General features: G+C 67.1%; 51 protein-coding genes (2 of these 51 running past the window's edge). 22 read left to right on the top strand and 29 right to left on the bottom strand.

All coding sequences use genetic code 11. The features are described from left to right. From BM115_RS12260 to BM115_RS12280, 5 genes are all read right to left on the bottom strand, one after another. On the bottom strand, nt 1-281 hold the start of the coding sequence (locus BM115_RS12260) for a Bug family tripartite tricarboxylate transporter substrate binding protein (RefSeq protein WP_092294058.1). It extends 688 nt beyond the left edge of the window; the window shows 281 of its 969 coding nt (coding positions 1-281); it begins with the start codon at nt 279-281; its stop codon lies beyond the left edge, outside the window. Nucleotides 282-427: 146 nt separating this feature from the next. Continuing rightward, nucleotides 428-1,039 (bottom strand): TetR/AcrR family transcriptional regulator, encoded by a 612-nt coding sequence (locus tag BM115_RS12265; RefSeq protein WP_092294060.1) that lies wholly within the window; start codon nt 1,037-1,039, stop codon nt 428-430. Between the two features lie 109 nt (nt 1,040-1,148). Further along, nucleotides 1,149-2,147: a tripartite tricarboxylate transporter substrate-binding protein gene (locus tag BM115_RS12270; RefSeq protein ID WP_092294062.1), complete on the bottom strand. Its 999-nt coding sequence runs from the start codon at nt 2,145-2,147 to the stop codon at nt 1,149-1,151. A gap of 49 nt (nt 2,148-2,196) precedes the next feature. After that, nucleotides 2,197-3,372, bottom strand: coding sequence for an acyl-CoA dehydrogenase family protein (locus tag BM115_RS12275; RefSeq protein WP_092294064.1), 1,176 nt, complete (start codon nt 3,370-3,372; stop codon nt 2,197-2,199). Between the two features lie 9 nt (nt 3,373-3,381). Beyond that, the gene (locus tag BM115_RS12280) at nt 3,382-4,935 is read right to left on the bottom strand and encodes an AMP-binding protein (protein ID WP_092294066.1); all 1,554 of its coding nucleotides are present in this window, start codon (nt 4,933-4,935) and stop codon (nt 3,382-3,384) included. Nucleotides 4,936-5,040: 105 nt separating this feature from the next. Between BM115_RS12280 and BM115_RS12285 the strand changes: the two genes are divergently transcribed. Together BM115_RS12285 and tehA are read left to right on the top strand one after the other, a co-directional pair. Continuing rightward, on the top strand, nt 5,041-5,931 hold the full coding sequence (locus BM115_RS12285; protein ID WP_092294068.1) for a LysR family transcriptional regulator: 891 nt from the start codon (nt 5,041-5,043) through the stop codon (nt 5,929-5,931). A gap of 169 nt (nt 5,932-6,100) precedes the next feature. Then, nucleotides 6,101-7,090 (top strand): dicarboxylate transporter/tellurite-resistance protein TehA, encoded by a 990-nt coding sequence (gene tehA / locus BM115_RS12290; protein WP_092294070.1) that lies wholly within the window; start codon nt 6,101-6,103, stop codon nt 7,088-7,090. A gap of 68 nt (nt 7,091-7,158) precedes the next feature. Here tehA and BM115_RS12295 read toward each other — a convergent pair whose 3' ends face one another. The 5 genes from BM115_RS12295 to BM115_RS12315 all read right to left on the bottom strand — a co-directional run bounded on the left by BM115_RS12295 (nt 7,159) and on the right by BM115_RS12315 (nt 11,820). Then, nucleotides 7,159-8,166 carry a zinc-binding alcohol dehydrogenase family protein gene (locus tag BM115_RS12295; RefSeq protein ID WP_092294072.1) on the bottom strand — a complete coding sequence of 336 codons (1,008 nt, stop codon included), beginning with the start codon at nt 8,164-8,166 and terminating at the stop codon, nt 7,159-7,161. A 30-nt stretch (nt 8,167-8,196) separates the two neighbouring features. Continuing rightward, the gene (locus tag BM115_RS12300) at nt 8,197-9,051 is read right to left on the bottom strand and encodes an alpha/beta fold hydrolase (RefSeq protein WP_092294074.1); all 855 of its coding nucleotides are present in this window, start codon (nt 9,049-9,051) and stop codon (nt 8,197-8,199) included. Between the two features lie 31 nt (nt 9,052-9,082). Beyond that, nucleotides 9,083-10,129: an alcohol dehydrogenase catalytic domain-containing protein gene (locus BM115_RS12305; RefSeq protein WP_092294076.1), complete on the bottom strand. Its 1,047-nt coding sequence runs from the start codon at nt 10,127-10,129 to the stop codon at nt 9,083-9,085. A gap of 10 nt (nt 10,130-10,139) precedes the next feature. Continuing rightward, nucleotides 10,140-10,859 carry a hypothetical protein gene (locus BM115_RS12310; protein WP_092294078.1) on the bottom strand — a complete coding sequence of 240 codons (720 nt, stop codon included), beginning with the start codon at nt 10,857-10,859 and terminating at the stop codon, nt 10,140-10,142. A gap of 97 nt (nt 10,860-10,956) precedes the next feature. Next, entirely contained in the window at nt 10,957-11,820 is an 864-nt protein-coding gene (locus BM115_RS12315) for an alpha/beta fold hydrolase (RefSeq protein ID WP_092294080.1), read from the bottom strand. A gap of 412 nt (nt 11,821-12,232) precedes the next feature. Between BM115_RS12315 and BM115_RS12320 the strand changes: the two genes are divergently transcribed. Continuing rightward, nucleotides 12,233-12,874 (top strand): response regulator transcription factor, encoded by a 642-nt coding sequence (locus BM115_RS12320; protein WP_092294082.1) that lies wholly within the window; start codon nt 12,233-12,235, stop codon nt 12,872-12,874. Here the strand turns inward: BM115_RS12320 and BM115_RS12325 are convergent, their stop codons facing one another. Further along, complete coding sequence (locus BM115_RS12325; RefSeq protein ID WP_092294084.1) at nt 12,875-14,155, bottom strand: sensor histidine kinase; 1,281 nt, start codon at nt 14,153-14,155, stop codon at nt 12,875-12,877. It lies immediately after the preceding gene. 270 nt (nt 14,156-14,425) lie between these two features. On the opposite strand from BM115_RS12325, the gene BM115_RS12330 reads away from it, so the two are divergent. From BM115_RS12330 to BM115_RS12340, 3 genes are all read left to right on the top strand, one after another. Continuing rightward, nucleotides 14,426-14,815 (top strand): response regulator transcription factor, encoded by a 390-nt coding sequence (locus BM115_RS12330; protein ID WP_177219902.1) that lies wholly within the window; start codon nt 14,426-14,428, stop codon nt 14,813-14,815. Between the two features lie 150 nt (nt 14,816-14,965). Then, the gene (locus BM115_RS12335) at nt 14,966-15,862 is read left to right on the top strand and encodes a LysR family transcriptional regulator (protein WP_092294088.1); all 897 of its coding nucleotides are present in this window, start codon (nt 14,966-14,968) and stop codon (nt 15,860-15,862) included. A 109-nt stretch (nt 15,863-15,971) separates the two neighbouring features. Further along, the gene (locus BM115_RS12340) at nt 15,972-16,925 is read left to right on the top strand and encodes a GlxA family transcriptional regulator (RefSeq protein WP_092294090.1); all 954 of its coding nucleotides are present in this window, start codon (nt 15,972-15,974) and stop codon (nt 16,923-16,925) included. 25 nt (nt 16,926-16,950) lie between these two features. Here the strand turns inward: BM115_RS12340 and BM115_RS12345 are convergent, their stop codons facing one another. After that, nucleotides 16,951-17,940, bottom strand: a complete 990-nt coding sequence (locus BM115_RS12345) for an AraC family transcriptional regulator (protein ID WP_092294092.1) — start codon at nt 17,938-17,940, stop codon at nt 16,951-16,953. Nucleotides 17,941-18,192: 252 nt separating this feature from the next. On the opposite strand from BM115_RS12345, the gene BM115_RS12350 reads away from it, so the two are divergent. Both BM115_RS12350 and BM115_RS12355 read left to right on the top strand, forming a co-directional pair. Continuing rightward, on the top strand, nt 18,193-19,545 hold the full coding sequence (locus tag BM115_RS12350) for a nucleobase:cation symporter-2 family protein (protein WP_092294094.1): 1,353 nt from the start codon (nt 18,193-18,195) through the stop codon (nt 19,543-19,545). A 3-nt stretch (nt 19,546-19,548) separates the two neighbouring features. Further along, entirely contained in the window at nt 19,549-20,946 is a 1,398-nt protein-coding gene (locus BM115_RS12355; RefSeq protein WP_092294096.1) for an amidohydrolase family protein, read from the top strand. 37 nt (nt 20,947-20,983) lie between these two features. Here BM115_RS12355 and BM115_RS12360 read toward each other — a convergent pair whose 3' ends face one another. Next, a complete protein-coding gene (locus BM115_RS12360; protein ID WP_092294098.1) occupies nt 20,984-21,760 on the bottom strand; it encodes a DUF899 domain-containing protein in 777 nt (258 codons plus the stop codon). Between the two features lie 381 nt (nt 21,761-22,141). Here BM115_RS12360 and BM115_RS12365 point away from each other — a divergent pair, with 381 nt between their 5' ends. The 3 genes from BM115_RS12365 to BM115_RS12375 all read left to right on the top strand — a co-directional run bounded on the left by BM115_RS12365 (nt 22,142) and on the right by BM115_RS12375 (nt 24,981). Next, nucleotides 22,142-22,885 (top strand): acetoacetate decarboxylase, encoded by a 744-nt coding sequence (locus BM115_RS12365; RefSeq protein ID WP_092294100.1) that lies wholly within the window; start codon nt 22,142-22,144, stop codon nt 22,883-22,885. 47 nt (nt 22,886-22,932) lie between these two features. Next, on the top strand, nt 22,933-23,715 hold the full coding sequence (locus tag BM115_RS12370; RefSeq protein WP_092294102.1) for a 3-hydroxybutyrate dehydrogenase: 783 nt from the start codon (nt 22,933-22,935) through the stop codon (nt 23,713-23,715). 63 nt (nt 23,716-23,778) lie between these two features. Further along, nucleotides 23,779-24,981: a DUF3734 domain-containing protein gene (locus BM115_RS12375; RefSeq protein WP_092294104.1), complete on the top strand. Its 1,203-nt coding sequence runs from the start codon at nt 23,779-23,781 to the stop codon at nt 24,979-24,981. Between the two features lies 1 nt (nt 24,982). Here the strand turns inward: BM115_RS12375 and BM115_RS12380 are convergent, their stop codons facing one another. The 6 genes from BM115_RS12380 to BM115_RS12405 form a co-directional block, all read right to left on the bottom strand. After that, complete coding sequence (locus BM115_RS12380) at nt 24,983-25,702, bottom strand: response regulator transcription factor (protein ID WP_255370790.1); 720 nt, start codon at nt 25,700-25,702, stop codon at nt 24,983-24,985. Between the two features lie 213 nt (nt 25,703-25,915). Further along, the gene (locus tag BM115_RS12385; protein ID WP_092294106.1) at nt 25,916-27,121 is read right to left on the bottom strand and encodes an NAD(P)/FAD-dependent oxidoreductase; all 1,206 of its coding nucleotides are present in this window, start codon (nt 27,119-27,121) and stop codon (nt 25,916-25,918) included. A gap of 217 nt (nt 27,122-27,338) precedes the next feature. Next, the gene (locus BM115_RS12390; protein ID WP_092294108.1) at nt 27,339-27,839 is read right to left on the bottom strand and encodes an Ohr family peroxiredoxin; all 501 of its coding nucleotides are present in this window, start codon (nt 27,837-27,839) and stop codon (nt 27,339-27,341) included. A 19-nt stretch (nt 27,840-27,858) separates the two neighbouring features. Then, nucleotides 27,859-28,599: an SDR family oxidoreductase gene (locus BM115_RS12395; RefSeq protein WP_092294110.1), complete on the bottom strand. Its 741-nt coding sequence runs from the start codon at nt 28,597-28,599 to the stop codon at nt 27,859-27,861. Between the two features lie 148 nt (nt 28,600-28,747). Further along, nucleotides 28,748-29,719 (bottom strand): GlxA family transcriptional regulator, encoded by a 972-nt coding sequence (locus BM115_RS12400; protein WP_255370791.1) that lies wholly within the window; start codon nt 29,717-29,719, stop codon nt 28,748-28,750. A 4-nt stretch (nt 29,720-29,723) separates the two neighbouring features. Then, nucleotides 29,724-30,296: a CBS domain-containing protein gene (locus BM115_RS12405; RefSeq protein ID WP_143093881.1), complete on the bottom strand. Its 573-nt coding sequence runs from the start codon at nt 30,294-30,296 to the stop codon at nt 29,724-29,726. A 286-nt stretch (nt 30,297-30,582) separates the two neighbouring features. On the opposite strand from BM115_RS12405, the gene BM115_RS12410 reads away from it, so the two are divergent. Further along, nucleotides 30,583-31,197: a flavodoxin family protein gene (locus BM115_RS12410; protein WP_092294117.1), complete on the top strand. Its 615-nt coding sequence runs from the start codon at nt 30,583-30,585 to the stop codon at nt 31,195-31,197. Between the two features lie 67 nt (nt 31,198-31,264). Here the strand turns inward: BM115_RS12410 and BM115_RS12415 are convergent, their stop codons facing one another. After that, nucleotides 31,265-32,968, bottom strand: coding sequence for an FAD-dependent oxidoreductase (locus tag BM115_RS12415; protein ID WP_092294119.1), 1,704 nt, complete (start codon nt 32,966-32,968; stop codon nt 31,265-31,267). 215 nt (nt 32,969-33,183) lie between these two features. On the opposite strand from BM115_RS12415, the gene BM115_RS12420 reads away from it, so the two are divergent. Then, complete coding sequence (locus BM115_RS12420) at nt 33,184-34,197, top strand: LysR family transcriptional regulator (RefSeq protein WP_092294121.1); 1,014 nt, start codon at nt 33,184-33,186, stop codon at nt 34,195-34,197. Here BM115_RS12420 and BM115_RS12425 read toward each other — a convergent pair. Beyond that, nucleotides 34,157-35,065, bottom strand: coding sequence for a LysR family transcriptional regulator (locus BM115_RS12425; protein ID WP_092294123.1), 909 nt, complete (start codon nt 35,063-35,065; stop codon nt 34,157-34,159). The two genes, BM115_RS12420 and BM115_RS12425, sit on opposite strands and share 41 nt — an antisense overlap. 106 nt (nt 35,066-35,171) lie before the next feature. Between BM115_RS12425 and BM115_RS12430 the strand changes: the two genes are divergently transcribed. Beyond that, the gene (locus BM115_RS12430; RefSeq protein WP_092294125.1) at nt 35,172-35,921 is read left to right on the top strand and encodes an SDR family NAD(P)-dependent oxidoreductase; all 750 of its coding nucleotides are present in this window, start codon (nt 35,172-35,174) and stop codon (nt 35,919-35,921) included. A 76-nt stretch (nt 35,922-35,997) separates the two neighbouring features. On the opposite strand, the gene BM115_RS12435 is transcribed toward BM115_RS12430, so the two are convergent. Together BM115_RS12435 and BM115_RS12440 are read right to left on the bottom strand one after the other, a co-directional pair. Continuing rightward, complete coding sequence (locus BM115_RS12435) at nt 35,998-37,644, bottom strand: hypothetical protein (protein WP_092294127.1); 1,647 nt, start codon at nt 37,642-37,644, stop codon at nt 35,998-36,000. 213 nt (nt 37,645-37,857) lie between these two features. After that, entirely contained in the window at nt 37,858-38,295 is a 438-nt protein-coding gene (locus tag BM115_RS12440; RefSeq protein WP_092294129.1) for an Lrp/AsnC family transcriptional regulator, read from the bottom strand. Nucleotides 38,296-38,413: 118 nt separating this feature from the next. Between BM115_RS12440 and BM115_RS12445 the strand changes: the two genes are divergently transcribed. After that, nucleotides 38,414-39,325: a DMT family transporter gene (locus tag BM115_RS12445; RefSeq protein WP_255370792.1), complete on the top strand. Its 912-nt coding sequence runs from the start codon at nt 38,414-38,416 to the stop codon at nt 39,323-39,325. On the opposite strand, the gene BM115_RS12450 is transcribed toward BM115_RS12445, so the two are convergent. Further along, nucleotides 39,317-40,201, bottom strand: a complete 885-nt coding sequence (locus BM115_RS12450; RefSeq protein ID WP_092294133.1) for an aldo/keto reductase family oxidoreductase — start codon at nt 40,199-40,201, stop codon at nt 39,317-39,319. The two genes, BM115_RS12445 and BM115_RS12450, sit on opposite strands and share 9 nt — an antisense overlap. A 114-nt stretch (nt 40,202-40,315) precedes the next feature. Here BM115_RS12450 and BM115_RS12455 point away from each other — a divergent pair, with 114 nt between their 5' ends. Continuing rightward, the gene (locus BM115_RS12455; RefSeq protein ID WP_092294135.1) at nt 40,316-41,206 is read left to right on the top strand and encodes a LysR family transcriptional regulator; all 891 of its coding nucleotides are present in this window, start codon (nt 40,316-40,318) and stop codon (nt 41,204-41,206) included. Between the two features lies 1 nt (nt 41,207). Here the strand turns inward: BM115_RS12455 and BM115_RS12460 are convergent, their stop codons facing one another. After that, the gene (locus BM115_RS12460) at nt 41,208-44,750 is read right to left on the bottom strand and encodes an autotransporter domain-containing protein (RefSeq protein ID WP_092294137.1); all 3,543 of its coding nucleotides are present in this window, start codon (nt 44,748-44,750) and stop codon (nt 41,208-41,210) included. 685 nt (nt 44,751-45,435) lie between these two features. On the opposite strand from BM115_RS12460, the gene fur reads away from it, so the two are divergent. Together fur and BM115_RS12470 are read left to right on the top strand one after the other, a co-directional pair. Continuing rightward, entirely contained in the window at nt 45,436-45,882 is a 447-nt protein-coding gene (gene fur, locus BM115_RS12465; protein WP_092294139.1) for a ferric iron uptake transcriptional regulator, read from the top strand. 126 nt (nt 45,883-46,008) lie between these two features. After that, nucleotides 46,009-46,416, top strand: coding sequence for a PXPV repeat protein (locus BM115_RS12470; RefSeq protein WP_092294141.1), 408 nt, complete (start codon nt 46,009-46,011; stop codon nt 46,414-46,416). A 34-nt stretch (nt 46,417-46,450) separates the two neighbouring features. On the opposite strand, the gene BM115_RS12475 is transcribed toward BM115_RS12470, so the two are convergent. Next, complete coding sequence (locus tag BM115_RS12475; protein ID WP_092294143.1) at nt 46,451-47,362, bottom strand: DMT family transporter; 912 nt, start codon at nt 47,360-47,362, stop codon at nt 46,451-46,453. A 560-nt stretch (nt 47,363-47,922) separates the two neighbouring features. Between BM115_RS12475 and BM115_RS12480 the strand changes: the two genes are divergently transcribed. Further along, nucleotides 47,923-48,249 carry a PadR family transcriptional regulator gene (locus BM115_RS12480; RefSeq protein WP_092294144.1) on the top strand — a complete coding sequence of 109 codons (327 nt, stop codon included), beginning with the start codon at nt 47,923-47,925 and terminating at the stop codon, nt 48,247-48,249. A gap of 126 nt (nt 48,250-48,375) precedes the next feature. Here BM115_RS12480 and BM115_RS12485 read toward each other — a convergent pair whose 3' ends face one another. Continuing rightward, the gene (locus BM115_RS12485) at nt 48,376-49,869 is read right to left on the bottom strand and encodes a putative bifunctional diguanylate cyclase/phosphodiesterase (protein ID WP_092294146.1); all 1,494 of its coding nucleotides are present in this window, start codon (nt 49,867-49,869) and stop codon (nt 48,376-48,378) included. A 309-nt stretch (nt 49,870-50,178) separates the two neighbouring features. Here BM115_RS12485 and BM115_RS12490 point away from each other — a divergent pair, with 309 nt between their 5' ends. Continuing rightward, nucleotides 50,179-52,164, top strand: coding sequence for a sensor domain-containing diguanylate cyclase (locus tag BM115_RS12490; RefSeq protein WP_092294148.1), 1,986 nt, complete (start codon nt 50,179-50,181; stop codon nt 52,162-52,164). Nucleotides 52,165-52,224: 60 nt separating this feature from the next. On the opposite strand, the gene BM115_RS12495 is transcribed toward BM115_RS12490, so the two are convergent. Further along, nucleotides 52,225-52,596, bottom strand: coding sequence for a hypothetical protein (locus BM115_RS12495; RefSeq protein WP_092294150.1), 372 nt, complete (start codon nt 52,594-52,596; stop codon nt 52,225-52,227). A 218-nt stretch (nt 52,597-52,814) separates the two neighbouring features. Here BM115_RS12495 and BM115_RS12500 point away from each other — a divergent pair, with 218 nt between their 5' ends. Together BM115_RS12500 and fumC are read left to right on the top strand one after the other, a co-directional pair. Further along, nucleotides 52,815-53,165, top strand: a complete 351-nt coding sequence (locus tag BM115_RS12500) for a four-helix bundle copper-binding protein (RefSeq protein WP_092294152.1) — start codon at nt 52,815-52,817, stop codon at nt 53,163-53,165. A 136-nt stretch (nt 53,166-53,301) separates the two neighbouring features. Next, complete coding sequence (fumC, locus tag BM115_RS12505; protein ID WP_092294154.1) at nt 53,302-54,717, top strand: class II fumarate hydratase; 1,416 nt, start codon at nt 53,302-53,304, stop codon at nt 54,715-54,717. A 19-nt stretch (nt 54,718-54,736) separates the two neighbouring features. On the opposite strand, the gene BM115_RS12510 is transcribed toward fumC, so the two are convergent. Then, a protein-coding gene (locus tag BM115_RS12510) for an OPT/YSL family transporter (protein WP_092294156.1) crosses the window boundary here: on the bottom strand, nt 54,737-56,358 show its 3' portion. Its footprint extends 181 nt past the window's final position; the window shows 1,622 of its 1,803 coding nt (coding positions 182-1,803); its start codon lies off the right edge, out of view — the gene reads right to left on this strand; its stop codon occupies nt 54,737-54,739.

Raw genomic sequence — 56,358 nt, forward strand, 5'->3', positions numbered from 1 at the left:
GCAAAGAACAGCGTGTGGCCATCGGCCGGCTGCCCCAGTACGTACGAGATGGCCAGCGTGCCGTTGGCGCCTGGCTTGTTCTCCACGACAACCGGCTGCTTCCACGCCTGCCCGAGCTTCTCGGCCAGTGCGCGTGCCAACACATCGTTGCCCGTTCCACCCGCCTGCGGCACTACCAACCGGATGGGCTTGGTCGGAAAACCTTGCGCGCCGGCGGTGGCCGACAGCGCCAGTGACGCAACCGCCGCAGCAGTCCATCCCCATAACTTTTGCACGTTCATCTCGCACCCTGAAATCATCTGTTTCGTCGCTACCGCTAGCGACGATGACCGAAATGTACCATGTGGTACACGATGGGACGAAATTGGGGTTTACGCGAGCGCGCAACGACGGTGTCGGGTGAGAGTGCTTCGGGGGTCGGTCGGGGCTACGCGCCCTTCTTCGACTTTCCAGGCGAGGTCATCTTGCTGGCGAAGTACTTGAGCGCGGCCGTGGTGCCCTTGCGGTCGCCCGTCGTGATCAGGTCCAGCAGCAGGCCGCGAATCGTCGCCACTTCGACGCGTGCGAACAGCCGCGCTTCCTCCGCGCTGATGTGCATGGCTTGCTGCAAGCGCTCGGCAATCACGGCGGTCCAGCTACCAATGACATCGTCAAGAAAGCCGCTGAAGCGTTCACGATCCCGGATAGCTCTTCCGTAGATTTCGAACAGCAACTGCATGATGGGCAGATAGCTCGACGCGGAGTAGCGCTCCCATGCCGCCACCAGGGTCGCTTCCGCATCCAGTCCATCCACGTGCAATTGCTCACGTGCCTGCTGCTCGGCATGCCGCACGCGGAACAGCAGTGCCTGCCAGAAGCCATCAGCGGAGCCAAAGTAGTAGATGAGCATCCGGTGGCTGGTTCCCAGTGCATCCGCCACACTGCGCAACGACAGATCCCCAAGACCGTTCTCGAGAACATGCACGGTTGCCGCATCGAGCAATTGAATGGCCTGCTCGCTAGCGGAGCGGTCGGGCGGCGAGGCTTTGGTTTTTGGCATCCTTGGCTTCGGAGTCAGGAATAGGGCGCGGGGTGCAAAATGTACCATGCAGTACAAGACGGCAACGCTCTCTTCATTCGTCGGCCTGGCCGCAGCGCCACGCTGATCGCTATCCAGCCTCGCCTTTCATCCCGATCTTCGTCACCAGCGCCCCGTAGCGTGAGGTTTCCGCTGCAACCAGCTCCGCGAACTGTGCAGTCGAGGCGCTCTTGCGAATCTCCCCGCCATTGGCCTTCATCGTGGCGTCCAGCTTGCCGCTGGCTTGCAAGGCGGCTACCGCCTCGAACAGCCGCCTGGCGATCGGGGCAGGGAGGCCCGCTGGCGCGAACAGTCCACTCCAGTTGTCGAGCACGAAGCCGGGCGGTAGCGATTCCGCCAGCGTCGACACTTCCGGAAAATGTATGGAACGCGCCGCCGCGGACACCGCCAGCGCGCGCACCTGTCCCTGCCGGATCATCGGCGCGGCCGTGCTGAGCACAGGCATGCCGAACTGCGTCTGCCCGCTGATCATCGCGGTGAGGATTTCGTTGGCGCCCTTGTACGGGATGTGCACCGCTTCCGTGTGCGTGTCATGCAGCAGCGTTTCCACCGCCAGATGCGACACACTGCCTTTGCCGCCCGAACCATAGTTCAGCGCGCCGGGTCTCTTGCGCATCGCGTCGATCAGTTCGCGGGCCGACTTGTAGGGCGACGAAGCCGGCACGGCAAGCACCACGGGCCCGCCCGACAGCGCCGAGATCGCCGTGAAATCGCGCGACGGATCGTAGGGCGGTTCGCGATACAGGTGCACATTGATCACGTGCTGGTTGGCCAGCACGCCCAGCGTGTAGCCATCGGGAGCCGCCCGCTTCAAGGCGCGCGCGCCGATGATGCCGCCGGCCCCGCCGACGTTCTCCACCACCAGCGGTTGCCCCAGCACCGGCCCGAGTTCGGCCGAGATGGTTCGGGCGATGGAATCCGGCGCGGTGCCCGCGACAAACGGCACGACGAGCCGGATGGGCCGGCTGGGATACGGTGCGGCGGCCAGCGCCACGCGGCCAAACGTGCCGCCCAGCGCCGCGGCGCCGGCGGCGGCGCCTGCGCTGGCAAGCCATTGACGACGATTCATGGTTGTCTCCTGATAGGCGCGCGGTCTGGGCCGCGTCACCGGTCTGCGTTCAGGCAGCAGCGGGATCGAGGATCGCCTTGGCAATCGTGTTGCGCTGGATCTCGCTGGTGCCGGTGAAGATGCGGAACATGCGCAGCTTGCGCCAGGTCTGCTCCACGGGATGTCCGCGTGTCACGCCCACGTTACCGTGGATCTGCACGGCCTTGTCGGCCACTTCGAAACAGCGCTCGGACACGAACAGCTTGCAGGCGGCGGCCTTCATGCGCAGGTCGGCGCCGGCATCGGCCAGCATCGCCGTCTGCGCAATCATGCTCTCGCAGGCCCACAGCGCTGCCGCCATATCGGCCAGCATATGCTGGATGGCCTGGAAGCGCGCGATCGGACCGCCAAACTGCCGCCGTTGTCCCGCGTACTCGACCGATGCCTGGTACGCGCGCGTCGCCAGCCCGAGCATCGAGGGGCAATGCAGCAGTCGGTTCACGTTGATGCGCGACATGCCGAGCTTGAAGCCCCGCCCTTCCCCGCCGAAGATGTTGGCGCGCGGCACACGCACGTTCTCGAAACGGATATCCGCATCGATATGCTGGCCGGACATCGGCACGTAGGCCTGTTCGACGGTGACGCCGGGCAGGTCAAGGTCGACCAGCACTGCGGTGATCGCGGGCGGCGTGGTGCCTGCATCGGTCACGCACATCACGATGGCGAAGTCCGCGAACGGTGCCCCGCTGATGTAGTGCTTCTGGCCATTGACGACCAGATCGTCGCCATCTGCCACGGCGGTGGTCCGAATGCTCTGCGCGTCAGATCCGGAATGGGGTTCCGTCAGCGCGAAGCAAGTGGACTTCTCGCCCCGGATCACCGGGCGGAAGTAGCGCGCCACCTGGTCTGGCGTGGCGTACTTGAGCATATTGCCCACGCGGGGCGGGCCACCCAGATCGCCCAGCACGTGCGGTGCCAGTACCGCGCCGCTGGCGGCAAGGTCGGCCTTGAGCGCGCACTGCTCCTGGATGTTGAGTCCCTTTCCGCCAAGTTCTACCGGCAGGCAGGCGGCGTAGAGGCCCAGTTCGCTCGAACGGCGCCATACCTTGCGCAGCACCTCGCGCGGCCATGGGTCTTCAGTGCCCAGACCGAGCTCCTGTTCGAGCGGGCGCAGTTCATCGTCGATGAAGCGCGCCACGGCGGCCCGCGTATCGATCAGCACCGGATTGGTCAGATGGTCGAACATAAGCACTCCTCAGTTCACGCGGCGGCCGGCGCCGGCCCAGTACTGCTCGCGCACGAGCTTGCGGGCCAGCTTGCCGCTGGCGTTCTTGGGTAGTTCCGCCACGAAGTCCACCGAGCGCGGCGACTTGTAGTCCGCAATGCGCGCGCGGCAATGGCCGATCAGTTCGTTCGCGCTGGCCTGCCGGCCCGGCCACAACGCCACGACAGCCTTGACGCTTTCGCCCCAGGTATCGTCCGGCACGCTGATCACGCACGCCTCCATCACGTCGGGGTGCTGGTACAGCGTGGCCTCCACTTCGTTCGGATAGACGTTGAAGCCGCCCGAGATGATCATGTCCTTCTTGCGATCGACGAGATAGATATAACCCTCCGCATCCACGCGGGCGAGATCGCCGGTATGGAGCCAGCCATCGACCAGCACCTCGCTGGTCAACGCCGGCTCGCCCCAATAGCCCTGGAACACGTCTGCGCCGCGAATCACCAGTTCGCCGATCTCTTCGCCGCTGACCTCCTCGCCGCACTCGTTGACCACGCGGACTTCGGTCTCGCCCAGCGCGCGGCCGCAGGACGCCAGCCGCTCGGGGTATTCGTCGATGGCCAGTGCATGGTCGACCGTGGAAAGCCGCGTGACGCCGGACGTCGATTCGCTCGCGCCATAGCCCTGCGACAGCACCGGGCCGATGCGCTGCCACGCCTCGCGGATGCGCGCCGGCGCCATCGGTGCGGCGCCATAGGCCAGCGTCTTGAGGCTGCTCAGGTCGGCAGTGGCAAGCGTCGGCTCGGCCAGCAACATGTTGATCATCGCCGGCACCATGAAGACATGGGTCAACTGCAGGCGCGCGACCTCGGCCAGGAAATGCGCGGGCTCGAACTTCTCGAACAGCACCAGCGTGGCGCCGAGGAACAGGTACGGCTGCATCAGCATGCCGGAGGCATGCGTGACTGGGCCGATCAGCGCGAGGCGGTCGCCGGGGCGCGCGGGCCGGTCCATGGTCAGGATCATCTTGCGCAGCGCCGCCAGCCGGTTGCCATAGCTCTGCATGGCCGCCTTGATCTTGCCCGTGGAGCCCGAGGAGAAATGCAGCACCGCCAGATCGTCGGGGTGCGGCGTGTAGTCGATCGCTGCCATGCCGCCACCGGCCACGAGCGACTCATAGTCACCATGGCCCGGTGCCCCGGTCTCGATGGCGAAGAAGTGCTCCACGCTGCCAAAGCCTTGGGTATCCCGCGAGTAGCCGGTATATCCGGGCCCCACGATCATCACGCGCGGCGTGCAGTTCTCCACCACGTCGGAAGCCTCGGCGGCGGTGAAGCGCGGGTTCAGCGCCGCCTTGACGAGCCCGGCCTTGTACAGCGCGCATTCAATCTCGACGATCTCGGGGCAGTTGCGTGACTGAATCGCCACGCGGTCGCCCTTGCGCAGGCCCAGCGCCAGCAGCGCGTTGGCCAGCCGGGTCGAACGGTCTTCAAGCTGGCGATAGGTCAGCACGCGGTCTCGGTACAGCACAGCGGGGTTATCGCCCCAGTAACGCGCCGCGCGCCTGAGGAAATAGGCGAAGGACATGGGTGTCTCCTTGATGGCTTGGTTTTTGTGCCCCCAGTCTGTAAGCTGCGGCCCATCACCACAATGAGGTAAGTGGCATGAAGCCATAACCATCAGGAATGCCATATGGAGACGCGGGATCTGGACTACGTGCTGGCAGTGGGCACGCACGGCGGAATCGGGCGGGCGGCAGACGCGCTGGGCATGACCCAGCCCGCGCTGACCAAGGCCATCCAGCGCGTGGAAGCGCAACTCGGCGTGTCGCTGTTCGAGCGCACGGCGCTCGGCATGCGGGTGACGCCGGCTGGAGCGGTGTTCCTGGAACGGGCGCGCCGCATCCGGCTGGAATACGAAGACGCGCTCAAGGAGATGCGCGGCATCCAGACGGGGGAACTGGGCTTGCTGCGGCTGGGCTATTCGCCGTCGATGCCAACCGGGCTGGTGCTCGGCGCGTGCCGCCAGTTGATCCGGGAGCGGCCGGTAGCCAGGCTGCGGCTGACAATGCGCGTAGCGCGCGAACTGATGGATCTGGTGGAGACCGGCGAACTGGACCTGGCCTTGGCTCCCCTGCCGCGCCAGCCCAACCCGGCGCTAGAGATGCGGGAACTGTTCACCGACCGCCTCGCCGTGGTCGCCGATGAGGCCCATCCGCTGCAGCAGCGGCGCAACCTCACGCTGGCCGATCTGGTCGGCCAGCAATGGATGCTGCCCAGCGCCCACGTATTGATTCGCCAACAACTCGAGGCCGCGTTTGCCGAGCTTGGCCTGCCACCGCCCATCCTGCGCGTGGAGACGGATTTCGGCAGCGCCACGCTGTTCGACCTCGTGCGCGGCACCGACATCCTGTGCATGGCCGCTGCCAACGGCAACAGCCGGATTGCCGGACTGCACCCGATCGCGCTGCGCGCCGATGCACTCGACCTGGGCCGCCGCGTCGGCGTGCTGTCGCGGGCGGGCGCCTACCTGTCCCCGCTCGCGAACCGGATGGTGGATCTGCTCGCCGCGAAGTCGGCGTGAGCGAATTCGCTGGCCAGTGGCAGCCGCTTCCGCCCCTATGCTTTGGCATAGGTGTCGATGGCTCTTCGAACAATGATGCGGATACAGACTGAGAATTGGCGTCCGACCTCCATCTGTCTAACATTCCGGCTATCAGTCGCACGTTTTGTTCGACATCCGGAGGAACCTCATGACCCCCAGCAATATATCCGCCCCCGTCGCCGCCACGCGTGCCGGGTTCGCCGTTCCGGCCTCTGCCATGGGCATTGTGCTCGGCATGGCCGGCCTATCGAACTGTTGGCGGGTCGCTCATACGCTATGGGGTGTCAGCGCGGAGATTTCTGACGCGCTCTTTGCGGTCACCACGCTCATCTGGGCCGTGCTCGTGCTCTTGTACGCCGCCAAGTGGGTGGGGCATCGTAGCGAAGCATTGGCGGAGGCACGACATCCCGTCGCCTGTTGCTTTATCGGCTTGATCCCGGTGGCCACGCTGCTGATTGCGGTCTGGCTACACGGTTACGTTCCAACGTTGGGGCGCGCCCTGATCGTGGTGGGCGTGGTTGCCCAACTGGCCTTCTCGACGTTCCGCAGCGGCGGCATGATGCGAGGGGGTCGCAAGCTCGGCGATACCACCGCGGTGATGTATCTACCCACCGTGGCGGGCAACTTTGTCTCCGCGATGGCCATGAGTTCGCTTGGCTGGATGGATCTCGCCAAGCTATTCTTCGGCGCCGGCCTGTTCTCGTGGCTCGCGATCGAGTCGATCCTCACCTACCGACTGCATCTTGGCGACGAACTGGCCACTGCGGTGCGACCGACACTGGGTATCCAGTTGGCGCCACCGGTAGTTGGCGCGGTGGCATACCTTGCCGTCACAGGTGGCAGCCTGGACTGGCCCTTCTACGCAATGTTCGGTTATGGCGTCCTGCAGCTACTGTTCCTGGCGCGGCTCGCAACCTGGTTTTCGGTGGCGGGCGCGACACCGGGTTTCTGGGCGTTCAGCTTCGGGGTCACCGCGCTGGGGCTGTCCTGCATGCGCGCCGCGACCATCGCACCTGCTTCTCTATTCGCGAACCTCGCATTGCCCCTGTTCGTCTTCGTCAATCTCTTTGTCGGCGCGCTGTTCCTGATGACACTGCGCCTGTTGCTGCAAGGTCGTCTGTTCCGTCGCACCACTTAACCGGCAGTCACGAAAGCGCGCCCAGGACCGCAAACGCGGTTCTGGGCGTTGCGCCTGCCTTGCCTCGGCTAGCTACGCTCGAGGACTATCTTCCCGACGGTCTTGTTGCTCTCCAGCGCTGCATGCGCACGACGGAGGTTTTCGGCCGTGATATCGCCGTAGTGCTCGCCAACCGTGGTCTTCAGCACACCCTCATCGAGCAATGCCGCCACGCGCCCGAGCAGCTTGTGCTGCGCGATCATGTCGGCGGCCCGGTACATCGACCGCGTGAACATGAATTCCCAATGCAGCGAGATCGACTTGCGCTTGAGCGGCATCGCGTCCAGCGTTGCGGGATCGTCGATCAGCGCCAGTTGTCCCTGGGGCTTGAGCAGGTCGACGATCTGGGCGTAGTAGCTGTCCGTGTGCGTCAGGCTGATGACATGCTCGACCTGAGGCAGCCCCAACGCCGCCAGTTGCGGCTGCAGCGGCTGGCTGTGGTCGATCACATGGTGCGCGCCTCGCTCGCTCACCCACTTCCGGGTCGCGGGCCGGGAAGCCGTGCCAATGACCGTCACGCCGGTGAGCCTGCGCGCCAACTGGATCAGGATCGAGCCGACACCACCGCTCGCGCCGATCACCAGCAGGCTCTGTCCCTGGCCGCCACCCTCGGGGATGCGCAGCCGATCGAACAGCAGCTCCCACGCCGTAATGCTGGTCAGCGGCAGCGCCGCAGCCTCGGCGGGCGCGAGCGAAGTGGGCCGATGCCCCGCAATCCGTTCGTCGACAAGGCCATACTCGGCGTAGCTGCCCTGGCGCGTGATATCGCCGGCGTACCAGACCTTGTCGCCCACCTTGAAGAACTCCACCGCAGCGCCAACGGCCTCCACCGTGCCGACGGCGTCCCATCCCAACACGCGCGGCGCGCCCGGCTGCACACCGAGGCGTAGCTTGCTGTCCACCGGATTCACTGCAATCGCCTCGATCCGGACCCGCAGATCACGGGAATCCGGTTCCGGCCGCGGGAGGTCCACCTCGTACAAGGCACGCGGATCCTCGATGGGTAGCCCGGCCTTGTCGTAAACAATCGCTTTCATTCTGCTTGACTCCTCGATAGATAGAACAGGCTACGCGCCGCGCAGGAACTCGCGCACGTGCGCGACGTAGGTGGGGGCATACTGGAAGAGGGCCCCGTGACCGGCGTTCGGATAGACGATCAATGTCGCATCTGGCAGACCCTCCGCCAGCACAAAGCTGTTACGCGTAGGGATCATGGTGTCGTTGTCCCCATTGGTCACGAGCACGGGATGCGGAATCTTGCCGAGCTTGCCGGTGACGTCACCCTCCCAGTTCGCCCAGGCGATCATCGCGCCAAGTTGCGCCGGCGCAACCTCGGTGCTGGCCGGCAGGTCCGGCTCGCCGGTTCGCGATGCAAGGCGCTCCAGGAAAGCTTGCGCAGCGGCGGTGCCGGCGGGCGTCGCCGGGAAGAAGAGCCGCTTGAGTTTTTCCGGCATCGGCATCTCGCCATCCGTGTAGATCGCAACCAGTTCGGGACGATCCATGCCGGCACCCTCGCCGCCCTGCGGCGCACTGCCCGACAGGATCACACGCGCCACCAGTTCCGGTCTGGTGATCGCGATATCCTGCGCGAGAAAGCCGCCGAGCGAGTAGCCCAGGATGTGGCACTTGCGGAGTGCGATGGCGTCGGCGAACCGCAGGACATGCCGGGCCATGGCCTCGATGGTGGCCGGCACGGCACCGCCGGAGCGTCCCACCCCCGCGTTCTCGAAGAGGATGATCTCCCGGTCCGCGGACAGCGCGTCGATGATCGCCGGGTCCCAGTTGTCGAGCGTGCCAGTGAAATGCTGGAGGCAAAGCAGGGGGCAGCCGCCGTTTGCGTTGCCGAAGCGCCGATAGGCGTAGCGGACGCCCTCGGCTTCGGCATACTGCGTCGGGGCATTGGATGAGGTTACGGGTGTCATGCTGGTGTCCAGTGTTGTTCAGCCATCGTTGTCATGCCGCCGCGGAGCCGTCGTACGCGGGCATGACCAGCACCGCCCGGAACCGGACATCGGCACGCATCATGCGGTCGTAGGCTGCCTGCGCCTGCTCCAACGGGAAGGTCTCGATCATGGGCCGGATGCCCTGCAAGTTGGCAAAGGCCAGGGTCTGCTCGTTGTCGAAGACCGTTCCCGTGAGAGCGCCTACCACCGCACGCGCGCCGAACACGAGGTCCATTGCCGTCAGCGAGATGGGGTCGCCCGGGACTGCCACGACGACCAGCCGTCCGCGCGCCGCCAGGCCGGGAACGAGCGCCGACATGCCGGCGCCCGTAGGTGCCGTTCCCAACACCACCTTGGCCCCGCCGAGACTGCGCAGCACGGCCACAGCGTCTTCGCTTTCCGAGTCGATATAGCGATGGGCGCCCAGCTCGGCCGCCAGTTCCGCCTTGTCGGCGCCACGCGCAATCGCCACGGTATGGAAGCCCATCTTGCGCGCGAACTGCACCGCGAGATGGCCGAGGCCGCCCAGTCCATGGACCGCCACCACGTCGCCGGCCCGCGCATTGGCGTTACGCAAGGCGTTGAAGGTGGTCAGGCCGGCGCACAGCAGCGGAGCCGCCTCGGCAGCGTCGAGTTCTTCCGGCACACGTACCAGCCCGCGCGCTTCGGCGAGCATCCGTTCGGCGTAGCCGCCATCCGTCGTCATGCCCGTAATGACCGGGCTCTCGCAGTTGACGATATCGCCCTGCCGGCATGACGGGCAGCTACGGTCTTCGCCGGCCAGGAAGCCTACGCCCACGCGCTGGCCGATGCGCCAACCATCGACACCATGGCCCAGTGCCTCGATCCGGCCCACGACCTCGTGGCCGGGCACCATGGGCCGCTCCGGGTCGGCGGGAGCGCGCCCCACCGTGGCGCTGTCCGAGTGGCAGACGCCGCACGCTTCCACGCGGATACGGACCTGTCCGTGTCCAGGCTCGGTCACCGGGCGATCGATCAGCGCCAGCTTGCCAGGCGCCACCACTACGGCGGCGCGATAGGTTTGCGTTGCAGTCATGGTTGCGCCCTCACTCGAAGCGGAAGTCCGACAGATCCACGCCCACGATCAGCGGCTCCGCCATCGCCAGGTTCTCGGGCGTGCGCGGGTAGATGCGCATGCGCGTCGGCATGCGAATGCCCTGCACCTCGACATAGTCGGAAAGGTAGCGGGCGGCGGCGTTACGGCCCTGGATGTCCACCTCGTAGTCATGACGGCGCAGCAGGCCGTCCGCGTCGAAGTAGTAGGTCTGCTCCGCGCTATGCGTGGCCACGGCATCGGGGAAGGTCACACGCAGACGCCGCCAGGAGAGGCCGTCCACCACCCACGGCTCGATCTCGGTGGCACGCACGCCGGGGTGGCGCAGCACGAATGGCGACGTCAGATACGTCCACATCGTGTAGCCAGCGAAGTACGCCAGTTGGGCATTCGACCAGGGGGTCTCAAGCTCGAAGCCGGCGAATGAGGCACGGGGGTTCGAGAGGGTCTCGACCGGCGTACCGTCCGGTTGCAGGATCTCCACGCGCGCCGGCGTGAAGACCGAGTGGTTCGTGGTCGGTGCGAAGGGTTCGTGCGACACCCGTTGTGCGTGAAGGTCGACGGTCACGCGTGAATCCGTCAAGACCCCTTCACGTTGCTTCAGCGTCCACAGGACACCCGTGTGGTGCAGGCGCGCCGACACGCGCTGGAAACCCTGGAAGCGTTCGAGGCCACCCGCGGCCTCGATGGCGAAACTGATCAAATCCGACATGCTTTACCTTTCTGAAGACGAAACGATCCACTTCGACGCTGACGCGCGAAGGTGGGGAAATGGTGCGACCGGCGCGCCGTGTGCCGGTCGGTATCCGCTAAGCGTGGGTATCGATGAAAGCGGCCACGTGCCGAGCAGCCGCAACAGGAAACTGGAGGTGGGGACCGTGCCCGGCGCGCGGGAACGTCACCAGGTGGAGGGTCGGCAACTGGTTGTTCAGCGCATACCAGTTCTCGACCGGGAACACGATGTCGTGATCGCCGCCCACATGCAGCACCGGAATGTGCGTGGACTTGAGCGCGTGAAGCACGGCTTCGACCGGGAAGGCGGGGTTCCGCGGCCCATCGCCAAGTTGGGCGCCGGCCCATTGCCATGGCACCTCGGGGCTGACGTCGGCTTTGCGCGCGGCGAGCCGCTCTGCGGATTGCCTGGCCGCCTCCCGGCTCTCCGGAGAGGCCGGCTCGAAGAACAGGCTGACGAAATCGTCGAAGTCGTTCTCGCGCTTGGCCAGCGTATAGAACAGCGCCTCGCCCGGTTTGGCCAGCTCGCCCGGCGGTGTCGTGGCGAGCAGCACGGCGTGGCTGACGAGCTGAGGCGCCAGTGTCATCACGAGTTGGGCAGCAATACCGCCGACCGACCAACCGCCGATGATGACCTTGCCGAGGTCTAGCGCGGCGATCAGGTCGATCGCATCACGGGCCAGCGACGCAGGCTGATAAGTCGGCTCACCGGTGGATTGCCCCATGCCACTGTAGTCGAACACGGTCACCTGGAAGCCCTGGCTGGCCAGGGAATCGAGGAAGAGAGGATCCCAGGCGTCCATGGTGCCCCGGAACCGCACGCAGAGCACGACCGGCTTTCCACGCCCGAAGGTGCGATAGGCGAGGCGCCGTCCCGGCACGTCGGCGAACCGGGTTTTCGCGGTGAGGCTTGCCGAGACTTCGGCCGTTGAAGCATTCATTGAGTCCAACCTTGCATGACCATCGATGCACTGTGAGGCACGGATGCCAGGCCTTCATGATTCCCGCTCCGCAGAAAATCTCAAACGACATTTATCGTGAGGTTTTCGGACATGCGGACCCTGAATGCCGTGCCGCGCCCTCCCAATCGCGGCGCTTTCGATGCGCGCCGCGCCAGCATCAAAACTAGCCGCAAAGCCAGACCGGATAAAGCGTGGACGCCTGAACAGTACATCCGTGCGGGCCGAACAATGGGTCTCCAATGCCGCGCTGACGCCAGTTTCCCGCACGTTTCCGGGGCATGACACGTTCACTTCGCACAGGGGGGATATGCGACAATCGCCGCGACCTTGAAGACAGAAACACAACGCTGTCATCGCGGTTGGTGCGTTTTTTAAACCCGTGAAGTGAAGCATGTCCATGGATGCCAAGACACAGGACGCGACGTCAGTCGTCTACATCGTCGACGACGAGGAATCGACCCGCTCGTCATTGACCAACCTCCTGCGTTCCGTGGGATTCACCGTCCGCAGCTTCGAAGGGACAGCGGCGTTCAAGGCATCGGCGAGCGCGAACGTACCGGGCTGCCTGCTACTCGATGTTCGCCTGCGTGGAGAGAGCGGATTGTTCTTTCAGCAGCAGGAGAAGGCGAACCACCGGATGCCGATCATCTTCATGACGGGATATGCCGACGTGAGCATCTGCATCAAGGCGATGAAGGCCGGAGCTGCGGACTTTCTTCTCAAGCCATTGGCAGAGCAGGATGTCATCGACGCCGTGACGGCCGCCCTGGCATTGGACAAGACCCTGCTCGATGCGGATCACGCGCGCAACAAGCTGGCGCAGCTCTATGACTCGCTGACCGCGCGCGAGCGCGAGGTGCTGGCCTACGTGGTAGGCGGCGCGCTGAACAAGCAGATCGCTGCCGGCATCGGCATCAGCGAAGTCACTGTCAAGGTGCATCGTGGCACTGCCATGCGGAAAATGAAATCGAACTCCGTCGCCGACATCGTGCGCAAGGCGCAGATGCTTGGCATCGAGCCGATGTGGCGCTGATCAGGGCCGCCGCGCCTGTCCTTGCACGCCCGGCAGCGTAAAGCAGAGCGTCGCGCCCTCGCCTCCCATCGACTCGGCCCAGATGCGGCCGCCGTGGGCCTCGATGATCGACTTCGAGATGGACAGGCCCAGGCCCATGCCTTCGGCCTTGGACGTCGCGAAGGGCTGGAACAGCCTCTGGAACGCTTCAGCGTCGATACCCGGCCCGGAATCGGCCACCTTGAACCGAATGCTGTCCTCGCCTTCCGGCTCCGCCTGCACGGCGAGACGGCGTACCGGCGCATTCGTTCTCGCTTCGATGGCGTGGATACCGTTCAGTAGCAGGTTGCCCAGGACTTGCTGCAGCTGCAGACGGTCCACGAACACTCGCAGGCCGGCATCCACGTCAGTTTCCACGACGATGCCCTTCGCCTCCGCTTCAGGCGTGATCAGGAAGATCGCCGACGCCACCACTTCGGCCGCCGACTGCAACCTGGCCTGCGGCGGCGTATGTGTCATGAAACCGCGCAGCTTGTGGCAGATCTCGGTGGCGTCGCGGGCCCAGCGCGCTGCGTCGCGCACGGATGACTTGGCTTCCTCCATCTCCGGCTGGTCGCGCTCCAGCCATCGGGCTGCGGCTTCGATCGACGTCCTGGTCGCGGACAGCGGCTGGCTGATCTCATGCGTGATCGACGCAGCCAATTGTCCGATCAGTGCAATGCGTCCGGCGCGTGCCATCTCGGCGCGCATCGACTGCAGGCGGCTGATGTTCTCCTGGTACTCGGAGATGTCGAACGCGAAGAACTGCAGCCGCGCATAGCGGGCAGGCTGGGCCGGCAACGAGCAGCGCCATACGATGGGGATCGTCCGTCCGGTCAGCGACGTCAGCGTGCGCTCGCCCTGACAGGCTGTCGCGCCATCGAACATCGCCTTGAGTACCTTCGAGTTGCTAAGCCGGCTGGCGGGAAGCAGGTCCCTGGCCTTCGCGAAGAAAGATGCCCGGGAGTCCGCATCGAACAACGCCAGCGCGGCGTCATTGGCGTCCACGAAAACGTGATGACGATCGCGCAATTCCTGGATGGCCATCGGATTGGCGTCCAGATAGGCCTCCAGATCCGTCACGCCCTCCGCCTTGCGCGCGTCAACCCATTGCCGGATCCCGGACCAGTCCTCGATCAGGATGGGAATCGGCGCGAAGCGAAAGGTCTCATCCCCAGGATGGCTACACGATGCCAGGCGTGGACAGGCGTCGGGGTCGATTGCGATCTGGGGCGTGGAAGCTTCGGGGCTGGGATGGATCATGGAAGACGGATATGGGCGGCAGGTCACGCGGGCGCCATGGCAATCATGCCGGACCGTGGATGTACCGGCATCTATACGAACGTATAGTCTGCCGCCCTGTGGGCCTTGAAGCTACGGCGCCACCAGCCCCGAGGCCGGAGGCTTCTTCGGGACAAACCCGATGTGCCATGGCGTACGTGCCGCGATACGTCCGTATAAGTGTCCCCGGCACCGCGATTGCGCTAATGTCCGGGCGAGAGACCCTTCGCCGCGTTGCGCTACCGATATGTCGTGTCAGTCCTGACGCCCGTGCCTGCCAAGATTGTCTGTGTCATCGATGATGAACCGTCCGTCCGGAGTTCCACCGGCGCGCTGATCCGCGCGCTGGGTTGGGGCGTCTCCTTTTTCTCGTGTGCCGAAAGCTTCATCGCCCATCCGAGCAGCACCGCCTACGACTGCCTGATCTGCGATATCGCGCTGGAAGGTATCTCCGGCCTCGAACTGCTGCGACGGTTCCGTCATGCGGGGCACGCAACACCGTGCATCTTCGTCACCGCCCATGGCACGCCTCGAAACCGTTCCGAGGCCATGCAGCTCGGTGCGGCATGCATGCTCGACAAGCCGGTGGATCCTGATGAGCTGGTCGACTGGATGTCACGCATCCTGGGTTCGATACCCTGACGCGACACGCGCCCGGCCCGTGCCGCCACGTTGCGCACGGTTATACGAACGTGTCGCCCACCATGCGCCAATCGCGACTATTGCGGGCGTGCTGCCGTCCCTACACTCGACGGCATCACCAATCGAGCTGATGCACAGGGGAAACCGGCCATGGAACGCATGCTGCAAGCGATGGAGGTATTTGCGCGGATCGTCGAGTGCGAGAATTTCACGCGTGCGTCGAGTCTTCTCGGCATACCGAAGGCCTCGGCGAGCTTGCTGATCCAGCAGCTCGAAGTCCATCTGCAAGTGAAGCTGCTGCACCGGACGACGCGCCAGGTTCGACCCACCCCGGCCGGCATGACCTTCTACGAACACTGCCTCAAGATACTCCTCGCCATCACCGACGTGAAATCCGTGATCGGGTCCAGCGCGGGCAAGGCGAGCGGCAAGCTGCGTGTGGAGCTGCCGGGCGATATCGCACGCCAGCTGATGCCGCACCTGACCCAATTCCGGCATGAGTATCCGGACGTCAGCCTGCAGATCTCGACACCGCGGCACGCCTCGAACCTGATCCGCGATGGCATGGACTGCGCGATCAGGCTGGGCGAACTCGAGGATTCCTACAGTTTCAGCCGCCGGATAGGGAGCTACCGCCTGATCACCGTGGCAAGCCGGCTCTATCTGTCGCGGCATGGATGTCCTGCCAAGGTAGAAGACCTGGCGGGGCATCGCACGGCTCACGCCGCACAGCACGGTGCCGGCCGCCCTTGGGAGTTCGCGTTCGAGCTTGGCGGCCGCCACACGCGGCATCCTGTGCCGGAGTCCATCGCCTTCGACGACATGGACCTGCTGTTGCACTACGGTCTCCAGCATGGTGGCGTCATTCAGGTCTGGGATGCGGTGGCACGACCCTATCTGGCCAGCGGCCGGCTCGAGGAAGTTCTCGCCGATTGCCGACCCGGCGTCCTCCCGATTCACGCCGTCCACTCGTGCCGAACGCGGGAATCCATGTCGCTGCGCGTGTTCGTCGACTGGCTGTCCGCCGCGCTCGAAGCCGAGCATTGAGCCGGCGGTCAGGATCGCCTGGCACCATTCCCAGTCTCCACGATGCCGCACGTACATTTCGCTTGACATCTATAATCCGGGTTTTCAGGCAGCGGTAGGGGTGGAAAGGATGCATCGGATCGGCTACTTCCTGACAGATGGCTTCCAGGTCATGGCCATCGGCACCCAATCGGTGTTCGAGTTCGCCAACGTCGTGGCGCGTGAGCGTGTCTACAGCGTGACGAACTACTCTCTGGATGGCGGCGAGGTGCAAGCGTCCCTCGGCGTTTCCGTCAAGACGACACCCGTGCATGCGAGCACCGAGGCCGACACCTGGATGATCAGCGGCATCGTCGATCCGACCCAACGCACCAGCACCGCCCAGGAACTGGATTTCGTGCGGACGGCGTCGGAGCAGTCGCGCCGCACGGCGGGCCTCTGCACTGGGGCCTTCGTGCTGGCAGATGCCGGCCTGCTCGACGGCAAGCGGGCGACCACACACTGGGCGTTCGCCGAGGCGCTGCAGGCGCGCTGCCCTGCTGCGCGTATCGAGCCTGACCATATCTTCGTGGCGGATGGCGCCATCTGGACGTCCGCCGGCCTGACGGCAGCGATGGACCTGGCCCTCGGGCTGGTCGAGAAGGACCTGGGCAGCGAGGTAGCCACCAAAGTCGCTCGCGTCATGGTGATGAACCAGCGGCGCGCGGGCGGCCAGCCCCAGCAGTCCGAGCTGCTCAAGCTCGCCCCCAAATCCGACCGCATCCAGACGGCGCTCGAATATGCGCGCCAGAACCTGTCGCGGCCGTTACGCATCGATGAACTGGCGCGGGCCGCACATCTCAGCACGCGGCAGTTCCAACGCATCTTCCAGTCCGAGACGGGCCACTCCCCGGCGAAAGCGGTTCAGCAGCTTCGCATCGAAACGGCACGCACCATGATCGAGCGCGGGCGCCATTCCCTGGAAGTGATCGCGCGGGAAACCGGCTTCCGCGATCGCAATCATCTGCGAGAGGTCTTTGTTCGCACCTATGGCGCAAGCCCGCAAGAATTGCGCAGGGATGCCAGGACGCTGATCGCCGCCTAGCGAGCGTGGCGGCAGGCGATCCCCCTCAGCCCCGCAACGTCACCGAAGGCAGCTCCCCAAACTCCCGCTGGTACTCGCGCGAGAACAGGCTCAGGTGGGTGAAGCCATGCCTTAGGGCGATGGCGGATACCGCGCCCCGTTCCAGGGTGGCGCGCTGGAGGTCCGCGCGCGCGGCCTGGAGGCGCAGCACGCGCAGGTATTCCATCGGCGTGGTGTTCTTGGCCTTGCGGAAGCCCAGTTGCAGCGTGCGCTCGCAGACGCCGCAATGGGCGGCCAGCGCGCCGAGCGTGATTGGCTTGTCGAGGTGGGCGCGCAGGTAGCGGATGGCGCAGCGCACGTAGGCCGGCAGGGCGGCGTGGAAGCCGCGCGGGAGCAGGCTGCCGTCATGGCCGAACTGGTCCACCAGCAGCGTGCCGAGGATCAGCCGCTCGATGGCGGCGTCAGTGGCCGGCAGCGCGGCGCCATGCGCGCGGGCGTCGAACTCGGTGCGCAGCCACACCATCATGGCCTGCCAGCGCGGCGTATCCACGGCGTGGAAATCGAAGACCAGCGGCGCCGGCGCGTCGAAGCTGAAGCATTCCAGGAACGCCGCTTCCAGCGCCTGCCGACGGATAACCACACTGAAGCGCTCGCAGTCGGCATCAGGCTGTAGCCGCACCGGCAGCGAAGGCGAGAACACGCGCACCGCGCCCACCGGCATCTCGTCGGCGCTGCCCTCCATCACCAGCCGGCAGCGGCCCGCCGTCACGGTCTGGATCACGAACTCGTCCTTGCCGACGCGCGGCTCGATCTCCATCGCCCGGCCATAGCGCGTGGTGGCCAGCGTCAGGTGACCGATCTGGCACGTGCGCAGCTGCACGTCGGGCGTCGCGTCTTCGGCATTTCCGACGCTTTCCCCTACATCGAGCCGCGTGGGCCCGAACACCCGCGCGGAGAGCGACTGCACGTGGTCCAGCGCCCGCGCGCGGCCAGCGTGGGCCGTGTTGCCTGTCTGCGATGCGGCGCGCTGCGTCATGGCACGTCTCCGGTGAGGTGCGGCCATCGTAGGAGCCACGCTCCGCTCGGGCAAGTCAGGGAAACCCGCTGTGCCGTGCCCCTGTCCGGATCTCGCGCGGTTTCGTTTCGATGCTGGCGGCTTCGTATCGATGCTACGGCCGCCGCGCCGCGCTCGCTACTGTCAGGGCAGGCGGCCACGCGGCTGCCGGCGGCAGCACGGCCCGACCACGATCGGCCGGCCCGCCCTTCCAACATGGCAGGAGACAACCCCATGCAACCCCCAATCCACCCCGTCGACCAGATGCTGCCCGCCCGGGCGATGGTCTCGCTCGGCTTCCAGCACATGCTGGTCAGCTACCTCGGCGCCATCGCGGTGCCCATGATCGTGGCCGGCGCGCTCAAGATGACGCCTGCCCAGACCACGCTGCTGATCAGCACCGCGCTGTTCACCTCGGGCATCGCCACGCTGCTGCAGACCGTGGGGTTCTGGAAGTTCGGCGTGCGGCTGCCGTTGATGCAGGGCGTGGCGTTCGGCTCGGTGGGGCCGGTCATCGCCATCGGCAGCGACCCCGCACTGGGCTTCAACGGCGTCTGCGGCGCGGTGATCGGCGCCGGCATCCTCACGCTGTTCCTGGCGCCGGTGATCGGCCGGCTCAAGCGCTTCTTTCCGCCGGTGGTGAGCGGCTGCATCATCACTGCAGTGGGGCTGTCGCTGTTCCCGGTGGCCTACCAGTGGACCGGCGGCGGGCACGGCGCCAAGGAGTTCGGCTCGCCGATGTTCTTCGTGGTGGCGTTCGGCACGGTCGCGCTGATCCTGTTCGTGAACAGCCACGGCGGCAAGCTGGTGCGCAGCCTGGCGGTGCTGATCGGCCTGCTGGTCGGTGGCGTGGCGGCGTGGCTGCTCGGCATGGGCAATTTCGACGAAGTGGCGCGCGCGCCGTGGTTCACCCTCGTCACGCCGTTCGCGTTCGGGCTGCCGACCTTCAACGCCGGCGCCATCGCCACCATGGTGATCGTGATGGTGGTGCAGATGGTCGAGTCGATGGGGTTGTTCGTGGCCATTGGCGACATCGTCAAACGGCCCGTCACCGAGCGCGAGGCCACCAACGGGCTGCGCGCCAACGGGCTGGCCAGTGCCATCGGCGGCATGTTCGCCGCGTTCCCGTTCATCGCCTTCATGGAGAACGTGGGCCTGGTGATCGTCACCGGCGTGCGCAGCCGCTGGGTGGTGGCCACCTGCGGCGTGATGCTCTGCGCGGTGGCGCTGGTGCCGAAGATCGGCGCGCTGTTCTCGTCGATCCCCTCGGCCGCGCTCGGCGGGGCCACGCTGGTGATGTTCGGCGTGGTGGTCGCGGCGGGCATCCGCACGCTCGGCCAGGTGGACTACGAGCGCAAGCCGGCCAACCTCAGCGTGGTGGCCATCACGCTGGGCTGCGCGTTGATGCCGGTGATCATGCCGTCCCTGCTCGCCAAGCTGCCGGCCGCGCTGCAGCCGTTCGTCCACAGCAGCGTGATCATTGCCTGCGTGGTGTCGGTCTTCCTCAACCTGCTGCTCAACGGCATCCCGGCGCGCGACGAGGAGCCGGCGCTGGCCGTCGCGCCCGAGCACATCCCGGAGATGTAAGCCATGACCCCTCCCCTCTCCCCTTCCCCGCAAGGCAACCTGCTGGTGCGCGGCGCGGCGGCCGTGATGACCGGCCGGGCCGGCGCCGCGGCACGCGCGGGCGCCGTCGACATCCGCATCCGTGATGGGCGCATCGCCGAACTGGCGGCCGGGCTCGTGCCGGGCGCCGACGAGACGGTCATCGACGCCACCGGCTGCGTGGTCTATCCCGGCTGGGTCAACACCCACCATCACCTGTTCCAGAACCTGCTCAAGGCGGTGCCGGCGGGCATGAATGCCGATCTCCAGGCATGGCTGGCGAGCGTGCCCTACCCCCGGCTGGCGCGCTTCACGCCCGAGCTGTTCCGCACGGCGGTGCGGCTGGGCATCGCCGAGCTGCTGCTGTCCGGCACCACCACCTGCGCCGACCATCACTACCTCTACCACCACGGCCACGGCGCGGAAACCGGCGACGCGTTGTTCGAGGAAGCCGAAGCGCTCGGCATGCGGCTGGTGCTGTGCCGGGGCGGTGCGATCCAGTCGGCCAGCGACCATCCCGGCATGCGCGCGACCGCGCTGGTGCCGGAGACGCTCGACGAGATGCTCGGCGATATCGAACGCCTGAAAGCCCGCTACCACGACGCCGCGCCAGACGGGCTGCGCCGCGTGGCCGTGGCGCCCACCACGCCCACGTTCTCGCTGCCCCCCGTGCTGCTGCGCGAGGTAGCCGGCTTCGCCCGTGGCATGGGGCTGCGGCTGCACACGCATCTGTCGGAGACCGACAACTACGTGCGCTTCTGCGCGGAGAAGTACCGCTGCACGCCGGTGCAGTTCGTGGCGGACCACGACTGGCTCGGCCCGGACGTCTGGTTCGCCCACCTCGTCACCGTCACGCCGGACGAGATCCGCATGCTCGGCAGTACCGGCACCGGCATGGCCCACTGCCCGGTCAGCAACGCGCGGCTCGGCAGCGGCATCGCGCCGGTGCGGGCGATGGCCGATGCCGGCGTGCCGGTGTCGATCGGCGTGGATGGCGTGGCGTCGAACGAGTCCGGCAGCATGGTGCACGAGGCTAATTTCGCTTGGCTGGTGCACCGGGCGCTCGGCGGCGCGACGCAGACCCGCGTGGAAGAGGTCATCCACTGGGGCACGGCCGGCGGCGCGCAGGTGCTGGGCCTGCCCGGCGTGGGCACGCTGGCGCCGGGGCAGTCCGCCGATCTGGCGATCTACGACGTGGGCGGCCTGCGCTTTGCCGGCTTCCACGACATCGCCACGGCCCCGGTGGCGGCGGGCGAACCGACCCCAGTACGCGATGTGTTCGTGCGCGGCCGGCACGTCGTGCGCCAGGGCGAGGTGGTAGGGCTCGACGTGGAGAAGTTGCGCCAGGAGGCACGCGACGCGCTGGCGGTGCTGATGGCGTAAGCGGCTTGCCGAAAGCCGCCGCAGGGTGCGGCGGCGTTCAGGGCTTCTTCTCCGCCGCCGAGGCTTCGCGGAATGCCTTCTCGCCGGCGGTGGATATCTCGACCCACTTCTTGTCGGGCGCTGCGCCGTCCACGTAGCTGTCGTGCCAGTTCCACCATTTGTAGGTGGGCGTCTGCGGGTAGCCTTCGGGCGAATCCTCCCAGAGTTCCTGACGCCCCAGCGGGGTGATGTCGAGGCAGTTCCAGGTGTTGCCCATCTGCTCGTCGCCGCGATTGTTCAGGAAGTAGGTGCGGAAGATGCGGTCGCCGTCGCGGAAAAAGACGTTGGTGCCATGCCATTCGTCTACACCAAAGTCGGCATCGAAGCGGTCCGTGATGGTGAACCACGGAATGTCCTTCCAGCCCATGCGCGCCTTCAGCCCCGCAATCTCCGCCTGCGGCGCGCGCGAGACGAACACCAGCGTGGTGTCCCGGGCGTTCAGGTGGGACGGATGGGCGATCTGGTCGGCCACCAGCGAGCAGCCCCGGCAGGCATGCTCGGGCCAGCCGTGCACGCCGGGCTCATAGAAAGCGCGGTAGACGATGAGCTGGCGCCGGCCGTCGAAGAGGTCCGCCAGGCTGCGCTTGCCGTCGGGCCCCTCGAATGTGTACGGGGTGTCCACCGCCATCCACGGCATGCGGCGGCGCTCGGCGGCCAGCGCGTCGCGCGCGCGGGTCTGGGCCTTCTCCTTCACCAGCAGCGCCTGGCGCGCTGCCTCCCAGGCGTCCGGCGATACCACCGGCGGGGTCTTCATGTCCTTGGTTGATGTCGTCATGGTTCGCTATCTCCTATGCGTCCTGTACGGGGCGATCCCAGCCTAGTTTGGCACCCGGAGTCGGGATTGGGGAGTAACAAGGCTGACGGGATTGCGTAGGGCGCGGCCCCGGCTGTGCCGTCGTCGTCACAATCGATCATCCGTCCGACGCCATCGGCTACGCCTCAGGGATGATGGCGGCGCCGTCGGTATAGCGCCGGCCCGTCCCCCATCCGCCGCAATTCGCCGCCAGCCCTTGCCAGCACTGGCCGCGCGGCGGTCGATACCCACGTCTGATGGATTCCCCCCCGCCGGCCTTCCAGAATGAACCGGACCGTCACGGCTCACTGTCATGGGGACAGCGACCGCGCCGCACGGACCGCCTTCAGGAGGCACAAGCACATGGACGTCCAGACCATCCGGGAGCGCGCGTTCGCCGCGCCGCTTTGCAGCCCGGCCTATCCGATGGGACCGTACCGCTTTCTCCATCGGGAGTTCTTCGTCATCACCTACCGCACCGACCCCGAGCGGCTGCGCGCCGTGGTGCCGGAGCCGCTCGAGATTGCCGAACCGGTGGTCCACTACGAATTCATCCGCATGCCGGACTCCACCGGCTTTGGCGACTACACCGAGTCCGGCCAGGTGATTCCGGTGATCTACCAGGGCCGGCGCGGCAACTACACCCATGCGATGTTCCTCGACGATCACCCGCCGCTGGCGGCGGGGCGCGAGCTGTGGGGTTTTCCGAAGAAGCTGGCCACGCCACGCCTGGCGGTAGAGACCGACACGCTGCTGGGCACCCTCGACTACGGTCCGGTACGCGTGGCCACCGGCACCATGGGCTACAAGCACAAGGCGCTGGACCAGCAGGAGGTGCACGACGCGCTGGCGAACACGCCCAACTACCTGCTGAAGATCATCCCCCATGTGGACGGCACGGCCCGCATCTGCGAGCTGGTCTGCTACTTCCTCAAGGATGTGGACGTGAAGGGCGCCTGGAGCGGCCCGGCCGCGCTGTCGCTGTTCCCGCACGCGCTGGCCCCGGTGGCAGACCTGCCCGTGCTGGAGGTGCTGGGCGCGAAGCACTACGTGGCCGACCTGACCCTCGGGCTGGGCGAGGTGGTCTTCGACTACCTCCAGCGCTAGCCCCAATCCCTTTTCTCTTTCCCTTCCCCTCTTTCGGAGAAACAAACATGAAGCTCCAAGGCAAATCGGCCATCGTGACCGGCGCGGCAAGCGGCATCGGCAAGGCCATCGCAGAAACGTTGGCCCGTGAGGGCGCGGCCGTAGCCGTGGCCGATCTCAACGCGGACGCCGCCAACAAGGTCGCGGCCGAGATCGAGGCCGCTGGCGGCCTGGCCATGGGCGTGGCCATGGACGTGACCAACGAGGATGCCGTCGAGTCCGCCACGGCGGCGGTGGCGGAGCGCTTCGGCGGCGTGGACATCCTGATCTCCAACGCCGGCATCCAGATCGTCGCCCCGATCCACGAATACAGCTTCGCGGACTGGAAGCGCATGCAGGCCATCCACCTCGACGGCGCCTTCCTGACCACGCGCGCGGCGCTCAAGCACATGTACCGCGACAACCGGGGCGGTACGGTGATCTACATGGGCTCGGTCCATTCGCACGAGGCTTCCCCGCTGAAGTGCGCCTACGTGGCCGCCAAGCACGGGCTGCTGGGCCTGGCGCGCGTGGTGGCCAAGGAAGGCGGCGAGCACAACGTGCGCTCGCACGTGATCTGCCCCGGCTTCGTGCGCACGCCGCTGGTGGACAAGCAGATTCCGGAGCAGGCGCGCGAGCTGGGCATCAGCGAGGAAGAGGTGGTGCGCCGCGTGATGTTGGGCGGCACCGTGGATGGCGTGTTCACCACCGTGGAGGACGTGGCCGAGACGGCGCTGTTCCTGTGCGCCTTCCCCTCCACCGCGCTGACCGGGCAGTCGTTCGTGGTCAGCCACGGCTGGTACATGCAGTAAGGGCGACGGGCGCCCCGTGGGAAACCCCGGGGCGCCACACGCCAACCGAGGCGAGGAGAAGACATGTTTCTCGAGAAGCAACCCCTGCAGGGCAGCTCCGGCGCCGCGCGGGCAAGAATCGAAGTGGATCGCGGCTATGCCGTGCGGGCGCTGGTGCTGCAAGGCGGCGGCGCGCTGGGCTCCTATCAGGCGGGCGTCTACGAAGGGCTGGCCGAGGCCGGCATCGAGCCGAACTGGGTGGCGGGCATCTCCATCGGCGCGCTGAATGCGGCCATCATCGCCGGCAACGCCCCCGAGCACCGGGTGGCGCGGCTGCGCGAGTTCTGGGCCCATATCTGCCGGCAGCCCTGGCTGCCCAGCCTGTTCCCGTACGAGACGATTGCCGACAGCGCCCAGCACTGGCCAGACCCGCTGCGCATCTGGTTCGATGGCATCGAGGCCGCACGCGCACTGGTCGAGGGCCAGCGCGGCTTCTTCTCGCCGCGCGTGTGGCGCACGCCGGGCGCCCACAGCGCGAGCTACTACGACACCTCGCCGCTGAAGGCCACGCTGGAGCGCTTTGCCGACTTCGACCGCATCAACCGCCATGCCGACATGCGCGTGTCGGTGGGCGCCGTGAACGTGCGCACGGGCAACTTCGTCTATTTCGACAATACCCAGATCACGCTGCGCGCCGAGCACTTCATGGCCTCCGGCGCGCTCCCGCCCGGCTTTCCGGCCGTGGAGATCGACGGCGAGTACTACTGGGACGGCGGCCTGGTCTCCAATACCCCGCTGTCGGCCATCCTGCAGGCCAAGCCGCGCCGCAACGCGCTGATCTTCCAGGTGGACCTGTGGAGCGCCCAGGGCGCGCTACCGGAAGACCTGATGGCGGTGGCCACGCGCCAGAAGGACGTGCAGTATTCCAGCCGCACGCGCCTCATTACCGACTCGATGAGCGAGCAGCAGAACTTCCGCCGCCTGCTCAACGACGTGCTGGCGCTGGTGCCCCCGGCGCGCCGCCAGACCGAGGCCTACCTGCGCGCGGCGGCAAGCGCCTGCGATGCGCGCCGCAACGTGATCCAGCTGATTTACCGCGATAAATCGTTCGAAGGCAGTGCGAAGGACTTCCAGTTCGGGCCGCTGACGATGCGGGAACACTGGACCAGCGGGTTGGACGATATCCGCGACACGCTGAGCCGTCCGGAATGGCTGGCCATGCCCACGCATGAGGAACCGTTCGTGACGCACGACATCCATCGGCAAGAGGCCGAGGACGCTCAGTAACTCAGTAACCCATCGCCGCCGGCTGGGCCGCGCCATCTCCCGGGCGCGGCGCGGCCGGGCTGGCCCCGCGTGGCGGGCACAGGCCGAGTTCCAGCGCCATCTTCACCAAATCGGCGAAGGTGCGCGCTGCCATCTTGCGCATGGCCCGGGCGCGATGGATCTTGATGGTGACCTCGCTGATCCCCATCTTCCCGGCAATCTGCTTGTTCATCAGGCCCGAGGCGGCCAGCGTCATCACTTCCCGCTCGCGCTCGCTGAGCGTGGCATAACGGGCGCGCAGGTCGTCGCCGCATTGCAGCGCGTGACGCTTGGTGCGATCGACGGCAATTGCCGCCGACACCGCGTCGAGGAAATCCTGGTCCCGGAACGGCTTGGTCAGGAAATCCACCGCGCCGGCCTTCATCGCCCGCACCGACATCTCGATATCGCCATAGCCGGTGATGAAGACCACCGGCAGGCACATGCCGCGCTGGTTCATCTCGCGCTGCACCTCCAGCCCGTTGGCCACCCGCAGGCGCACGTCGAGCACCACGCAACTGGGCGAGTCGTCGATTTTCACCGCCAGGAACTCTTCCGCCGTGAGGAAGGAACGCGAGCGCATGCCGACGGAGCGCAGCAGGTTCGCCAGGGCGTCGTTCATGCCGGGGTCGTCATCGACGATGTAGATCAGCGGTTCGAGGGGGGCGCAGCCGTGAGGGGACTTCGGTGGCAGGGATTTCACGATGGGCTCCGGGTCTTGCAGACAACAATTTCAGTTGCTGGAAGTCTAGGCAGGCAGACGGCAGCCAACAAGACGCATGCCCGGGAGGCCGCGTTTCCAAGTCCGCACCAATCGCCCCGGATACGGACGACAAAAAAAGAACCGACGGCCCCGGAGGAGGAAGCCGTCGGTCAAACGGGATGGAGGAGACAGGATGGAGAGAAGCGGGACGGCTTAGAACGTGATGTTCGGGTTCCCGGCGGCCAGCGCCTGCTCGCGCACTGGCGCGGGCGGGTAGATCCACTGGGTGTTGATCATCATCTTGCGTTCCTTGCCTTCGGCGTGCGTCAGCTTGACCTGACGGTCCCAGCCTTCGGTGTAGACCGCGCCCCAGCTGCCCAGGTCCAGGCAGGTGGCGTAGAACGGCTGGCTGTAGTCAAGCGTCGGCAGGCCCAGCAGGTCGGCGGCCACGTTGTGGCCGGCAAAGCGGCCCATGAACAGCGCGTGCTGGCAGGACATCAGCGAGTAGTGGTCCTGGTCGTCGGTGAGCGCGCGCACCACGTCGCCGGCGCCGAAGACGTCCTTGGCGCCGATCACGCGGAGGTCAGGCGTCACGTCCATGCGGCCCTGGCGGTCCAGGTTCGGGGACACCTGCTTGGTCAGCGTGCTGGCCACCATGCCGCCGGTCCAGATGATGGTGTCGGTGTCGATGCGCTCGCCGGTGGCCGTGACCACGCCGGTGGCGTCCATCGACACCACACCCGCACCCAGGCGGGTTTCGATGCGAAGCTGGTCCAGCGCTTCCAGAATCTGCGGACGCGGGCCCGGGCCGAGGTCGGGGCCGATGGCCTCGTTACGCTCCACCACCACGATGCGCGGCTGGTAGTCCTTGCCGAAGATGGCGCGCAGGCGCTCGGGCAGCTCGGTCGCCACTTCCAGGCCGGTGAAGCCGCCGCCGACCACCACGAAGGTATTGCGGGAGGCCGTGCTCGGGCGCGCGGCCAGGCCCTGCAGGTGCTCGCGCAGCTTCACGGCCTCGTCGATCTGGTCCACCGCGAAGGCATGCTCGGTCAGGCCCGGCAGGGGCGGACGGAACAGGCGGCTGCCGCTGGTCAGCACCAGGCGGTCATAGCTGACCGACTGCGTGTCGCCGGAGGTGGTGGTCACATCGACGCTGCGGTCGCCCGGGTGAACCCGGTCGACGGTGCCTTCGATGAACTTCACGTTGACCGCGTTCAGCAGCGGCAGCAGGGGCACGGCCATCTGCTCAGGCTGGGCTTCATGCAGGCGGGGGCGCACGTGCAGCTCGGCCTTGGGCGATACCAGCGTGATCTCGACCACGGTGTCCGCGTTGCGCTCCATGTCCACGACACGCGCCGCACCGAGTGCGGACCAGACGCCGGCGAAGCCGCCGCCCACAATCAGAATCCTTTGTTTCATGGTCGTTTCCTCTTTATCTCAGCCAGGGGTGCCGCCGGGCACGGCAGCGATGGGATACCTACGGGAGGGCAGGGCACCGCTGCAGTGCGGGGACACTGCGGCGGTGCGGCTTGGTTGCCGTCCTGCTTGGGATGAATCGTAGGTGGAGGGGCGGTGGACCGGAAGTACCGCCACGGTACGCACGCTGTTGCCGCGCAGGCACCAATCGAGGGTGTACTCAGTGGGCGATGGCGATGACGCTTCGCATGCCCTCGCGGGCCATCTTGGCGTAGGGGCACATGCGCTCGGTATTGCGCACAAGCTCCTCGGCCACGTGCCGTTCCACACCCGGCATGCGGATGCGGACGTCCGCGATCAGCGCGTAGGCGCCATCGGCGGGGTCGCGCCCGAACGCGACCTCGACGGCCACGGTCATTGCTGCGACATCGACGTGCGCGCGCTTCGCGATCAGGCTCAGCGCGCCGTGGAAGCAGGCGGCAAAGCCCGCCGCGAAGAGCTGCTCGGGATTGGTGCCGCTGCCCGGGCCGCCCAGCGCGGCGGGCAGCCGCAGGTCCAGCATCAGATTGCCGTCATCGGATCTCGCCACCCCGGATGCACGGCCGTGCTCCGCCGTGCCGCCCGATACCGTGACGGTGGTCGTATACAGCGCGGTGAAGCCCTGGCCCCGGTATCGGTCGAGCAGCGTCAGCGGTGGAGGTTCCAGCCTCTCGTTATCCATCGTGTCTCCCGGCTGGTTGTTATCGATGCATCCAGTCGCTGAAGCTGATGTGGCCGAGCCGCGCCTCCCCTTCCGGCACCAGCGTGCCCTCCTGGAGTTCGGCGCCGAAGTAGCGCGCGTCCGGATCCGCCACGGCGGTCTTGGTAGCGCCGGTGGCCTTGAGGTAGCGCTGTACGAGGCCGCTCATCTGGAAACGCTCCGGGCCGGCGATGTCGACGATGCCGTTGACCGGCGCGGCCAGGGCGGCGTCCGCCACGGCGTCTGCCACGTCATCCGAGGCAATCGGCTGGATCAGCGCGGGCGTGATGCGCAGCGTGTCGCTGTCTCCCGCCGACTGGACGATGGCGCCGAGGAATTCGAGGAACTGCGTGGAGCGGACGATGGTGTAGGGGATGCCGGCGCCCCGGATCAGCGCTTCCTGGGCGATCTTGCCGCGGAAATAGCCGCTCTGCGCGAGCTTGTCCGTGCCGACCACCGACAACGCCACATGATGGGCGACCCCGGCGGCCTTCTCGGCGGCGGCCAGGTTGCGGCCGGACGTCTCGAAGAAGTGCAGCACCGCGTCGTCGGCGAACGAGGGCGAGTTCGCCACGTCCACCACCACCTTGGCACCGGCCAGCGCCTTGTCCAGCCCTTCGCCGGTCAGCGCGTTGACGCCCGACTTCGGCGAGGCCGCCACCACGTCATGCCCTTGCGCGACGAGACGCGCCACGACCTTCGTGCCAATGAGGCCGGTTCCGCCAATGACCACAATCTTCATGATGCTTCTCCTTGCTGAGTGCTGCGTTGCCGAGGGGGGATGAATTCACCCTCATGCTAGACACCGGCGGCGCGTGGCGCCAGACCGACGCCAAGCGCACGGTGTTTCCTGTTTCGCACCAATCACAAGGAGACGTACAAAAAGAAGGCTAGCGGTTCACCTGCAGGCGGTATTCGCTGGGGGAGAGGCCGAAGTGGCGCTGGAAGGTCACGCGCATGCGCTCCTCGCTGCCGAAGCCGCATTCGTTGGCAATCTGGTCGATGGCCCGGTTCTGGTCCTGGAGCGCCCGCCGGGCGGCTTCGAGCCGGAACAGCTCCACGCCCTTGGCCGGCGTGCGGCCGGTCTTCTGCTTGTAGACCCGTGCGAAGTTGCGCGGGCTCATGCCGACATAGTCGGCCAGCTGCTCGACGGAAAGCTCGGCCCGGGACAGGTTTTGCACGATCCACATATGGAGCGACTCGAACACCGGCACCTGCCGGCTCTGCGTGATCAGCATCTCGCTCAGTTGCGGTTGCGCGCCGGGCCGCTTCATGTACACCGCGAGTTCCTTGGCGGTGTTCAGCGCCACCTCGTGGCCGTAGTCGGCCTCCACCATGGCGAGCGCGAGGTCGATGCCGGTGGTGACGCCGGCCGAGGTCCAGAGATGCTGCTGTTGCACGAAGATGGCGTCGGCGTCCAGGTCCACGCTGGGAAACAGCTCGTGGAAGCGGTCGCGCATCGCCCAGTGGGTGGTGGCACGCTTGCCGTCGAGCAGGCCGGCGAAGCCCAGCAGGAAGGCGCCGGTGCACACGGACGCCACGCGCCGCACCTTGCACGGCGCGTCGTGCAGCCAGGCGATCAGCGACGCGGAATGCTGGGCCACGTCGATGATCTTTGGGGAGCCCGGCACGATCACCGTGTCGACAAGGCGCAGATCGAACGTCTCCAGCGACTCGACCTGCAGCATCGTGCCTTCCGCCGACGGTACGGCGCCGCCATCCAGGCTGGCGGTATGACAACGGTAGCCCGCCAGCCCGTGCTCGTGCGCGTAGCGGGAAGCGGCCCAGAACACGGTTTGCGGTCCGGCCAGGTCGAGCAGGCTCACTTCGGGATAGACCACGAAAAGAATATTGCGTGGCATCTGTTCAATGTTCCCTGCGTACGGCGTAGGTGTCTGGCCCATGGCTGGTAGCGCTGAAATCGGTGGATGTTAAGTCTTGCGGACAATCTGGCGCAAGACCGTGACCGGCGGATGTCGGGCTGCCTGGTGGACCCGGCGGACCCGGCGGCACGTGGCGCAGATCGATCACGGCCTGCATCAGCGCAGGGCGTTCGACCATGCCGAGGTAGGCACCGTCCCGGGTCACGACCAGCGGGTCCGCCGGGTGCCGGTGCAGCGTCGGTGTCAGTGCCCGCGCCAGCTCGATGACCGTGGCATCGATGCAGAGCCGGTGCGGCGCGTGCGAGACGAACTGCACGCAGTGTTCACGATGGATCCAGCCCCGGTAGCACGGCAGCCGCACCACGTCGCCAATCAGCTCGCGGCAGATCACCCCCACCGGCACCTCCCCCCTCAGCACGGCCACCGCGCTGGCGGTGGGATGCTGGGCCAGGATCCGCAGCGCGTCACCCAGGGACTGCGTGTGCTGCACGGCGGGAATTCGGCGCAGCAGGGTCGGCAGCACAGCCGTTGGCACGCGATACGGGTCTTGTCTCATCGGGGAGTCGGGGGGCCCACGCTGGCGCAGGCTGGATCGGGACACTGTCAGAGCGAGTCTAGTCAGGCGCGGGATGGTGAACAAGACACCTGGCGCGGCCACGAAGTTTCCCCGTACGCACCAATCGCCCGGCCGATGCCCGGTACGTGCCGAACGCGGCTGGCAGCTTGGCAGGAATTATGGGAACGCTGTCATTTACGTCACATTGGCCCCTAATTACCATCGAAGCAAGTCCAGAACAGGCCGAAAAACCGGCCGGCATCGAAGTCTTTAGTGAGAAGCAAGCATGAACAATGCAGTACGCGTCGCGGTGGTGTACCACAGTGGGTATGGTCACACGCGCCGACAGGCGGAAGCCGTGCACGCGGGCGCCGCCAGTGTCATGGGGGTAAGGAGCGTGCTGATTCCCGTGGAAGACGTCGACGCGCACTGGAAGGACCTGGAATCGGTCGACGCGGTCATCTTCGGCACGCCCACCTATATGGGTAGCGCCTCCGCGCAGTTCAAGGCGTTCATGGACGCCTCGTCGCAGACCGTGTTCGCCACCGGCGCCTGGAAAGACAAGGTGGCCGCCGGTTTCACCAACGCGGCCTCGCGCTCCGGTGACAAGCTGAACACGCTGCAGCAACTGGCGATTTACGCCGCGCAGCTCGGCATGCACTGGGTCAACCTGGGCCTGCCGCCCGGCCACAACCACTCCGGCTCCACCGAGGACAGCATGAATCGTCATGGCTACTTCCTTGGCGCGGCGGCCCAGAGCGATGCGGATGTCTGCGCCGATGACGGCGCCACCGCGGCGGACCTCAAGACTTCAGCCTACCTGGGTGCGCGCGTGGCGCGTGTGGCCCTGCAACTGGCGGCCGGCCGGGCCGAGCTGGCCAAGCTGTCGCTGGCGGCGTAATCCCCGCGGCGGCCCGCGCACCGGCTCCGGGTGGGTGCCCTAGGTGGGCACCCTTAGGTGGGCACGCTCAGGCCGCTTCCTGCGCGGCAGCCAGGTAGCCGTGAATCTGCGAGACGACCACAGCCCCTTCGCCCACGGCGGTGGCCACGCGCTTGGTCGATCCGGACCTCACATCGCCGATGGCGAAGATGCCCGGCACGCAGGTTTCCAGCGTGTTGGTCGGCTGTCCGGCCAGGGTGCCTGTCAGCACGAAGCCCTTCTGATCCAGACCCACCTGGCAACCGCCCAGCCATGCCGTATTCGGGTCGGCGCCGGTGAACAGGAACACATGCTGAATCGCTTTCTTCTCTTCCACACCCGTCTCGCGGTTGCGGAGCACCACGCCGGTGAGCCGGGCGTCGCCGCTCAGGTCCGTCACTTCGGTATGCGCATGGACGGTGATGTTGGGCTGCGCGGCGATGCGGTCGATCAGGTACCGGGACATGCTCTGTTCGAGGCTCGCCCCCCGGATCACGATATGCACGTGCGCGGCGTGCGCGCCGAGGAACACGGCGGCCTGGCCGGCCGAGTTGCCGCCGCCCACCAGCACCACTTCCTGGCTGGCGCAGAGCTTGGCTTCCACCGGCGATGCCCAGTAATAGAGTCCCCGGCCCTCGAACATCGCCCGGTTCGGGATCGGCGGGCGACGGTAGGCGGCGCCGCTGGCGATGATCATCGTGCGCGCGCGCACCGTATCGCCGGCCTTGGTACGCACCTTGTGCACCGTGCCGCAGTCCAGCCGGGCGACTTCGACGGGGCTCGCGATATGCGCGCCGAACTTCTGCGCCTGGGCGTAGGCATTGGCGGTCAGCGTGTGGCCCGAGATGCCCGCCGGAAAGCCGAGGTAGTTCTCGATGCGCGCGCTGGCGCCCGCCTGCCCGCCGGGCGAGAGGGCGTCCAGCACGATCACGCGCAGGCCTTCGGACGCCGCGTAGACGGCGGCGGCGAGTCCCGCCGGGCCGGCGCCGATGATGCCGACGTCGTAGACGCGGTCCTTGTCGAGTTCGGGCAGCAAGCCGAGGCAGGCCAGCACCTGCGTGGTATCGGGGCGGCGCAGCACCGTGCCGTTGGGGCAGATCATCAGCGGGAGGTCGGCCTCGTGGGCGTCGAACTTGCGCAGCATGCCGGCGGCGTCCTCGTCGGTGTCGAGATCGAACACCGAGTAGGGGTAATTGTTGCGGCGCAGCAAGGCCTGGAGTTCGACCATGGCGGCGTCGCTGCCGTGGCCGACCAGCGACGGGCCGCGCCCGCGCTGGATCATCGCCGTGCGGCGCAGGATCAGCGCCTGCATGATCAGTTCGCCGAGCACCGCCTCCGCCACCATCAGGGAGCGCAGGCAGGCCGGGCGCACGACGATGGCGCGCACATCCTCCATGGCGATGCCGTCCACCAGTTCCGGCATGCCGGAAAGCTGGCCGATCTCGGCCAGGAAGTTGCCCGGGCCGTGTTCCGTGACCAGCGTGCTGTCGCCGATGCCGTCACGCTGGACGATGCGCACCCGCCCTTCCACCACCAGCACCAGCCCGCTGGCCGGGTCGCCGGTGCGCACCACCAGTTCGCCGGCACGCCAGGTCCGTTCAGCGCCATAAGGCGCGATCCGGGCGATGTCTGCGGCGGTCAGGTGCGGGTACATCTGCCGACGATGAAACGCAATGACCGGAGCGCCCGGTTGCTCTCCCGACGCATCGCCAGCGGCGGTGGCGGAAGTGAGGGGGTTCGGGAGGGTGTCCATGGCGTTTTCGAGGGTGAGGTGGGCTTGGATTGCAGAGTAGCAGTCCGGCCCCGGAAACTCAGTCATGCACTCGGCGACTCCCGTACGACTTACGTATATCGATCCGCAACCGCTTCGACTGGGGAACAGCAGGAATGAACCGATCCGACACATTGGACCCGGCGGCAGGCGTGGCATCGATCGTCCCGGCGACGCCCTTGGCGCCCGGGGAGGCCATGGAACGTGGCTTCCGCGTCAGCCTCCCGAATCGCGCCGATGCGCTGTCCACGGGCTTTGCGGCGAGCTACGCCGGCATCATGGCCTTCATGGCGGTGGCCAGCGAGGGCAGCTTCGCCAAGGCCGGCGAGCGCCTCGGCATCGGCCGCTCGGCGGTGAGCCGCAACGTGCAGAAGCTGGAGACGCAGCTGAGCACGCGGCTGTTCCTGCGTACCACGCGCACCACACAACTGACACGCGAGGGCCAGCGCTTTTTCGAGAATTGTCATCAGGGCGTCACGCATATCGTCGAGGCCATGAACGACATGCTGGAGCTGCGCGAAGGCCCGCCGCGCGGCATGATCCGCATCAGCGCCACCGTGGGCTTTGGCCGGAAGGTGGTGGCACCGCTGCTGGAGCCATTCATGGCCGCCTATCCCGAGATCGCCATCGAATTGCTGCTCGACGACCGGCCCACCGACTTCGCCTCCGAGCAGGTCGACGTGGCCTTCCGCAACGGGCGCATCGAGGACTCCAGCATCATCGCCAAGCAGCTGATTCCGATGCAGATGGCGCTGTGCGCGTCGCCCGCCTACGTGGCGCGGCACGGCCTGCCCGATGCGCTGGAAGACCTGAGCCGGCATACCTGCATCAACTTCCGCTTTGCCAGCGGGCGGGTCTTCGAATGGGAGTTCAAGGTGGAGGGGCAACTGCGCAAGGTCATGCCGACCGCGCGGCTCACGTTCAACGACGCCGACCTGGTCCTGCATGCGGTCCTGCAGGGCTGGGGCATCGCGCAGCTGGCCGGGTACCAGATCGCCGAGCCCCTGGCCGCCGGGCAACTGGTGGTGGCGATGGGCCGCTACGCGCCCGACGACCGCGGGCACTACCTCTGCTACCTGAGCCGGCAGCACCTGCCCACGCGCATCCGCGTGTTTATCGACTTCATGACCGATGCGATCCGCGCGCAGGCGCTGAACTGCCTGACCGACTTCAACCCCGAGCCGGATCTGATCCCGGCGCCGATCGGTTGAGTGCCGCCGCGACGAAGTCGATGAACACCTTCGCGCGGGCGGGCAGGCGCCGCCCGAAGCTGTGCAGCACCTGCAGCGGCACGGGCCGCAGGCCGACATCGGGTAGCACCACGCGCAGGCGGTCGGCGTCGAGATCGGCCTGCACAGCCGTGCGCAGGATCTGGGCGATGCCCAGCCCGTTGACGGCGGCGGTGCGCAGCGCCTCGCCGCTGTCCGAGTCGAACGCGCCTTCCAGCGGCACGCGCGCCCCATCGGCAAAGGCGATCGGCACCACCTGCCCGGCCAGCCGGTAGCGCACGTGCCGGTGCGCGGCCAGATCCGCCACCGTGCGTGGCACGCCGTGCCGCTCCAGATAGTCCGGGGAGGCCACCAGCACCAGCGGCAGGTCCGCCAGCGGCTTGGCGAACAGGCCGCTGTCGACCACCTGCCCGGCGCGCAGGGCCAGGTCGAAGCCTTCACGGATCAAATCGACATGCTGGTCGCTGACGCTGACCTCCAGCGCCAGCCGGGGATGGCGCGGCATCAGGATCGCCGTGACCGGCCCCAGCAGCGAGCGCGCGAGGTCGCTCGGCATGCTGATGCGCAGCGTGCCCACCGCCGTGGACGGGGTGCCCAGCACCTCGGCGGCCTCCTCCAGCCCCCGCACCAGCGACGCCACGCGCCCGTAGTAGGCCTGCCCCTCGTCGGTCAGCTCGAAGGCGCGCGTCGAGCGGTGGAACAGCTTCACGCCCAGCCGCGCCTCCAGCCGCGCAATGCTCTTGGACACCGCCGAGGGCGTGGTGCCGAGCCGCCGCGCGGCGGCCGTGAACGAGCCCGCTTCCACGGCGCGGACGAAGGCGGACAAGCCATGCAGGCGTTCGATCGACATTGATGACAGGTTGGCACAAGTGATGGGTCTATTGTAGGGCTGGGAGGCCCCGGCCCGCTCTGGCTAAATGCGTAGGCAAACCCATCAGGGTTATCGAGGAACGCATATGAACACGCTAGCAGGAAAGGTCGCCGTCGTTACCGGCGGCAACAGTGGCATCGGTTTCGCCATCGCCCGTCAATTCGTCGACCAGGGCGCCCATGTGGTGATCGTCGGGCGCCGCAACGACGCCGTGGAGGCCGCCGTGGCCGAACTGGGCGCGAAGGCAGTCGGCCTGACCGGCGACATCGCCGATCTCGCCACCCACGACCGCGTGGCCGCCCTCGTTGCCGAGCGCTTCGGCGGCGCCGACATCTACGTGGCCAACGCCGGGATGAACATCATCACCGAATCCGCACAGGTCGGCATCGACGAGTACGACACCCACTTCGCCACCAACACCCGGGCGGTGTTCTTCGGCGTGCAGAAGATTGCGCCGGTGCTGCGCAACGGCGGCGCGGTGCTGCTGGTCAGCTCGATTGCCAGCGGCAAGGTGCTCGACGGCCACGCGGTCTATGCCGGCAGCAAGGCCGCCATCGAAGCCTTCGCGCGGAACTGGGCGCTGGAGTTCAAGGGACGCGGCATTCGCGTCAACGTGATCAGCCCGGGCCCGACCGAGACGCCGATCCTGGCCAAGCTGGGCGTCGGCCCGGCCGAGCGCCCCGGCTTCGAGGCCGCCATGGCCGCCGCCATCCCGCTGGGCCGGCTGGGCCGCGCCGACGAGGTGGCATCGGCCGCCGTGATGCTGGCAGGCAATGCCGGGAGCTTCATCACCGGCGTGAACCTGCGCGTGGACGGCGGCATCTCGCTGACCTGAGCCGGCTGATCCGGGCGCAGAAACGAGGAAGCCCGCCGGAAGGCGGGCTTCTGTCATGCGTACAGCGGTGTAGTGCTTACTGCGGACGGTTCACCGAGATGTCGAAGAACGGCACCGGCGCGCTGAGGCTGATCATCACGCCCACGCCGGTGTTGTTCAGCGTCATGGCAATGCCCTCGCGCACGCTGGCGGCGGCCGCGCGATAACGCAGGCCCGGCAGCGGGCTGTTCTGCGTCCAGGTGTCCGGACGGCCGTCGCCGCGCAGGCGCGAGTAGACGCCGGTCACCGGATCTGCCGCAGTGATCGTCGTCGACGCCTGTTCCATCAGGATCGTGCCGTCGGCGAAGGCCGTGGTGTCCCAGTACGAATTGGTCGTGCCGACCACCGGCACCGCGCGCGCGATCGCCTTGGTGGCGACCACGATGCCGTTGCCATGCGAGATCACGGCGGTGATCAGGCCATCGGTGCCCTTGAAGGCCACGGCTTGCGCCACACCGCCCGAGGTATAGGTCAGGCTGAAGCCGCCCTGGGGGTTGGCAGAGACCTCGGCCAGTTCCTCGGCGGCCCATGGCGTGCAGGCGCTGGTCCCCGTGCAATCCGAGCCCGCGGTCATCTTGCCGTCCGCGTTCAGGGTGAACGTCACGCGCGTCGGGGCGAACGCCACGGTGGAGTCGTCCCGCTCGAAGCCCAGGCCGTTCCAGTTGCCGGCCAGTTCCGCCAGCGGCAGGGTCTGCGCCGGGACGATCAGGGCGGGAATGACGCCGGAGGTGGTCGGCGGCACGAACATGCCCATGCCCGACTTCGCCATCATGATGTCGAACCCGTATGGGGCGATGCCGGCAGCGAAGTGGCAGTCATCGCCGCCAACGGGCGTAAGCGGCAGGGCGGGGCCCGGTTCGGCATCCGGGCTGAAGCTGGTCAGCGGGATGAGCGACGTGGTGTTGGCGTCAAACTTGAACGCACCGCCACCGCCGCCTACCGCCATCAGGAAATAGTTGCCCGTGCGCAGCCCCGCGCAGGTGGCCGAGGCCGGCTGCAGGATCGTGCCGATGGCGGTTGCACCGGCGTTGCTGCCCACTGCCGACGACAGGTCGGCCAGCGTGGTCTTCGCCGTGGCCAGGCGTGCCATCAGTTGGTCCAGCAGCTTGTCCAGCGCATTGCCGGCGTTGCTGCCGTTGGCGGCCACCAGCGGTGCCTTGAACGGGTCGATGCCCGTCAGGTCGACCACGCCGGTCAGGACCAGGCTCACGGCGTTGTTGGCCTTGGTCAGGCCGTCCGCGGTGACGAGGTTCTGGGCGTTCTTGTCGAACTGGGTGAAGAACGTCGTGGTGCTGCCACCCGCCAGCGCGGCGGTCAGCAGTTCGGTCAGCGGCGTGATGTTGGCCACGGCGCTGGTGCCGGAGCCGCCTTCCACCACCGAGTGCAGCGTCGTGCCGTCCGGCGTGGTCACGGCCAGCACGCACGGACGCACAGCGTTGTCGATATTGAGGGTGAACGTGCCGTCAGCGGCCGTGGTGGCCGTGCCGCTACCCGTGGCGCATTTCGCCTGGACCGTGGCGCCAGCCAGCGCCGCACCGACCGCAGCCGTGCCGCTGATCTTGGTGGTCACCGGCGCGCTGCCCGAACCGCCGGCCGGCGTGCTGGTGGTGCCATCCCCGGAGCCGCCGCCGCAGGCCGAAAGCACCGCAGCCGCCAAACCCGTCAACAAAATCCTCGATTTCATCCCTGACCTCTTTCTTATGATGTCTTTCCCCGCGCAGCGACCCGCAGCGCGTACCCGCGGGCAAATCTACGATGCCCGGCGGCGTGGAGTGTCAGGGAGTGGTCTTGCGCCGGCCAACCCGCTGTGGGGGGATTGACAACACAACAGGATTGGCACACTTCGGCGACTTTGTCTCAAATCGCAATAATGCGTTATTCGACACCTGAATCCTTGTCAGAGCGGCGGCAGCCGCCGCCTGACCGGCTGGGATTTGACGATGGACGAACTGGTCTCCGCCATATCGGTAATCCGCTCGAGAATATGGTCCAGGTGCTCGATGGAGCGGAGGTACAGCCGTCCGATAAAGCAGTCGTCCCCGGTCACCTTGTCGCATTCGCCGAATTCGGGAATCGATTCGATCAGCTTCTGCACCTGCTGGAGCTTCCCCGGCAGCGGCCGGATGCGGACGATGGCCTGCATCGGGTAGCCGAGCGTGCGCGGTTCGGCATCCACGGTAAAGGCGCGGATCACCCCGCGCTCCTCCAGCCGCCGCAGCCGCTCCGACGCCGCCGGCGACGACAGCCCCACCTGCTCCGCCAGCGCCTTCACCGGCATGCGCGCGTCCTGCTGGAGCAGCGCCAGGATACGGCGGTCCAGATCGTCGATCGACATAGGAAATTTCCCCCTTTTGCCTAATTAAGTAAGGAATATAGGCGACTTGCCTACATTCCGGCATGGGCAGCGGGCGGACGACCTCGTAAACTGCCTAGCCTCGATAGGAGGATTCGCAGTGGACGAGCGCAAACGCGGGATGATGGAAATGGTGGCGGCGATGGTCATCTCCGGCACCATCGGCTGGCTGGTGGTGGTGTCGGGCCGCCCGGTGACGCAGGTGGTGTTCTGGCGCTGCGCGTTCGGCGCGACCGTGCTGCTGGCGGTCTGCGCCGCCAAGGGCTACCTCAAGCCGGGCACGCTGAACCGCCGCCAGTTGCTGCTCGCGGTGGCGGGCGGCGTGGCCATCGTCGCCAACTGGCTGCTGCTGTTTTCGGCCTACGCGGGGGCGTCCATCTCGATTGCCACGGCGGTCTACAACACCCAGCCGTTCATGCTGGTGGCGCTCGGCGCGGTGTTCCTGCGCGAGCGGCTGACACTGGCCAAGCTCGGCTGGCTGCTGCTGTCCTTCGGCGGCATGCTGCTGATCGTGCAGGCCAAGCCCGGCGCCGGCGCGCCGCACGGCGACTACCTGGTCGGCATCCTGCTGGCGCTGGGCGCGGCGTTCTGCTACGCGCTGGCCGCGATGTTTGCGAAACAGCTCAAGGGCACGCCGCCGCATCTGATCGCCCTGATCCATGTGATCGTCGGCACCGTGATGCTGCTGCCGATGGCGGTGTCGTCGGATTTGCCGTCCGGCCTCGTGCCGTGGGCCACGCTGACCACCATGGGCGTGGTCCATACCGGCCTGATGTACATCCTGCTCTACGGCGCGATTCAGAAATTGCCTACGCACCTGACCGGCGCGCTGTCCTTCATCTATCCGATCGTCGCCATCCTGGTGGACCGGGTGGCGTTCGGCCACCAGTTGCACCCGACCCAGTTGGTCGGGGCGACGCTGATCCTGCTGGCCGCCGCCGGCATGACGCTGGGCTGGCCATGGCGCAAGCCGGCAGCAATGGTGGAGGTGGAGGGCAAGTCCTCAACGTGAGGCGGGGTCCGGCGCGCCGATGCGGTCGAGCGCCGCGAGCACGTCCGGCGCCAGCGCCAGCGTGGCTGCCTGCAGGTTTTCGCGCAGATGGCCGACCGACGAGGTGCCCGGGATCAGCAGGATATTGGGCGACCGGTGCAGCAGCCAGGCCAGCGCCACCTGCATCGGCGTAGCGCCCAGCGAGCGCGCGATATCCGCCAGCGCCGTGGACTGGATCGGCGAAAACCCACCCAGCGGGAAGAACGGCGTGTAAGCGATGCCCTGCCGCGCCAGATCGTCGATCAGCGCCTCGTCGTGGCGGTGCACGAGGTTGTACTGGTTCTGCACGCAGACGATCTTCGTGATGCGCTGCGCCTCCGCCACCTGCGTGGCAGTGACATTGCTCAGACCGATGTGGCGAATCAGGCCCTTTTGCTGGAGTTCGGCCAGCGCCACCACCTGCCGCTCCAGCGATCCTTCGGACGGCGCGTGGATATCGCCCATCGCCCGCAGATTGACGATATCCAGCGCCTCCAGCCCCAGGTTGCGCAGGTTGTCGTGCACGCCGCGCGCGAGGTCTTCCGGCTCCAGCGCCGGAATCCAGGCGGCATCCGCGCCGCGCACCGCGCCCAGCTTGGTCACGATCAGCAGATCGTCCGGATACGGGTGCAGCGCCTCGCGAATCAGCTGGTTGGTGATATGCGGGCCGTAGTAGTCGCTGGTGTCGATATGGTTCACGCCCAGCGCCACGGCCTCGCGCAGGACGGCGATGGCGGCGTCGCGGTCCTTCGGCGGGCCGAATACGCCGGGGCCGGCCAGTTGCATCGCGCCGTAGCCGAGGCGGCGAATGGTCCGACCGGCCAGCGAAAAGGTGTTCAGGGGTTGGGATGCCGACATGACGCGCTCCTTGGAAGTGGGTGAAGCGAGTATGAGAGCGATTGCGCTGTTCGATAATCCCATCTAGATTGCACAGGTTGTTCAATAATCTGCACAGTCCGTGCCATTGCTGCGATGGAATTCAACGACCTTGCCGCCTTTGTTTCAGTCGCCCGCGCGGGCGGGTTCCGGGATGCTGCACGGATCGGCGGGGTATCCGCATCGAGCCTGAGCATTGCCGTGCGCCGGCTGGAAGCGCGGCTCGGCCTGCGGCTGCTGAACCGCACCACGCGCAGCGTGGCGGCGACCGAAGCCGGGCTGCGCCTGCTGGAGAAGCTGACGCCGCTGTTCAGCGAGATGGAAGCCTCGCTCGACGTGCTGAACCTGTTCCGCGACAAACCCACCGGCACGCTTCGGCTCAACGTGCCGTCGAGCGTGGCCACGCTGGAGCTGACCGCGCTGCTGCCCCGTTTTCTTGAGACTTATCCCGATATCCGCGTCGAGGTGATCGTCGAGGACAGCTTTGTCGATCTGCTGACGATTGGCTGCGACGCCGGCATCCGCTATGACGAGCGGCTGGAGCAGGACATGATCGCCGTGCCGATTGGCGCGCGCGTGCAGCGCTTTGCGACGGCTGCGGCGCCGTCCTATCTGGATCGGCACGGCCGGCCCAGCCATCCGCGCGAACTCCTCGGCCATGCCTGCCTGCGCGGCCAGTTCGCGGGCGGCGCGATGCCGCCGTGGATCTTCGAGCGCGATGGCGAGGTCGTGACGCTGGACCCGCCCGGCCCGCTGGTCGTGAAGCCGGCCGCCGCCTTCCACCTCGCCTTCGAGATCGCCCTGGCGGGCGGCGGCGTGGTCCATTTCTTCGAGGGCGGCCTGCGCCGCTACCTCGACAGCGGCGCGCTGGAGCCCATCCTGGAGCCGTGGTGGCAGACGTTCTCCGGACCGTTCCTCTACTACCCCGGCCATCGCCACGTGCCCGCGCCGCTGCGCGCTTTTATCGATTTCGTGAAGGCGGCGTAAATCAGAACGGCGCCGCCAAGGTCAGCCGCACGCCCTGCTGCAATCCGCCCATGCCGAACATCACGTTGTAGTCCAGCCCGAAGCGCATCGAGCGGGTGCGCAGCTTGGCGCCCAGACCCACCTGCACGCGGTCGCGACCGTACGGCGAGCCGTTCACGGTGTAGGCCGGCCCGGCGCCGGCCAGGTCGGCATAGGCCAGCCCGGCCCCGCTCTGGCCGTTGAAGTCATGCTGGAATTCGACCCGCGCGAACGGCAGGAACAGGCCCCAGCGCGTGGGCTGCGCGTACTCGGTGCGCAGGCCCAGCGTGCCGGACACCGCGGTCACGGTCTGCCCGAAGTAGGTCAGCGAACTGAAGCCGGCGCCCGTTTCCGAATACCGGTCGAGCGTGCTTTCCGAGACCGACAGGCGGCCGTAGGGCGACACCAGCCACGCCGAGTCGCGGTACTCGTAGCCGGTGGAGACCGAGGCGAAGACCTGATGCCCGTCGCGGCTGCCATAGGCGAAGGCGCTTTCGTCGCCCACCCAGCGGCGCGAATCGAAATTCAGCGAGCCGTAGCCGGCCACCCCGTCGATAAACAGCGAGGGCTTCGGGCGATAGCTGCCGTAGAGCGCCACGCTGAAGGCGTCGGCCTTGCTTTGCGTGCCGGAGGCCCCGACGTCCGTCGAATCGCGCCCGTAGCCAAAGCCGAGGCCGAGCGTGAATTCGTCCGAGAACCGGTAGTCCGCGCCGGCGGTCACGCCGCCCGTGGTGAAGCGGAAGCCAGACCGTTGCGCCGTGGTGTTGGCGAAGCCGAAGTCCACCGTGCCGGCGGTCCAGAAGGCCAGGCGGATATCGTCATTGTCCGGCGTCGACGCGGCGCCGGCATTCGGCAGGTCTGGTGCGGTGCCCTCGCCGGTCCCATCGCCGGTCCCATCGCCGGTCCCATCGCCGGCGCCGGCTTCGGCGGCCACCGCGGCCTCGCGCGATCCCGCTCCCCTATCCATCCCACCGCGCCGGCCCGTGTCGGCCAGCCGGCTCGCGGGCAGCACGCCGCGCAGGCAGGCATCGCGCGCGGTCAGGTTCTGCTCGGACTCGCAGCGCCGCGTATCGCCCTCGGTGCGCGGCATCTGCACCGTGATCTGGTTGCCAGACGGCGCCCGACCCTTGCCGTGCAACTGCTCCAGACGCTGGTTGTAATTGCTGAGCTGCGCCGTCGCAAAGCGGCGCGCGGCCTGGATCTGGGCGTTGATCAGGCCCGAGACGTCCGGGTCGGTCGACGGATCGCGGCGCGCGGCCACGCTCAGCTCGAGCACGGCTGGCGACGAGGTGGCGATGGCATTGCTCAGCGTGTAGGTCACCACGGCGGCGCCCGAGAACGCGGCAGCCGGCGTGAACGTCACCGTGTAGCCGGCGGCGGCAGCCACCTGCTTGTCCGCGCTGGCGGGGCTCTTGGCCGCGCTGGCGGCCACGGTGGCACTGCCGGCGTTGGCCGGCGTCACCGAGACGATGGTCACGCCCGTGAACGGGCCACCCGTGGCGCCCTCGGTCACGTCCACGCTGACCGGCCGGTTGGCGAGGGTCGAGAGCTGCCGCTGGGCCACCGCGATCGGCACCGCGTTCACGTTGACGGTGACCGTCACCGGCGCCGAGGCCCCGGCGCTATTGTTCAGCGCGTAGGCGAACGTCACCGCGCCCGAGGTGGTCGGCGTGGGGGTGTAGACGATGTCCAGCCCATTGACGACCACGCTGCCACTGGCCGGCGGCGTGGTGATCGTCACGCCCGAGAACGGCGCGCCCGTGGCGTTGGCGGCGGCATGGATCGTCACTGGTCCGTTGGAGGCCGTGGTCACCGCCACCGGCGGCGCTGTGGGAATCGTCTGCGCCGTGGCCAGCGTGAAGCTGCGGGTGGTGGTGAATGGCGCGCCCACCCCCGTGCTGCTGTCCATGATCTTCACGGTAAAGGTGGAGGCGCCCGGCGTGGTCGGGGTACCGCTCAGCACACCAGTGCTCGCGTTCAACGACAATCCGGGCGGCAGCGTGCCGGCCGAGATGCTGAAGGTGTAGGGTGCCACACCGCCAGCGCCGGTCAGCGTCTGGCTGTAGGCGGTGCCGAAGGTCGGCGTGGGTAGCGTGGCGGGCGACAGCGTCAGCGTGGGCGTTCCCACGATCAGCGTGTAGGGCCGGCTGCCCGTGTATGGGCCGCCGCCGGTGCTGCTGTCCGTGGCGGTTACGGTGACGTTGAAGGCGCCACTCGCTGTCGGCGTCCCCGACAGCAAGCCCGCCGGGGACAGCGTTACGCCGGCCGGCAGCGCCCCGCTGGTCACGGCATAGGTATACGGCGCCGTGCCCCCACCTGCCGTCAGGACCTGGTTGTAGGGCGCACCCACGGTGCCGTTTGGCACGGCCGTCGGACTCATGGTCACCATCGGCACGCCGACGGTCATCACGTAGCTCTGCGTAGTCGAGAAGCCTGCGGTGTCGGTCGCGGTGATGCTGAAAGCGACAGCGCCGCCCCCGGTTGGCGTGCCCGCTAACACCCCACTCGGGCTTAGCGCCAGCCCGGACGGGAGCGTACCGCTCGTCACGGCATAGCTGTACGGCGCGGTCCCGCCGCTTGTCGACATGGTCTGGCTGTAGGCGATGGCGACCACGGGAGTCGGCAAGGTGCTCGGACTCATCGAGAGGGTTGGCGGAAGGACCGACAACGTCAGCGGACTGCTCGTCTTGGAGAACGGGCCGACACCTGTGCTGCTGTCGGTCGCTTTGACCGTGAAGACGTAGGTGCCGGCGCTCGTGGCCGTGCCGGCCAGCGTACCGTTGGAGGCGAGGCTGATCCCAGACGGCAGTGCGCCTGAGGCGAGCGTATAGGTGTACGGCGCGGCGCCGCCGGACGCCATGGCCAGCGACTGGCTGTGCGGCACGCCTGCGGTGGCGGCGGTTGGCGAGGGCAGCGCATAGCTGATCGTCGGCGCCGAAACCGTGACCGTGACCGTGGCCGGCGCCGAGGTACCCGCCCCGTTCGTCGCCGTGTAGGTGAAGCTGTCCGGGCCGGCATAGCCGGCAGTGGGCGTATAGGTGATCGTCGTGCCCGACGGCGTAGCGGTGCCATGGGAGGCCCCCGTCGCCACCGCGACGCTGGTGGCCGCGCCGCCGGTCAGATTTAGCGTGATCGGGTTGTTGGTGCTCCCGTAGGCCACCGTGGCGGATACCGCCCCCGCCGTGGGCAGCGTGACATAGGTGAACCTGTCTGCGGCGCTGATGGCGCTGGTGCCGTCTGCCGTGGTCACGGTCACATCGACCGTGCCGGCGGCCCCGGGGGGCGCTGTGGCGGTGATATTCGTCGAACTGCCCACGACGAAGCTGGCCGAGGTCGCGCCGAACCTGACGTCGGGTATGCCTGTGAAATCGGTCCCGATGATCGTCACAATCGTGCCGCCGGCGGCGGATCCGCTGGAAGGGCTGATCGACGTCACCGTGGGCGGCACCGCCCATGCCAGTTGCGCGACAGCCATCAGCCACAGCGCCAGGATCGTTCCCAGCCATCGCCGGAAGACCCTCGCCATGCCCGTGGACCCTGCGCGCGCCACCCCTGCGGCGCCGTGCTGGCAACCGCCTCGTTTTTTGTTGTTTTGCACCCGATTTCTCCCGCAACCCCGCTTTTATTTAGGGGGCTGTTCTTTTTTCAGACCGGGCAGACCATAAGCGAAAGTGGCGCCTACGGCACCCCCCCCTATTGGGTACTGTCGCCCGTGCAGCGGCCGCTTTGTCCATTTTTCACAACGGACTCGCCCATCAAAAATTCCTGAAAATTCCTCTTGAAATGAGATCGATTCCCATTTACACTGCTTTCACTGTCTGACGAACGGCACCGCCGGCGCAGACAAAACAGTTTTCAGGGCGTGGCAGCAATGCGGCGCCTGTTACCGACTTTTGTGGGGACCGCTCCGACACACGGAGCGTTTGGTAGTAGCCAGTCGCAGGAAGATCGGGAAAACATCCAGACCCCGTTTTCCCGATCGCGTCATCCTGCGACAAGCCAGGCCACCTTTTTATTCCGCGCGCCGTCAGGCACGGCGCGCCGCCCGGGACGGGCTGCCAGTCTGCGTCGTCCGGCCCGGGTGCTTCTCGCCTGATTTCCAGCACGCCTCGGCCGGTGGGCCATCGATACCTCGATACCCGCGCCCACCGCCTTCGGAATCCTCGTGGAGTCAACTAACTGAGCGCACCCCGCCCGGTGCGAGCCGCCGCATGTCCCTGTCATCCGTGAAGTCCAGCCCTACCCCTCTCCAACGCGCCGGCCTCAAAGCCACGTCGCCCCGCATGCATGTGCTGGAGGCGTTCCGGCGCAGCGACCGCCGCCACCTGAGCGCGGAAGATGTCTACCGGATCCTGCTGGCGCAGGAAGTGGATGCGGGCCTGTCCACGGTCTATCGCGTGCTGAACCAGCTGGTGCAGGCCAATATCCTCCTGCGGCACACGTTCGAAGCCGACCACGCCGTGTTCGAACTGAACGAAGGCGGCCACCATGACCACCTGATCTGCGTGAGCTGCGGGGTGGTGGAGGAATTCCGTGACGAGGGGATCGAGCAACGCCAGCGCAAGGTGGCGGCCGAGAATGATTTCGAGTTGCGCGAGCACATGCTGGTGCTCTATGGCCTGTGCCCGGCCTGCCAGGTGGTGCCGGGAAGCGAGTAATCGGCCGGGCAGAAGTGCCGGCCGGATCTCTTACAGAATTGGCCGATTCTGTTACAAATGTGCGTGAATAGTAATACGCCAGATGGGTAGAGTGGAGTCATAACCTCTCACCCCCTGGTGAATACTATGAACAAGCGTCCCCTTTCCCTGCTGGTTTTCGTCGCTGGCGCCGCCGCGCTGGCAGCTTCCACTGCCGCCATGGCGCGCGTCGATATCGACGTCAACCTCGGCGCGCCGGCCCCGGTCTACGTGGCACCCGCTCCCGTCTATGTCGAGCCCCGTCCGGCCCCGGTCTACATGCCGCCGCCGCCGGTGGTCTATCGTCCGGCGCCGGTGGTGGTGGCGCCGGTCGTGATCGGCTGGCATGGCGATCGCTACTGGGATGGCGGCCGCTGGTATGACCGCCGCCAGTACCAGGCGTGGCATCGTCACGACAACGGCCATGGCTATGGGTATGGCCGCGACCGTCACGATGACCATCGCGGCCATGACGACCACCGCGACCATGGTGACCGTGGCGACCACCGCCACTAAGTCAGACCAATAAGTCAGACCAATAAGCCAGTCGTCAGGAGCTTGCCGCAGCGGGTTTGACCGCCGGCGCGGCCGGCTTCAGCACCAGCCAGACCGCCGCGCCGATCAGCAGCATTCCGGCGGCATGCGCCCACGACAGCGTCTCGCCCAGGAACATCCAGCCCCAGACGATGCCGAACGGCGGAATCAGGAAGGTCACCGTCAGCGACCGCACCGGGCCCAGATCCGCCACCAGCCGGAAATACAGCACGTAGGCGATGGCCGTGCAGACCATGCCGAGGCCGAGCATGGCCGCCCACACGCCCAGGCCAGCGGCCGGCAGCGTGTTCTCGCGCGCCAGCGCGGCCAGGCTGAACGGCAGCAGGAACAGCGTCGCGCCGACCATGCTGCCCGCCGCCACGAGCCGGTTATCCAGGCCGCCGCGCGCGGTGATCCAGCGGCGCGTCAGGAAGCCGGCCAGCCCGTAGCACGAGGTCGCCACCAGGCAGGCCAGCGCGCCGAGCAACACGTCGTGCGAGAACACCACCGGGCCAGTGCGCGTGAGCACCGCCACCCCGGCCAGCCCGATCAGCACCCCCATCCCCTTGGCGCGCGTCAGCTTCTCGGCGAAGAACAGACTGCCGATCAGCACGCCCATCAGCGGCGTCATCGCGTTGAAAATGGCCGAATAGCCCGCCGGCAGCCACAACGCAGCCACCGAATACATCACGAACGGGATACCCGAGTTGATGATGCCCAGCGCGATCACCGGGCGCCACTTGCCCTGCATATCCCATTTCACTTTCATCAGCATCAGGCAGGCCGCCAGCGTGACGGCACCGATCAGCACGCGGAAGAACGCTGTCGGCAGCGGCCCCAGCACCGGCGCGCCGATGCGCACGAACAGGAAACTGGCGCCCCAGATGGCGGACAGCGACAGCAGACGAATCAGGTCGGAGGGTTTCATGGGCTTCGTGAGAAGCAACGATTCGGGCGCCTGCCGCGAAACCGTTGCGCATTGGATACAAAACGACGAAAAATCGATCGATATGCCCCGTGCCGTAGGTTGATTGAACAACACGACGCGCGACACCGTACTGCCATTACACCGCGCCCGACGGCAGGCTGCGCGCTGGAATCGGACCTGATCCTGACCACGAAAATGGCCAAAGAACACGCGCTAAAAGTCGCAAAGTCTGCCCAAAAGTGGGGCAAAGATCACCATTGTTGCGGAATCGCCGCAGAATCGCTTTCGGATGCCTTTCATACCTACCCCCCATATGTGGGGAGCCCTAGCACAGGGCGTGACATCGCGTATTCGATTCCGCTAAACTCTGTTCTGCGCCAGAGTTAATTGACCCCTCCGACGCATTCCCGACAAGCCGCCAGGCAACCCTGGCGGCTTCTTTTTTTTCTGCCGTCGGAAAGCGCCTATCGTATGCGACTTCGGCATCTCTTGGGCAGCGCCGCAGCGCGCGCGGTAAAATCCGCGTCAACCGCCAGTCCCCCCTTTGCGTTGCCTGCCTCATGAAACGACAGTTCCTCGGCTTGTTAGCCCGCGTCTACGTCTTGCAATTCGCCATGGAGGTGCCCGCCACCGTGGCCATGCTTGCAGAAATGCTGATGGAGTACGGATTCCAGGTGGATATCGGCACAGTGCGGCCTTTGCTGCGCGCGTTGCAGATGGATGGGTATCTGGAAAGTGTATTGCGCGACGGTATCGGGCGGGTCTACCAACTGACCGAACAGGGACGCGAGGAACTGGCGAGCAGCCGGCTGCGCATCGACGAACTGTACCGCCGGCTCCATTCGCCCAACGGCGAGGACGCGGCGGCGTCCATCGTCAACGGCTGAGCCCCGACTGATCCCCAGACAAGACAAACCCGGCTGTGCGCCTGAGCGCCAGCCGGGTTTTTTCATGGCCACAGCGAACCTGAAGCGTACCCGTTTCTGCGGCGCCGGATGGGTGCCGGAGGGGCCTCAGGCGACGCGCGAGAAGCCGTCTCCGGCCAGCAGCAGGTCGCGCAGCGCGTTCAGCCCCAGCGGTTGGGAGAACAGGAAACCCTGCACCGCGTCGCAGCCCTCGCCACGCAGGAAATCCAGCTGCGCGGTCGACTCCACACCTTCCGCCACCACGTGCAGGTGCAGTTGATGGCCGAGCGCGATGATGGCGGCCGCCACCGCGCGGTCGTGGCCGGGCACGGCCAGGTCATCGACAAATGACTTGTCGATCTTGAGCTTGCTGATCGGCAGCCGCGTCAGGTAGCCCAGGCCCGAATAACCCGTGCCGAAGTCGTCGATGGACACACTCACGCCCAACTGGCGCACGCGCCGGAACGACTCGATCGTGGTCTCGCCGCCATCCACGAGAATGCCTTCGGTGACCTCGATGGTCAGGCTCGGGGCCGGCAGGCTGGCCGCCTGGAGGCAGCGCGCGACGGTCTCCGGGAAGTCCGCCCGGCGCAGTTGCAAGGGCGAGATGTTCACCGCCACGTCGATGTCGCGGCCCAGTTCGTTGCGCAGGGTCTGGATGTCGCGGCATGCGGTGGCCAGCGTCCACTCGCCCAGCGCGTCGATCATCCCGCACTGCTCGGCAATCGGGATGAATTCGGATGGCTGCATCACGCCGCGCTCGGGGGTTTCCCAGGCGATCAGCGCCTCCACGCCCACCACGTTCAGCGTGGCGAGGTCGACGATGGGCTGGTAGCGCAGCCGGAATTCCTGTTCGGCCAGCGCGCGGCGCAGCAGCGCCTCGATCGTGAAGCGGGTCAGCGAAGCCTCGGCCATCTCGCTCGCAAAGCGCCGCAGCTGCGCCCGGCCGCCGCGCTTGGCCGCGTACATGGCCGAATCGGCGGATTTCAGGAGGTCGGTCAGCGTCTCGCCATCGTCGGGATAGATCGCCATGCCGAGCGAAGGCGTCACCCGCAGCGGCTGCCCGGCCAGGTGCCCGGCCAGCTGCAAGCCTTCGGAGACGCGCGCCAGGATCTTGGCCGCCGTCAGTTCGGCCTCGCTGTCATGGCGCAGGCCGCCCAGCACCACGGCGAATTCGTCGCCGCCCATGCGTGCCACCACGTCGCGCGGCTGCACCGTGCCGCGCAGGCGCTGGGCAATCGTGCGCAATACGTCGTCGCCCACCGGGTGCCCGAGGGTTTCGTTGATGTGCTTGAAGTGGTCGAGGTCGAGCAGCAGTAGCGCCACGCGCTCGCCATGGCGGCGCGCATCGTCGAGGACGGCCTCGGTGCGGCTGTGCAGCGCGGCGCGGTTCAGCAGCCCGGTCAGCGCATCGTGCTGCGCCAGATGGCGGATGTACTCGTCCACGCGGCGGCGTTCGGTCTGGTCCTGCGTCGCCTGGGCCTGGGTCACCTGCCCGGACGCCCGGCGGCTCCACCAAGCCCGCGCCGCCCAGCCCGCCAAAGCGCCGCCCGCTGCAACCAGCAGCCAGGGCAGAACGGGCAACCACGCGGACAAAGTCATGAAGGCAGGATAAAAGACGGTGGAAAATGGCGCCGGCTCCCCCTCGTTTGGGGGGCAATTTCGACACGCCGGCCGCACTATACCGTGCCGGCCCAACGGCGCACAGTGCTTCCGCACACACATGCGCGGGCCGCCAGCAGAAATGCGCGGCCGTTGTCAACGCCGTTTCCCCCGGCTGACTCAAACGGGTGATGCGTGATAGGTTCCCCCCGCTGCCGCACCCCCGGAATCAGGCACGGGAAGTGCGTGAGCAGCATTGTTTTCCACTCCCGCGCGCCCTCGCCCTCCGTATTGCCCGCGTTTGTCAGCATGCCCCGCATCCAACCCTCCCTGAAGGCGCGCATCGCGCTGATCACCACGGTGCTCGCCGCCGTGCTGGGGACGGGCATCGTACTCGGCTCGCTCTATTACGCGCACCGGGACCTGGAGGACGCCCTCCAGAACCAGCAGGACTCCATCGTCAAGCTTTCTGCCGACCAGCTCGACACGGCCATGGACGACCGCATCGTGATGCTGGCCCATATGGCACCGCAGATCGGCGCGGTGCTGGAGGGCGCACACGGCCGGGCTCGGGAGGACGTGCGCGCCGACCTGCTCGACGTCATCGGCAAGACCATCCCGGTGCCGGCGGCGTTCAATTCGGTGGTGGTGACGGATGCCACGGGCAGCGTGCTGACATCCTCCGGCCCGCCGATCGAGGTGGCCGACCGCGACTACTTCCGCGAGGCGGTGCGCACGCTGAACCCGGTGGTGGCCGCGCCGATCCACGCGCGCGTCGATGGCACGATTGGCGTGCTGGTGGCGATGCCGGTGGTCTCGGCGTCGAAGCAGTTCCTCGGCCTGGTGGGCGGCTGGCTCGATCTGTCGCGCTCGAACTTCCTGGTCGAGATCGCGCGTAGCCGGCTGGGTAGCACCGGGTTCTACTGTCTGGTGTCGGCGGGTGCCAAGCCGGTCTACGTGCAGCATCCGGACACCCGCCAGGCCCGCCAGCCGGCCCGCGCCGTGGGCGACACCTGCGGCGAGACGGACCAGACTGCGACGTTCGAATTCCTGATGCCGGAACGGCCCGTGATCGCGCGCTACCTGATGTCCACCACGGGCTGGGAGTTGATCGCCGTGCTGCCCGCGCGCGAGGCCTACGCGCCCTTGCGCCAGATGCAGCGACGCTTCCTGATGATGGCGGGGCTGGTGCTGGGCGGCGTGGCGCTGGCGATCTGGCTGGCGGTGCGGCGGCTGCTCATGCCGCTGTCGCGGCTGCATCAGGTGGTGCAGGCCAGCGCCGACGACGCCGACGCCTTCGAGCGCCTGCCGCGCCGCCCCCAGCGCGATGAAATCGGCGACGTAACGCGCGCGTTCATCCGCCTGATGCGCGATGTGCGCCAGCGCGGCCAGCAACTGGCGCGCAGCGAGCGCCGGCTGCGCGCGGTCACGGACAACCTGCCTTCGCTGCTGGCCTTTGTCGACAACGACGAGCGCTACGTCTTCAACAACATCGCCTACGAGCAGGCATTCGGCATGCCGGTGGAGGCGATCCGGGGCAAGACTGTGCGGGAGCTGCTGGGCGAGGAGCGCTACGCGCTGGCGCGCCCCTTCCTGCAACAGGCGCTGGCGGGCGCCGTGATCACGTTCGAGAGCGAATACCGCACGCCGCAGCCGCACTGGATGGAAATGAGCTACCGCCCCGAATGGAGCGAGGACGGCAAGCAGGTGGTGGGGGTGCACATCCACGTGCAGGACATCACCCAGCGCAAGCTGGAGCACCAGCGGCTGGCGCGGATCTCCCAAACCGATCACCTGACGCAGCTCGAGAACCGGAGCGCCTTCGAGAGCCAGCTCCACGCGGCCATGGCGCGCAGCCGTGATGAGAATAGTCTGATAGCGCTGCTGTTCCTCGACATGGACCGCTTCAAGGCGGTGAACGACGCGCACGGCCATGCCACGGGCGACATGCTGCTGCAGTCGTTCGCCCTGCGCGTGCGCCGCTGCGTGCGCGACCAGGACCACGTCGCACGGCTGGGCGGCGATGAATTCGCGGTCATCCTGGAAGACATCCCCTCGCCCGCCACGGCCCAGCGCATTGCCGAGTCCATCCTGGACTCCATCGGCCAGCGCTTTTACTTCGACGGCGTGATGGCCGATGTGGACGTCAGCATCGGCGTGGCGCTCTATCGCGGCAGCCCGATGACGGACGAGACGCTCAAGCGCATGGCGGACGCGCTGCTCTACCGCGCCAAGGCGCTCGGCCGGGGCCGCTACGAGATTGGCCCGGCGGAGCTGATGGCGCTGGAAGCCTGACGCCCTGAAGGGGCATCACCGGCGGACTTTCGGCGCTGAAAGCGCCACCCGCCCGGGGGCTCAGTGCTTGGTCGAGTCGTCGGACGCGTCCGATGCCTGCGGCGCGGCCTCGTCGAACGGCACGTGCCGGCCATCGGCCGACTGGTAGCCCAGCCGCGCGCTCTCGCCCATCATCCGCTCGTAGGCCAGCATGGCCTCGGCCACCGCCTGGGGTTCGCCCTTGAATACGACTACATCGTTGCCGCAGCTCGGGCACTCGCCGCCGAATACGGCGTCGATGCCGCGCAGGCCGGGGGCCGGAATCGCATCGAAATTGGTGAACGAGGTCTTGCACGCGCCGCAGACCAGTTGTGCGGGCCGCAGGGCGTCGATTCGTGCCTGCGCCTGCTGCGCCCGTTCCTCGGGCGTGCCCCGCCGTTTTGCTTCACCCATGATGCCGTCCTTTCTCGCAGCTTATCGCTGCCAATTTGCAACTTCTTCACGCTTCTCCGGCCATTCAAATCGATGGACCGGAACTATCCAACGCTGACGGCGCCGAACCTGAGGCGGCCATTGTAGACCACGCCACATTGCGGCAGGACGCCGAGGCGCCTGCTATTGTGGATAACGGTTGCTGGTTGTCGACCACCCACCCCCAAGGAGGACACCCGATGATTCGACCCACAGTGCGAGAGAATTTTGACCGGTATGCCGACTGTATCGCCGCCTGCAATGCCTGTGCGGCCGCCAGCCTGAAGTGCGCGGCCGCCTGCCTCGAGGAGCAAGACGCCCGGAAGATGACCCGCTGCATCGCCCTGGACATGGACTGCGCCGGCATCTGCACCCTCGCCGCCTCCTACATGCTGCGCAATAGCGAATTTGCTCCCCTCGTCTGTGAAGACTGCGCCGAAGTGTGTAAATGGTGCAAGGAAGAATGTGAACGACATGACCATTGGCACTGCCAGGAATGCGCCGCGGCGTGCCAGGCCTGCATGGAAATGTGCCTCAAGATGACCGCCTGACCCGCCGGCATCGACAGCAATCTCCACGGCAATCTAACCGCCTGACGGCGAAAGGGGCTTCAGCGCGAATGTGACGCGGGAAGGCTATGCTAGCAGTCCTGCCTGATCCTGCAGCCTTTCCTCAAGGAGTCCGTCCATGTCCGCCAAGCCCGCAAACCCCTCGTCAGCCACCCGCATCGAAAAAGACAGCCTCGGGGATGTGGCCGTGCCGGCCGATCATCTCTGGGGCGCCCAGACCGAGCGCTCCCGCCAGAATTTCCGCATCGGCACTGAGAAGATGCCCCCGGCGCTGATCGAGGCGTTCGCCGTGCTCAAGCTCTGCGCGGCCCGTGCGAATCGCGACCTGGGCGTGCTGAAGCCCGAGATTGCCGAAGCCATCGAGCAGGCCGCCGAGGAAGTCATCGCCGGCAAGTGGCCGGCCGAGTTCCCGCTCTCGGTCTGGCAGACCGGCTCGGGCACGCAGACCAACATGAACCTCAACGAGGTGATCTCCAACCGCGCCATCCAGCTGCTGGGCGGCGAGGTCGGCAGCAAGAAGCCGGTTCACCCGAACGACCACGTCAACGCGAGCCAGTCGTCCAACGACAGCTTTCCCACGGCGATGCACATCGCCGCCACGCGCGCTATCCAGCAGACCCTGCTCCCCTCGCTCGAAAAACTGCAACAAACCTTCGCAAAGAAGGTGGAAGCGTTTGCCGACATCGTGAAGGTGGGCCGCACGCACCTGCAGGACGCGGTGCCGCTGACCCTCGGCCAGGAATTTTCCGGCTACATGACGCAGGTGGCGGACGCGCAATCGCGCCTGCAACAGGCCATGCTGCGCGCGATGCCGGTGGCGCAGGGCGGCACCGCCGTCGGCACCGGCCTGAACGCGCCCCCGGGATTCGCCGCCGCGTTTGCCCGCTCGCTGGCCGGCTACACCGGCCTGCCGTTCGAGCCCGCGGCGAACCGCTTCGCGCTCCAGGCCGCCCATGACGCGCTGGTCGATCTGTCGGGCGCGCTGAACACCACGGCGTCGTCGTTCCTGAAGATCGCGCGGGACTTCATGCTGCTCGGCTCAGGCCCGCGCGCCGGGTTTGCCGAACTGCAACTGCCGGCCAACGAACCCGGTTCGTCGATCATGCCCGGCAAGGTCAACCCGACCCAGGCCGAAGCCCTCGCCATGGTCTGCTGCCGCATCATCGGCAACCATACGACGGTGACGCTGGCCAACAGCCTCGGCACGCTCGAACTCAACGCCTACAAGCCGGTGATCGTCTATAGCCTGTTGCAGTCTGTGGTACTGCTGGCCGACGCAGCGTCGAGCTTCGCCGAACACATGGTGGAAGGCGTGGAGCCCGACCGCGCGCGCATCCAGGAACTGCTCGAACGCTCCCTGATGTCCGTGACCGCGCTGAACCCGCATATCGGCTACGACAAAGCCGCCGAAATCGCCAAGCTGGCCGTGAAGAAAAACCTGTCCCTGCGCGAGGCCGCCATCGCCTCCGGCCACGTCACCGAGGAACAGTTCGGCCAGTGGATCGACTTCAAGGGGATGACGAAGGAGGTGTGAGCGCCCGGCTGGAAGGCGGTCAGCCCACGACCGCCACCAACCCTGCCACGCCCAGCGCCAGCGCCGCCAAGGCATCGCCGGCGATCAGCCCGCCGCCCACCAGCGAGGTCGTGCTCATGTCCTCGGGCAGCGCGGCATCGCCGGCGGGCGCCGAGCGGTTTTTCGCCACGCTGTTCGCCACACTATTCACCACGCTGGCCAGCACCCCGCCCGCCGCCATCCACGCAGCGGCCGGCAGGTTCACGAAGCCCCCGAACGACGACGCGTACGGCGACGGCAGCACGGCGGCATCGAGCAGGAAATCGACGGTCTTGCCGGTGCCGCCGGACTGCGCGAAGCGCCGGTAGCGGGCCGATGCGCGGATCGTCTTGCGCGCGACCTCGGTCACCAGGCCGATACCCACCCCGATCCACACCGCCAGCCGCTGGTAGGGCCGGTCCTCGGTCATGCTGCGCAGCGCGCCGACGATCTTGTAGGTCATCGCGGAGGTCCAGCGCGCCGGCTGCTGATCGGCCGGCAGCAGGGTCTGGTCGAGCCGCAGCACCGGATACGCCTGCATGAACAGCCGCGCCAGCAGCACCGCCAGCACCGCGCCCACGACGATGCCGGCCACCTGATAGCCGAACTGCGTCATCCGGTTGGTGCCGAGCCGCCAGCCGGTGGAGCGGTCCTGCTGCATGTCGCACGCCTCGGCCGTGGAGACGAGCAGCACGGTCGCGGCGATCAGGCCGATATGGGGCTCGCGCAGCCCCACGGCGGCCATCAGGATCACCGTGAGCACGAAGGCCGACGAGATCGGATTGGAGTCCACCATGCCGACCGAGATGCCGTTGACCAGCGCGAACACCAGCACCAGCGCCACGGCCATCAGCTGGTAGCCCACCGGCTGGCCGAACCACACCGCGCCGGCCGCCACCACCGCCGCGCCCCAGACCACCACCCAGAGCCAGATCCAGCGCATCGGCAGGCCGCGTTGTTGGGAGGCGGGGGCCGGCGCCGGGTTGGCCGGCTGCCGCTCCCGCCAGGCCCGCACGAGCAGCATCGACACATCGATCAGCGCCGCGCCCATGATCATGCCCAGCGCGATCAGGAAGGTGATCTTGCGATAGGGGTCGCCCGGCGCCAGCCAGCCAATCGACACGAAATACGGCGTCAGCGCCCATCCCGCCAGCCCCCCGACCAGCGCCGCGATACCGATGCGCGCGCCGACGATCATCCCGGCGCCGAAGGTGGACGCGGACAGGTCGATGGCGCCCAGCCACGCCACGCGCGTGACCCCCACCCCGGCCACCGCCCCAAGCGCGATGCCGCCACCCAGCCGCGCCACCGAGCGCCGCAGCAGCACCGGATCGGTCAACGCGCGCAGGATGTTGGCCACGGCCAGCCCGGACGGGAACGTCAGCTGCATGCGGTCCACCAGCAAGGGCGTGTAGAGCATGCCCACACCCACGCCATACATGCCGATGCACAGCATGTAGCCGATCAGGTGCCAGAGCGGCGGCGCATCCATGCCCATCCAGCCCATCGCCTGGATCACCACGACCATCCCGCCCATCCCGGCCACGGACGCCGCCGCCGTCTGGATGTAGTTCGCCCCATGCCGCCCCGCCGCGCCATAGCCCGCCGTCACCGCCGAACCCA

The sequence above is a fragment of the Cupriavidus sp. OV096 genome (assembly GCF_900115455.1).
In the GTDB taxonomy this organism is placed as follows: Bacteria; Pseudomonadota; Gammaproteobacteria; order Burkholderiales; family Burkholderiaceae; genus Cupriavidus.

Excerpts from the sequence above, each read along its gene's own strand:
- BM115_RS12265 (WP_092294060.1), bottom strand. The coding sequence starts at position 1,039 with ATGCCAAAAACCAAAGCCTCGCCGCCCGACCGCTCCGCTAGCGAGCAG.
- BM115_RS12270 (WP_092294062.1), bottom strand. The coding sequence starts at position 2,147 with ATGAATCGTCGTCAATGGCTTGCCAGCGCAGGCGCCGCCGCCGGCGCC.
- BM115_RS12275 (WP_092294064.1), bottom strand. The coding sequence starts at position 3,372 with ATGTTCGACCATCTGACCAATCCGGTGCTGATCGATACGCGGGCCGCC.
- BM115_RS12280 (WP_092294066.1), bottom strand. The coding sequence starts at position 4,935 with ATGTCCTTCGCCTATTTCCTCAGGCGCGCGGCGCGTTACTGGGGCGAT.
- BM115_RS12285 (WP_092294068.1), top strand. The coding sequence starts at position 5,041 with ATGGAGACGCGGGATCTGGACTACGTGCTGGCAGTGGGCACGCACGGC.
- tehA (WP_092294070.1), top strand. The coding sequence starts at position 6,101 with ATGACCCCCAGCAATATATCCGCCCCCGTCGCCGCCACGCGTGCCGGG.
- BM115_RS12295 (WP_092294072.1), bottom strand. The coding sequence starts at position 8,166 with ATGAAAGCGATTGTTTACGACAAGGCCGGGCTACCCATCGAGGATCCG.
- BM115_RS12300 (WP_092294074.1), bottom strand. The coding sequence starts at position 9,051 with ATGACACCCGTAACCTCATCCAATGCCCCGACGCAGTATGCCGAAGCC.
- BM115_RS12305 (WP_092294076.1), bottom strand. The coding sequence starts at position 10,129 with ATGACTGCAACGCAAACCTATCGCGCCGCCGTAGTGGTGGCGCCTGGC.
- BM115_RS12310 (WP_092294078.1), bottom strand. The coding sequence starts at position 10,859 with ATGTCGGATTTGATCAGTTTCGCCATCGAGGCCGCGGGTGGCCTCGAA.
- BM115_RS12315 (WP_092294080.1), bottom strand. The coding sequence starts at position 11,820 with ATGAATGCTTCAACGGCCGAAGTCTCGGCAAGCCTCACCGCGAAAACC.
- BM115_RS12320 (WP_092294082.1), top strand. The coding sequence starts at position 12,233 with ATGTCCATGGATGCCAAGACACAGGACGCGACGTCAGTCGTCTACATC.
- BM115_RS12325 (WP_092294084.1), bottom strand. The coding sequence starts at position 14,155 with ATGATCCATCCCAGCCCCGAAGCTTCCACGCCCCAGATCGCAATCGAC.
- BM115_RS12335 (WP_092294088.1), top strand. The coding sequence starts at position 14,966 with ATGGAACGCATGCTGCAAGCGATGGAGGTATTTGCGCGGATCGTCGAG.
- BM115_RS12340 (WP_092294090.1), top strand. The coding sequence starts at position 15,972 with ATGCATCGGATCGGCTACTTCCTGACAGATGGCTTCCAGGTCATGGCC.
- BM115_RS12345 (WP_092294092.1), bottom strand. The coding sequence starts at position 17,940 with ATGACGCAGCGCGCCGCATCGCAGACAGGCAACACGGCCCACGCTGGC.
- BM115_RS12350 (WP_092294094.1), top strand. The coding sequence starts at position 18,193 with ATGCAACCCCCAATCCACCCCGTCGACCAGATGCTGCCCGCCCGGGCG.
- BM115_RS12355 (WP_092294096.1), top strand. The coding sequence starts at position 19,549 with ATGACCCCTCCCCTCTCCCCTTCCCCGCAAGGCAACCTGCTGGTGCGC.
- BM115_RS12360 (WP_092294098.1), bottom strand. The coding sequence starts at position 21,760 with ATGACGACATCAACCAAGGACATGAAGACCCCGCCGGTGGTATCGCCG.
- BM115_RS12365 (WP_092294100.1), top strand. The coding sequence starts at position 22,142 with ATGGACGTCCAGACCATCCGGGAGCGCGCGTTCGCCGCGCCGCTTTGC.
- BM115_RS12370 (WP_092294102.1), top strand. The coding sequence starts at position 22,933 with ATGAAGCTCCAAGGCAAATCGGCCATCGTGACCGGCGCGGCAAGCGGC.
- BM115_RS12375 (WP_092294104.1), top strand. The coding sequence starts at position 23,779 with ATGTTTCTCGAGAAGCAACCCCTGCAGGGCAGCTCCGGCGCCGCGCGG.
- BM115_RS12385 (WP_092294106.1), bottom strand. The coding sequence starts at position 27,121 with ATGAAACAAAGGATTCTGATTGTGGGCGGCGGCTTCGCCGGCGTCTGG.
- BM115_RS12390 (WP_092294108.1), bottom strand. The coding sequence starts at position 27,839 with ATGGATAACGAGAGGCTGGAACCTCCACCGCTGACGCTGCTCGACCGA.
- BM115_RS12395 (WP_092294110.1), bottom strand. The coding sequence starts at position 28,599 with ATGAAGATTGTGGTCATTGGCGGAACCGGCCTCATTGGCACGAAGGTC.
- BM115_RS12400 (WP_255370791.1), bottom strand. The coding sequence starts at position 29,719 with ATGCCACGCAATATTCTTTTCGTGGTCTATCCCGAAGTGAGCCTGCTC.
- BM115_RS12405 (WP_143093881.1), bottom strand. The coding sequence starts at position 30,296 with ATGAGACAAGACCCGTATCGCGTGCCAACGGCTGTGCTGCCGACCCTG.
- BM115_RS12410 (WP_092294117.1), top strand. The coding sequence starts at position 30,583 with ATGAACAATGCAGTACGCGTCGCGGTGGTGTACCACAGTGGGTATGGT.
- BM115_RS12415 (WP_092294119.1), bottom strand. The coding sequence starts at position 32,968 with ATGGACACCCTCCCGAACCCCCTCACTTCCGCCACCGCCGCTGGCGAT.
- BM115_RS12420 (WP_092294121.1), top strand. The coding sequence starts at position 33,184 with ATGGAACGTGGCTTCCGCGTCAGCCTCCCGAATCGCGCCGATGCGCTG.
- BM115_RS12425 (WP_092294123.1), bottom strand. The coding sequence starts at position 35,065 with ATGTCGATCGAACGCCTGCATGGCTTGTCCGCCTTCGTCCGCGCCGTG.
- BM115_RS12430 (WP_092294125.1), top strand. The coding sequence starts at position 35,172 with ATGAACACGCTAGCAGGAAAGGTCGCCGTCGTTACCGGCGGCAACAGT.
- BM115_RS12435 (WP_092294127.1), bottom strand. The coding sequence starts at position 37,644 with ATGAAATCGAGGATTTTGTTGACGGGTTTGGCGGCTGCGGTGCTTTCG.
- BM115_RS12440 (WP_092294129.1), bottom strand. The coding sequence starts at position 38,295 with ATGTCGATCGACGATCTGGACCGCCGTATCCTGGCGCTGCTCCAGCAG.
- BM115_RS12450 (WP_092294133.1), bottom strand. The coding sequence starts at position 40,201 with ATGTCGGCATCCCAACCCCTGAACACCTTTTCGCTGGCCGGTCGGACC.
- BM115_RS12455 (WP_092294135.1), top strand. The coding sequence starts at position 40,316 with ATGGAATTCAACGACCTTGCCGCCTTTGTTTCAGTCGCCCGCGCGGGC.
- BM115_RS12460 (WP_092294137.1), bottom strand. The coding sequence starts at position 44,750 with ATGGCGAGGGTCTTCCGGCGATGGCTGGGAACGATCCTGGCGCTGTGG.
- fur (WP_092294139.1), top strand. The coding sequence starts at position 45,436 with ATGTCCCTGTCATCCGTGAAGTCCAGCCCTACCCCTCTCCAACGCGCC.
- BM115_RS12470 (WP_092294141.1), top strand. The coding sequence starts at position 46,009 with ATGAACAAGCGTCCCCTTTCCCTGCTGGTTTTCGTCGCTGGCGCCGCC.
- BM115_RS12475 (WP_092294143.1), bottom strand. The coding sequence starts at position 47,362 with ATGAAACCCTCCGACCTGATTCGTCTGCTGTCGCTGTCCGCCATCTGG.
- BM115_RS12480 (WP_092294144.1), top strand. The coding sequence starts at position 47,923 with ATGAAACGACAGTTCCTCGGCTTGTTAGCCCGCGTCTACGTCTTGCAA.
- BM115_RS12485 (WP_092294146.1), bottom strand. The coding sequence starts at position 49,869 with ATGACTTTGTCCGCGTGGTTGCCCGTTCTGCCCTGGCTGCTGGTTGCA.
- BM115_RS12490 (WP_092294148.1), top strand. The coding sequence starts at position 50,179 with ATGCCCCGCATCCAACCCTCCCTGAAGGCGCGCATCGCGCTGATCACC.
- BM115_RS12495 (WP_092294150.1), bottom strand. The coding sequence starts at position 52,596 with ATGGGTGAAGCAAAACGGCGGGGCACGCCCGAGGAACGGGCGCAGCAG.
- BM115_RS12500 (WP_092294152.1), top strand. The coding sequence starts at position 52,815 with ATGATTCGACCCACAGTGCGAGAGAATTTTGACCGGTATGCCGACTGT.
- fumC (WP_092294154.1), top strand. The coding sequence starts at position 53,302 with ATGTCCGCCAAGCCCGCAAACCCCTCGTCAGCCACCCGCATCGAAAAA.